Origin of the sequence: Shewanella sp. H8 (genome assembly GCF_040285065.1) — a bacterium.
Classification (GTDB): Bacteria; Pseudomonadota; Gammaproteobacteria; order Enterobacterales; family Shewanellaceae; genus Shewanella; species Shewanella polaris.
The window spans coordinates 2,249,185-2,306,855 of sequence record NZ_CP157213.1 but is presented as its reverse complement, the minus strand read 5'-3'; the positions used below and the strand labels follow the sequence as shown (position 1 = coordinate 2,306,855).

Annotated in this window: 45 protein-coding genes and 3 tRNA genes (2 of these 48 only partly in view); 22 read left to right on the top strand and 26 right to left on the bottom strand. The window is 39.3% G+C overall.

Annotated features, from left to right (window positions below):
• Nucleotides 1–1,898 carry the 5' portion of a bifunctional acetaldehyde-CoA/alcohol dehydrogenase gene (adhE, locus tag ABIS04_RS10005; RefSeq protein WP_350430971.1) on the bottom strand. The gene continues 700 nt to the left of window position 1, outside the view, so 1,898 of the gene's 2,598 nt are visible here — the first part of the coding sequence; it begins with the start codon at nucleotides 1,896–1,898; the stop codon falls past the left edge of the window.
• Between the two features lie 690 nt (nucleotides 1,899–2,588).
• On the opposite strand from adhE, the gene ABIS04_RS10000 reads away from it, so the two are divergent.
• The 5 genes from ABIS04_RS10000 (at nucleotide 2,589) to ABIS04_RS09980 (ending at nucleotide 8,724) form a co-directional block, all read left to right on the top strand.
• Entirely contained in the window at nucleotides 2,589–3,272 is a 684-nt protein-coding gene (locus ABIS04_RS10000) for an HAD family hydrolase (RefSeq protein ID WP_371833636.1), read from the top strand.
• 20 nt (nucleotides 3,273–3,292) lie between these two features.
• On the top strand, nucleotides 3,293–4,255 hold the full coding sequence (locus ABIS04_RS09995; RefSeq protein WP_137227038.1) for a sugar-binding transcriptional regulator: 963 nt from the start codon (nucleotides 3,293–3,295) through the stop codon (nucleotides 4,253–4,255).
• A gap of 182 nt (nucleotides 4,256–4,437) precedes the next feature.
• Complete coding sequence (locus ABIS04_RS09990; protein WP_350430969.1) at nucleotides 4,438–6,153, top strand: hypothetical protein; 1,716 nt, start codon at nucleotides 4,438–4,440, stop codon at nucleotides 6,151–6,153.
• A gap of 124 nt (nucleotides 6,154–6,277) precedes the next feature.
• Nucleotides 6,278–7,798, top strand: coding sequence for a mannitol dehydrogenase family protein (locus tag ABIS04_RS09985; RefSeq protein ID WP_350430968.1), 1,521 nt, complete (start codon nucleotides 6,278–6,280; stop codon nucleotides 7,796–7,798).
• Nucleotides 7,799–7,803: 5 nt separating this feature from the next.
• Complete coding sequence (locus ABIS04_RS09980) at nucleotides 7,804–8,724, top strand: carbohydrate kinase (RefSeq protein ID WP_350430967.1); 921 nt, start codon at nucleotides 7,804–7,806, stop codon at nucleotides 8,722–8,724.
• A gap of 112 nt (nucleotides 8,725–8,836) precedes the next feature.
• Here ABIS04_RS09980 and ABIS04_RS09975 read toward each other — a convergent pair whose 3' ends face one another.
• The 9 genes from ABIS04_RS09975 to ABIS04_RS09935 all read right to left on the bottom strand — a co-directional run bounded on the left by ABIS04_RS09975 (nucleotide 8,837) and on the right by ABIS04_RS09935 (nucleotide 16,256).
• Complete coding sequence (locus ABIS04_RS09975; protein ID WP_350430966.1) at nucleotides 8,837–10,213, bottom strand: anti-phage deoxyguanosine triphosphatase; 1,377 nt, start codon at nucleotides 10,211–10,213, stop codon at nucleotides 8,837–8,839.
• 9 nt (nucleotides 10,214–10,222) lie between these two features.
• On the bottom strand, nucleotides 10,223–10,810 hold the full coding sequence (gene yfbR / locus ABIS04_RS09970; RefSeq protein WP_137227042.1) for a 5'-deoxynucleotidase: 588 nt from the start codon (nucleotides 10,808–10,810) through the stop codon (nucleotides 10,223–10,225).
• A gap of 113 nt (nucleotides 10,811–10,923) precedes the next feature.
• Nucleotides 10,924–12,138: a pyridoxal phosphate-dependent aminotransferase gene (locus tag ABIS04_RS09965; RefSeq protein WP_350430965.1), complete on the bottom strand. Its 1,215-nt coding sequence runs from the start codon at nucleotides 12,136–12,138 to the stop codon at nucleotides 10,924–10,926.
• A 279-nt stretch (nucleotides 12,139–12,417) separates the two neighbouring features.
• Nucleotides 12,418–12,978 carry an elongation factor P gene (gene efp / locus ABIS04_RS09960; RefSeq protein WP_137227044.1) on the bottom strand — a complete coding sequence of 187 codons (561 nt, stop codon included), beginning with the start codon at nucleotides 12,976–12,978 and terminating at the stop codon, nucleotides 12,418–12,420.
• 49 nt (nucleotides 12,979–13,027) lie between these two features.
• A complete protein-coding gene (gene earP, locus ABIS04_RS09955) occupies nucleotides 13,028–14,215 on the bottom strand; it encodes an elongation factor P maturation arginine rhamnosyltransferase EarP (RefSeq protein ID WP_350430964.1) in 1,188 nt (395 codons plus the stop codon).
• An 88-nt stretch (nucleotides 14,216–14,303) separates the two neighbouring features.
• On the bottom strand, nucleotides 14,304–14,831 hold the full coding sequence (fldA, locus tag ABIS04_RS09950; protein ID WP_137227046.1) for a flavodoxin FldA: 528 nt from the start codon (nucleotides 14,829–14,831) through the stop codon (nucleotides 14,304–14,306).
• A gap of 51 nt (nucleotides 14,832–14,882) precedes the next feature.
• Nucleotides 14,883–15,155, bottom strand: coding sequence for a LexA regulated protein (gene ybfE, locus ABIS04_RS09945; protein ID WP_137227047.1), 273 nt, complete (start codon nucleotides 15,153–15,155; stop codon nucleotides 14,883–14,885).
• Nucleotides 15,156–15,163: 8 nt separating this feature from the next.
• Nucleotides 15,164–15,385 carry a DUF2788 domain-containing protein gene (locus ABIS04_RS09940; RefSeq protein WP_137227048.1) on the bottom strand — a complete coding sequence of 74 codons (222 nt, stop codon included), beginning with the start codon at nucleotides 15,383–15,385 and terminating at the stop codon, nucleotides 15,164–15,166.
• 97 nt (nucleotides 15,386–15,482) lie between these two features.
• On the bottom strand, nucleotides 15,483–16,256 hold the full coding sequence (locus ABIS04_RS09935) for an alpha/beta fold hydrolase (protein ID WP_350430963.1): 774 nt from the start codon (nucleotides 16,254–16,256) through the stop codon (nucleotides 15,483–15,485).
• A 302-nt stretch (nucleotides 16,257–16,558) separates the two neighbouring features.
• Between ABIS04_RS09935 and seqA the strand changes: the two genes are divergently transcribed.
• Together seqA and pgm are read left to right on the top strand one after the other, a co-directional pair.
• Nucleotides 16,559–17,185 (top strand): replication initiation negative regulator SeqA, encoded by a 627-nt coding sequence (gene seqA, locus ABIS04_RS09930; protein ID WP_350430962.1) that lies wholly within the window; start codon nucleotides 16,559–16,561, stop codon nucleotides 17,183–17,185.
• Nucleotides 17,186–17,259: 74 nt separating this feature from the next.
• Nucleotides 17,260–18,903: a phosphoglucomutase (alpha-D-glucose-1,6-bisphosphate-dependent) gene (gene pgm / locus ABIS04_RS09925; RefSeq protein ID WP_350430961.1), complete on the top strand. Its 1,644-nt coding sequence runs from the start codon at nucleotides 17,260–17,262 to the stop codon at nucleotides 18,901–18,903.
• A gap of 102 nt (nucleotides 18,904–19,005) precedes the next feature.
• Here pgm and katG read toward each other — a convergent pair whose 3' ends face one another.
• The 4 genes from katG to dacB form a co-directional block, all read right to left on the bottom strand.
• The gene (gene katG / locus ABIS04_RS09920; RefSeq protein ID WP_350430960.1) at nucleotides 19,006–21,186 is read right to left on the bottom strand and encodes a catalase/peroxidase HPI; all 2,181 of its coding nucleotides are present in this window, start codon (nucleotides 21,184–21,186) and stop codon (nucleotides 19,006–19,008) included.
• 238 nt (nucleotides 21,187–21,424) lie between these two features.
• Nucleotides 21,425–22,999, bottom strand: a complete 1,575-nt coding sequence (locus tag ABIS04_RS09915) for an EAL domain-containing protein (protein ID WP_350430959.1) — start codon at nucleotides 22,997–22,999, stop codon at nucleotides 21,425–21,427.
• 285 nt (nucleotides 23,000–23,284) lie between these two features.
• A complete protein-coding gene (locus tag ABIS04_RS09910) occupies nucleotides 23,285–24,697 on the bottom strand; it encodes a TonB-dependent receptor (RefSeq protein ID WP_137227053.1) in 1,413 nt (470 codons plus the stop codon).
• A gap of 242 nt (nucleotides 24,698–24,939) precedes the next feature.
• Nucleotides 24,940–26,490, bottom strand: coding sequence for a D-alanyl-D-alanine carboxypeptidase/D-alanyl-D-alanine-endopeptidase (dacB, locus tag ABIS04_RS09905; RefSeq protein ID WP_350430958.1), 1,551 nt, complete (start codon nucleotides 26,488–26,490; stop codon nucleotides 24,940–24,942).
• A 744-nt stretch (nucleotides 26,491–27,234) separates the two neighbouring features.
• Here dacB and pssA point away from each other — a divergent pair.
• The 5 genes from pssA (at nucleotide 27,235) to ABIS04_RS09880 (ending at nucleotide 32,362) form a co-directional block, all read left to right on the top strand.
• A complete protein-coding gene (gene pssA, locus ABIS04_RS09900; RefSeq protein ID WP_350433418.1) occupies nucleotides 27,235–28,575 on the top strand; it encodes a CDP-diacylglycerol--serine O-phosphatidyltransferase in 1,341 nt (446 codons plus the stop codon).
• Between the two features lie 71 nt (nucleotides 28,576–28,646).
• On the top strand, nucleotides 28,647–29,447 hold the full coding sequence (locus ABIS04_RS09895; RefSeq protein ID WP_371833599.1) for a tRNA-uridine aminocarboxypropyltransferase: 801 nt from the start codon (nucleotides 28,647–28,649) through the stop codon (nucleotides 29,445–29,447).
• A gap of 162 nt (nucleotides 29,448–29,609) precedes the next feature.
• Entirely contained in the window at nucleotides 29,610–29,963 is a 354-nt protein-coding gene (locus tag ABIS04_RS09890; RefSeq protein WP_137227055.1) for a hypothetical protein, read from the top strand.
• A 117-nt stretch (nucleotides 29,964–30,080) separates the two neighbouring features.
• Nucleotides 30,081–32,090 (top strand): RecQ family ATP-dependent DNA helicase, encoded by a 2,010-nt coding sequence (locus ABIS04_RS09885; RefSeq protein ID WP_350430957.1) that lies wholly within the window; start codon nucleotides 30,081–30,083, stop codon nucleotides 32,088–32,090.
• The gene (locus ABIS04_RS09880) at nucleotides 32,087–32,362 is read left to right on the top strand and encodes a hypothetical protein (RefSeq protein ID WP_137227056.1); all 276 of its coding nucleotides are present in this window, start codon (nucleotides 32,087–32,089) and stop codon (nucleotides 32,360–32,362) included. The genes ABIS04_RS09885 and ABIS04_RS09880 overlap by 4 nt, the downstream gene beginning before the upstream one ends.
• A 218-nt stretch (nucleotides 32,363–32,580) precedes the next feature.
• Here ABIS04_RS09880 and eco read toward each other — a convergent pair whose 3' ends face one another.
• The 4 genes from eco to ABIS04_RS09860 form a co-directional block, all read right to left on the bottom strand.
• Nucleotides 32,581–33,129, bottom strand: coding sequence for a serine protease inhibitor ecotin (gene eco, locus ABIS04_RS09875; protein ID WP_140234244.1), 549 nt, complete (start codon nucleotides 33,127–33,129; stop codon nucleotides 32,581–32,583).
• A 317-nt stretch (nucleotides 33,130–33,446) separates the two neighbouring features.
• Nucleotides 33,447–36,149 carry an acetate--CoA ligase family protein gene (locus tag ABIS04_RS09870; protein ID WP_350430956.1) on the bottom strand — a complete coding sequence of 901 codons (2,703 nt, stop codon included), beginning with the start codon at nucleotides 36,147–36,149 and terminating at the stop codon, nucleotides 33,447–33,449.
• A gap of 319 nt (nucleotides 36,150–36,468) precedes the next feature.
• On the bottom strand, nucleotides 36,469–39,648 hold the full coding sequence (locus ABIS04_RS09865) for an efflux RND transporter permease subunit (RefSeq protein ID WP_350430955.1): 3,180 nt from the start codon (nucleotides 39,646–39,648) through the stop codon (nucleotides 36,469–36,471).
• A gap of 5 nt (nucleotides 39,649–39,653) precedes the next feature.
• A complete protein-coding gene (locus tag ABIS04_RS09860; protein WP_350430954.1) occupies nucleotides 39,654–40,841 on the bottom strand; it encodes an efflux RND transporter periplasmic adaptor subunit in 1,188 nt (395 codons plus the stop codon).
• 186 nt (nucleotides 40,842–41,027) lie between these two features.
• Between ABIS04_RS09860 and ABIS04_RS09855 the strand changes: the two genes are divergently transcribed.
• Complete coding sequence (locus tag ABIS04_RS09855; protein ID WP_140234241.1) at nucleotides 41,028–41,588, top strand: GNAT family N-acetyltransferase; 561 nt, start codon at nucleotides 41,028–41,030, stop codon at nucleotides 41,586–41,588.
• Nucleotides 41,589–41,676: 88 nt separating this feature from the next.
• Here the strand turns inward: ABIS04_RS09855 and trxB are convergent, their stop codons facing one another.
• Both trxB and msrA read right to left on the bottom strand, forming a co-directional pair.
• Complete coding sequence (gene trxB, locus ABIS04_RS09850) at nucleotides 41,677–42,630, bottom strand: thioredoxin-disulfide reductase (protein WP_137227062.1); 954 nt, start codon at nucleotides 42,628–42,630, stop codon at nucleotides 41,677–41,679.
• A 201-nt stretch (nucleotides 42,631–42,831) separates the two neighbouring features.
• Nucleotides 42,832–43,311, bottom strand: coding sequence for a peptide-methionine (S)-S-oxide reductase MsrA (msrA, locus tag ABIS04_RS09845; RefSeq protein WP_140234240.1), 480 nt, complete (start codon nucleotides 43,309–43,311; stop codon nucleotides 42,832–42,834).
• A 236-nt stretch (nucleotides 43,312–43,547) separates the two neighbouring features.
• Between msrA and astE the strand changes: the two genes are divergently transcribed.
• The 5 genes from astE to nadA all read left to right on the top strand — a co-directional run bounded on the left by astE (nucleotide 43,548) and on the right by nadA (nucleotide 49,660).
• Complete coding sequence (gene astE / locus ABIS04_RS09840) at nucleotides 43,548–44,579, top strand: succinylglutamate desuccinylase (protein WP_350430953.1); 1,032 nt, start codon at nucleotides 43,548–43,550, stop codon at nucleotides 44,577–44,579.
• Between the two features lie 156 nt (nucleotides 44,580–44,735).
• The gene (locus tag ABIS04_RS09835; RefSeq protein ID WP_137227065.1) at nucleotides 44,736–45,914 is read left to right on the top strand and encodes a thiamine pyrophosphate-dependent dehydrogenase E1 component subunit alpha; all 1,179 of its coding nucleotides are present in this window, start codon (nucleotides 44,736–44,738) and stop codon (nucleotides 45,912–45,914) included.
• 2 nt (nucleotides 45,915–45,916) lie between these two features.
• A complete protein-coding gene (locus ABIS04_RS09830; RefSeq protein ID WP_350430952.1) occupies nucleotides 45,917–46,894 on the top strand; it encodes a transketolase C-terminal domain-containing protein in 978 nt (325 codons plus the stop codon).
• Nucleotides 46,895–46,903: 9 nt separating this feature from the next.
• Complete coding sequence (locus ABIS04_RS09825; protein WP_350430951.1) at nucleotides 46,904–48,490, top strand: dihydrolipoyllysine-residue acetyltransferase; 1,587 nt, start codon at nucleotides 46,904–46,906, stop codon at nucleotides 48,488–48,490.
• A 102-nt stretch (nucleotides 48,491–48,592) separates the two neighbouring features.
• A complete protein-coding gene (nadA, locus tag ABIS04_RS09820; RefSeq protein ID WP_350430950.1) occupies nucleotides 48,593–49,660 on the top strand; it encodes a quinolinate synthase NadA in 1,068 nt (355 codons plus the stop codon).
• A gap of 200 nt (nucleotides 49,661–49,860) precedes the next feature.
• On the opposite strand, the gene gap is transcribed toward nadA, so the two are convergent.
• Both gap and ABIS04_RS09810 read right to left on the bottom strand, forming a co-directional pair.
• Nucleotides 49,861–50,871 carry a type I glyceraldehyde-3-phosphate dehydrogenase gene (gap, locus tag ABIS04_RS09815; RefSeq protein WP_140234235.1) on the bottom strand — a complete coding sequence of 337 codons (1,011 nt, stop codon included), beginning with the start codon at nucleotides 50,869–50,871 and terminating at the stop codon, nucleotides 49,861–49,863.
• Between the two features lie 230 nt (nucleotides 50,872–51,101).
• Nucleotides 51,102–51,932, bottom strand: coding sequence for a DUF2989 domain-containing protein (locus ABIS04_RS09810; RefSeq protein WP_140234234.1), 831 nt, complete (start codon nucleotides 51,930–51,932; stop codon nucleotides 51,102–51,104).
• A gap of 202 nt (nucleotides 51,933–52,134) precedes the next feature.
• On the opposite strand from ABIS04_RS09810, the gene ABIS04_RS09805 reads away from it, so the two are divergent.
• From ABIS04_RS09805 to ABIS04_RS09790, 4 genes are all read left to right on the top strand, one after another.
• The gene (locus ABIS04_RS09805; RefSeq protein ID WP_350430949.1) at nucleotides 52,135–53,571 is read left to right on the top strand and encodes a glyceraldehyde-3-phosphate dehydrogenase; all 1,437 of its coding nucleotides are present in this window, start codon (nucleotides 52,135–52,137) and stop codon (nucleotides 53,569–53,571) included.
• Nucleotides 53,572–53,907: 336 nt separating this feature from the next.
• Nucleotides 53,908–53,983, top strand: a tRNA-Gly gene (locus ABIS04_RS09800).
• 42 nt (nucleotides 53,984–54,025) lie between these two features.
• Nucleotides 54,026–54,099: transfer RNA gene (locus ABIS04_RS09795), tRNA-Cys, on the top strand.
• A 49-nt stretch (nucleotides 54,100–54,148) separates the two neighbouring features.
• Nucleotides 54,149–54,234, top strand: a tRNA-Leu gene (locus ABIS04_RS09790).
• 359 nt (nucleotides 54,235–54,593) lie between these two features.
• Here ABIS04_RS09790 and ABIS04_RS09785 read toward each other — a convergent pair.
• From ABIS04_RS09785 to betA, 4 genes are all read right to left on the bottom strand, one after another.
• Nucleotides 54,594–55,079 (bottom strand): MarR family winged helix-turn-helix transcriptional regulator, encoded by a 486-nt coding sequence (locus ABIS04_RS09785; RefSeq protein ID WP_137227071.1) that lies wholly within the window; start codon nucleotides 55,077–55,079, stop codon nucleotides 54,594–54,596.
• A 123-nt stretch (nucleotides 55,080–55,202) separates the two neighbouring features.
• Complete coding sequence (locus tag ABIS04_RS09780) at nucleotides 55,203–55,910, bottom strand: TorF family putative porin (protein WP_140235562.1); 708 nt, start codon at nucleotides 55,908–55,910, stop codon at nucleotides 55,203–55,205.
• 27 nt (nucleotides 55,911–55,937) lie between these two features.
• On the bottom strand, nucleotides 55,938–57,155 hold the full coding sequence (locus ABIS04_RS09775; protein ID WP_137227072.1) for a BCCT family transporter: 1,218 nt from the start codon (nucleotides 57,153–57,155) through the stop codon (nucleotides 55,938–55,940).
• Nucleotides 57,156–57,386: 231 nt separating this feature from the next.
• Nucleotides 57,387–57,671, bottom strand: partial view of a choline dehydrogenase gene (gene betA, locus ABIS04_RS09770; RefSeq protein ID WP_350430948.1) — the 3' portion only. Its footprint extends 1,410 nt past the window's final position; 285 of the gene's 1,695 nt are visible here — the last part of the coding sequence; the start codon falls outside the window, past its right edge; it ends in the stop codon at nucleotides 57,387–57,389.

The following is a 57,671-nucleotide window of genomic DNA, read 5'->3' as shown; positions in this document are numbered from 1 at the left end:
TCGACAATCGCCATGTTCGGGGTTAATTGATAGTCTGCAATAGGGTACTTCATGCCGGTTTTTTCATCGGTTACCACGGCAAAAGGAGTTACTTCTGAACCAGTACCTGAGGTTGTCGGAATGGCAACCATTTGAGCTTTAACGCCCATTTTAGGGAATTTATAAATACGCTTACGGATGTCCATAAAACGCATTGCTAAATCGGCAAAATCAACATCAGGGTGTTCGTACATAACCCAAATGATCTTTGCTGCATCCATTGGCGATCCACCGCCTAATGCAATAATGACATCTGGCTGAAAGCTTTGTGCGATTTTAGCGCCTTGGCGAACAATCGCTAAGGTTGGATCGGCTTCCACTTCGTAAAACACTTCGGTTTCAAGTCCCTGTGCTTTAAGGATTTTTAAGGTCTCGTTACAATAACCGTTATTGAATAAGAATTTGTCAGTAATGATCAGTGCACGTTTTTTATCACTTAACTCTTCAAGTGCTATCGGTAGACTACCGCGGCGAAAGTAAATAGATGATGGAAGCTTATGCCACAACATGTTTTCAGCCCTCTTAGCTACCATTTTTTTATTGATTAAGTGACTTGGGCCGACGTTCTCTGAAATTGAATTACCACCCCATGAACCACAACCGAGAGTTAACGATGGTGCTAACTTAAAGTTGTATAAGTCACCAATACCACCTTGTGATGCAGGGGTATTAATCAAAATGCGTGCTGTTTTCATTCTAAAACCAAAGGCTTTAACGCGATCATCTTGGGTGTCTTGATCGGTATATAAACCAGACGTATGGCCAATACCCCCCAAGGTGACTAAGGCTTCAGCTTTGTCCATTGCTTCATTAAAGTCTTTTGCTTTATACATACCTAATAACGGAGATAATTTCTCGTGGGCGAAGGCTTCAGCGTCATTAATATCTGTGACTTCACCAATGAGCACTTTGGTGGTACTTGGTACTTCAAAGCCAGCCATTGCAGCTATCGAAACAGCACTCTGGCCAACAATATCGGCGTTAAGACCACCGTTTTTAAGGATCACAGTTTGCATTGCCGCAGTTTCAGCTTTAGACAGAATATAACCGCCGTGACTGACAAAACGCTCTTTTACTTGTTTATAAATACTGTCTACCACAATCACCGCTTGTTCAGATGCGCATACCACACCATTGTCGAAGGTCTTTGACATTAATATGGAGCTTACAGCACGTTTGATGTCCGCTGTTTCATCGATAACGATAGGTGTATTACCTGCACCAACACCAATAGCTGGTTTACCTGAAGAATAGGCCGCTTTAACCATGCCTGGTCCACCAGTGGCTAAGATGAGGTTAATTTTTGCATGAGTCATTAATTGGTTAGACAAGGCAACGCTTGGTTGATCAATCCAGCCAATAATGTCTTTGGGTGCACCTGCGGCAACTGCTGCATCTAATACTATTTTAGCTGCAGTCGTGGTTGAGTTTTTAGCTCTTGGGTGCGGTGAGAAAATAATACCATTGCGAGTTTTTAAGCTAATAAGGGCTTTAAAAATAGCGGTAGATGTTGGGTTTGTCGTAGGGACAATACCACAAATAATACCAACAGGTTCTGCAATAGTGATAGTACCAAAGGTTATATCTTCAGACAAAATACCGCAGGTTTTTTCATCTTTGTATTTGTTGTAAATGTATTCCGATGCAAAGTGATTTTTAATCACTTTATCTTCTAATACGCCCATACCAGTTTCAATTACGGCCATTTTGGCTAATGAGATTCTTGCATCAGCAGCAGCTAATGCTGCAGCTCTGAAGATGTTATCTACTTGCTCTTGGCTAAAATTAGCGAACTCTGCTTGTGCCTTGGCAACGCGCTCTACCAATAAATCAAGCTCTTGAATGTTGGTGACTGTCATAGTGGTTCCTTCTAAAAATATTCAACAAATCGATTTTGTAAAATATTCTTTGTGAATAAAATTACAGCTTTCAGGGCTGATATATTGTGATATTGACCACAAAAGACTGATAACTGTAATTTTATTACAATATCTGCTGCTTATTGTAGCTGTTCTCTGTATTTAACGAGATAAATTTTAAAACAGACTTAGATGTAATTGGCGATAGCGATATGACAAAACAGTGACATAAATTAACAACAAAGAATTAATTATCTACGTTATCTATTGATGCATAATCGACTAAAAATAGGTTTGTTAATTGTCCTGCTTAGAGAAAAGTATAGTTTTTATTAAGAGGATGTTGTTCGGCTTCGTCGGCAAATAACATATTTATAAATACATTGTTGAATATAAACAACATTTTAATATTTATAAGCATTAATTAGCGATAGCTAAAGCTTGTAATGCTTATTTAATTGAATAAATGTGATTGACATCAATATTAAGAAAAGGGAATATGCTCATCAGTAGGGCATATGCTCATTTTGGTTAGGGCTGATAATGTAGTGTGCTACAAGAGGCCTTAATTTACCGCGCAAATGATGATTGTGGCTAGTAAGGGACAACTAGAATGAATTAAGTGGCACCCCAATTTTACCGTTATATTATTATCCTACTTAACATTAGCGCTATGCGATAGGTGAATTTATTGACATTGATACACAATTAGTCATTTTTGATTGCGATGGTGTGGTCATAGACAGTGAAGTCATAAGCGCCAATGTATTAATTGAACAATTAGCTGTGCTGGGTGCAAAAATTGATATGGCCTTTGTCCAAAAACACTTTTTGGGTTGCCAATTTGCTACGGTAGCCGCCAAAGTTCATAATTTATTGTCCATTATTTTGCCAGTAGATTTTGAAGCGCAATATCGTAAACAGTTATTACTTGAGTTTGAACAAAATTTAACGGTGACAAGCGGTATAAAGGAAATATTGACGCAATTGAATGTAGCTTGTTGTATTGCGACCAGTAGTAGCTTACCTAGAACAACAAAAGCATTAGCTGTAGTTGGGTTAACCGATGTATTTCCTGAGCACGTGTTTACAGCCAGTGAAGTTAAAAATGGTAAGCCTGCCCCGGACTTATTTTTACATGCTGCTAAAAGCATGGGCGTGGCGCCAGAACATTGTTTAGTTATTGAAGACAGTTTTTTTGGTGTAAGTGCTGCAATTGCAGCAAATATGCCGGTGATACATTACGTCGGTGGTGGTCATATAGTTGATAGTATGGGCAGCGATTTACACCCAGTATCACAAGCATATCCAATGGTTCCAGTACTTAACCATTGGCATCATTTTAAGCATTTAATGCCAACCTTAGTAAGTTGATATTGAATATAAGGGTTAATATGGACAGCAAATCGAATTCAGAACTCGCGCGTTTAGAGCAAGCAGCTAGAGCGGCTTGGTTATATTACGTTGCTAAAAATACTCAGGATGAAATTGCTCAAAAATTAGAGGTATCAAGACAGACTGCCCAGCGTTTGGTTGCATTAGCCGTCAGTGAAGGGTTAATCAAAGTTCGTTTAGATCACCCCATTGCTAAATGTATGGATCTTGGACAACAACTCAAGCAAGCTTTTAACTTATTGGAATGCGAAATTGTTCCAAGCGATCCTGCTGATGCGAATAATGTTTATGGTTTGGCACAACGTGGTGCCGCTGTGCTAGAACGATATTTGAAATCAGATCTGCCTAAAACATTAGCATTCGGCACAGGAAGAGTACTCAAAGCGTGTGTTGATGAATTACCTTCGATGCAATGCCCGCAACATAGAATTGTATCGCTATTAGGCAATATGATGTTAGATGGTTCAGCTTCGGCATTTGACATTGTTGTCAGTATGGCGAGTAGGGTACAAGCTAAGCATTATCCAATGCCGTTGCCCGTTATTGCGAGCTCAGTGACAGAAAAGAACTTGTTACATGAATTAGCACCTGTAAAAAGTATTTTTGAATTAATTCAACATGCTGATGCCACCTTTGTCGGAATAGGGCATATGGACGTAAATCCGCCGTTATTGTTAGATGGTTTTATTAATCAGATCCAACTTAATGAATTAAAGGATGCCCATGCAGCGGGCGAAATTATTAGTTGGGTTTATAACCAACAAGGTCAGCTGCTAGAACATCCTATCAATCAGTTAGTGATGAGTGCACCGTTAAAGGTTAATTCAACTAAACCTGTATATGGTATAGCCGCAGGTCAACATAAAGTGGATGCCATCTATTCGGCATTACAAGGACGATTGATTAACTCGTTAATCACCAATGAATTCACCGCGGAAAAAATATTAGCTAGACTAAAATAGTTAACAATAAACCAGCTCAATATAAATAGAACAATATCAATCAATAAGACAGTGATATAAATGGGGTTATTATTTCTAATGGATAGAAATAGTAAATAGTCAGTAAAGGTAAATTGTTTAATTTTATCATCGATTTTTGGTGAGGGGGTTAATTTACCTGAAAGAACAGGAATATAAAAATAATGACAACAAGACAATACCAGCCTTCATTTGAACAAATGAATGAAGAGCAACTGCCCGTAGCCAAAAATAAGCTCCATGGTTGGAAGCACTTTGCTGGTTTATATGCTGGGGAGCATGTAGCCGCAACTGAATTTGTTATCGGTGCTACCTTTGTTGCCTTGGGTGCATCGACCATTGATATTTTATTGGGGTTATTAATCGGTAACCTTTTAGCCATGTGTTCATGGTGGTTATTAACCGCACCTATAGCGGTAGAAACACGATTAAGTTTATATAACTATTTGAATAAAATAGCTGGCGACTCGATGACCAAGCTCTATAACTGGGCGAACGTCATTATCTTCTCGGTGATATCTGCGGCGATGATTACAGTATCGTCGACAGCCGTACGTTTCTTATTCGACATTCCCGCACAATTAAATTGGTATCCCAGCAGTTTATGGTTTGTGATGATTGTATTAGCCGTGGGCTCAATCGTTGTGGTGGTTGCTATGTATGGGTTTTCTACCGTTGCAGATTTTTCTAAAATTTGTGCCCCATGGTTATTTGTTATCTTTATTGCGGGTTCATTCACCTTATTTCCTGCGTTATCCAATCATGTCATTGGTAGTACCACGTTAACCAGTTGGCAAGACTTTATGACAATTGGTGACAGCTCAATTTGGACTGGAATAAACGATAAAGGCGAACCCGGCATTGGTTTACTTGAAGTAATAGGTTTTGCGTGGGCTGCTAACTCAATTACTCACTTTGGTTTGATCGACATGGCAATTTTCCGCTTTGCTAAGCGTAAAAGTTATGGTTTGTTTTCGGGTGTTGGAATGTTCTTCGGCCATTACTTAGCATGGATTTCTGCAGGTATTATGGGCGCAGGCACCGCGGTACTTTTAAAAACCACTATTACTCAGCTCGATCCAGGTGATGTTGCCTACCATGCTTTAGGTTTTTCTGGCTTTGTGATTATCATTATCGCTGGTTGGACGACCGCAAACGCCAATTTATACCGTGCTGGTCTTGCCGCGCAATCAATCTTTGTTAACCAATCTCGTGAACGTACCACAGCTATTGTTGGTTTAGTCACTATAGTGATTGCGTGTTTTCCATTCGTGTTTTCGCAGATGTTACCGTTACTAACCTATGCAGGCCTATTAGTTGTACCTGTTGGTGGTATTGTGTTTGCTGAGCACGTGTTGTTTCCTAAGATTGGGTTAACCCGTTATTGGGTTAAATATCAAAATCTGTCTAAAAGTACACCCGCAATTGCATCTTGGGCATTAGCGTTAGTGTTTGGCTTTGGTTTAAATAGTCTTGATATTATTTCGTTCTATTATTTATTTATTCCAACGTGGATATTCACCATTATTATTTATACCGTCTTGGCTAAAAAATATGGTGCCGATTTAGATTACACCGATGCCATATTATTAGATGAAAAAGAACAGCAACAAATTGCTGAATATCAAGATGAAATGGCTAAAGACGATACGCCACAAGTTGAAGACAGCAGTAAGTTAACCCTATTACTAAATAGCTTTGCGTTTTTTTCGCTAGTTGTTATTAGCATATTGGCTGTTAACGTTATGTTTTACAGTCCAACGATGGAAATCTATACAGATAATAAATCATTATTTGAAACAGTTTGCTTCGCATGTACTGTGATTTATTTTAGCTGTTCATATGTCGCCTTGAAACGACATAAAAAATTAAATTTATAATCGAGACATTAATGACTCAAGCTTAATAATGTTAATAAAACATTAACCTTGAGTCAGCTGTGTTATTTCTTTGAGATAACATATACATCCATATTGTTTAATTATTTTATGAGGCACAATCCACATGGATCACTCTCAACAGTCAAGCGTTCAACTTAACATGTTAAACCAACAAAGTTTGTCAACATTACCTACTCATGTTGATGTGCCAAAATATGATCGTAGCAAGTTAACTGCGGGCATAGTTCACATAGGTGTTGGTGGTTTTCATCGAGCTCATCAAGCGATGTACATCAATGAATTGTTAAAGAAGCCTGGTTCTGAATCTTGGGCGATTTGTGGTGTGGGTTTGTTAGAAGCTAACCGCGGTTTACGTGATGTGTTGGTAAAACAAGACTATTTGTACAGTTTAACAGTGCGTCACCCAAATGGTCATATTGATCATCAAGTGATGGGGTCAATGATTGATTTTTTATTTGCACCAGAAAACAAGCAACATGTTATTGATAAACTAGTTAACTCTGACACTAAAATTGTGTCATTAACCATTACTGAAGGCGGTTATAACTTTAACCCTGCAACGGGTGAGTTTGATTTCAACAATCCAGACATTATCCATGATATGGCGAATCCTAATGACCCTATCACTGCGTTTGGTTATTTAACGGCAGCACTTAAACAGCGTAAAGCTAAGGGCATGAAGCCTTTTACTATTCAGTCTTGTGACAACATTCAGCATAACGGCGACATGACCCGTAAAATGCTATTGGCGTTTGTGAATAAAAATGACGCTGATTTAGGCCAATGGATTGAAGCAAATGTAGCGTTTCCAAACGCAATGGTTGACCGTATTACCCCTGTAACAACTAAAGCGGATATCGAGTATGTGACCAACACATTACACATTAACGATGAATGGCCAATTACTTGCGAAGCCTTCACTCAATGGGTAATAGAAGACAACTTTAGTGATGGCCGTCCGGCGTTAGATACTGTTGGGGCTCAATTTGTCAGTGACGTAACACCATTTGAAAAAATGAAGATCCGTTTATTAAACGCAGGCCATTCAGTATTAGGTTTACTAGGCTCTATACATGGTTTTGCGACAATTGATGAATCGGTATCGGATCCGCTATTTTCTTCCTATTTACGTCGATTTATGGACGATGAAGTTACACCGTTAATCGAGCAACTTGAAGGGATTGATTTAACTCAATATAAAGACACCTTAATTGAGCGTTTTGCCAATCCGAACATTAAAGATAGCTTGGCACGTATTTGTTTAGAAAGTTCAGCTAAGTTACCAAAATTTATCATTGCTTCTATTAATGAAAACATCGCCTTAGGCCGTGATACTTCTTTGGCAACATTAGTCATAGCGACTTGGTGTTTATACAGTGACAAACGTGTAGACCAGCAAGGGAAAGCGTTAGATATTAGTGACCAAATGTCTGCACAGTTACATGAATTTGCCAGTAGAACAGTACAAGATCCGTTAGCTTTTTTACAGTTAACCGACTTATTTGGTGATCTCAATAATCAAGCCATTTTCTGCAAAGATTATCGTCAAGCTATTACTGCCTTATACGCACCAGGCTCCGATATTAAAGCGATCATGCAAGCAAGATTACAAGCAAAGAGTTAATCATTATGAATAGTGTATTAATTAATCATAAAGTAACAGCAGACATCAATGTTAGCTGTTTTGGCGAAGTATTATGGGATTGTTTCTCAGATGATAAGCGTGTTGGTGGGGCACCTTTAAATGTGTGCGTCAGACTTAATTCCTTGGGTATTAAAGCTTCAATGATCAGTGCCGTTGGTGATGATTTATTAGGCCGCGAACTGCTGAGTTTTATTGATGATCGTGGTGTTAATCGTGACTGTATCGCCATGGACCCAGTCAAAAGCACCAGCACTGTCCAAGTTACCTTAGACAAAAACGGTTCAGCATCCTACGAAATCGTCGCCGATACAGCTTGGGACAATATCGCATTGACTGAAGATCTTATTGAGCAAGTGAATCGTGCTGATATGTTGGTTTTTGGCAGTTTAATTGGACGCAATGATGTGTCTCTCAGTACCTTAACTGCCTTAGTTGAATTGGCTGCATTTTCTGTATTTGACGTTAACTTACGAGCGCCGCATTACCAGATTGGCAATGTGGTTAATTTGATGAAAAAAGCAGACTTCATAAAATTAAATGATGATGAATTGTATGAGATTGCTAAAGAAATGGGCTCGCCATTTTATTCATTAGAGCAAAACTTGGATTTTATCGCTGAACAAACCCAAACCAAATACCTGTGTGTGACCAAAGGCAGTCATGGTGCACTACTGAGTGTTGCTGGGCAGAAGTTTTATAATTCAGGTTATTTAGTCAATGTAGTTGATACCGTTGGTGCCGGAGATTCGTTTTTAGGATCGTTACTGTATCAATTATGCAGTGACAATCATCCTCAATATGCAATTGATTTTGCCTGTGCAGTGGGGGCCATGGTGGCGCAATCTCATGGTGCAACGCCATTGTTGTCTCTGAGTGAGATACAAGCATTTATGCAACCTGTTTAAGTAAACGTTAATGTCAAAAAGTGAAGTGAGACATTTGGGTTATTTCCCCTTTATTTAACCCGTAAGCGCTTGGTTGCGATAACCAAGCGCTTTTTTTTACATAACAATATGATTATTGCTCGCGACTTAAATCCATAATACCCGCCGTTTTTGAGCCGAATAATTGCTGGTGTAAGCGTCCTGCAAATTCATCAGTCATGCCAGAAATATAATCAGCAATCACCCTCATTGGATTATTATTCTGATTGCGTTCTACTAACCACCGTTCGCGAGTATTGAGTGGTAACAATCGTTCCGGATCCGAGGCAAACGCCTCAAATAATTCCATTACAATCTGTTGACCTTTGTATTCTAACATTTGAATTTCTGGCTTGCGGATAACATATTTAAACACAAATTGTTTTAGGACGTGCAAAGTTGCAGCAAAATCTGATTGTAATTCAGCATTATATTTTAATAAATCTTCATCAAACTTAGAATTAGTACCAATTCCAATGGCGGTAACAAAACCGTTTACTAGGGTGCCGATGGCATCTTTACGTAAATGATGCTCGTGGGAGAAAAGTTTGTCACCTATTTGTGCCATTTCAGAGATGAGCCAATCCTCCTTAATTTCTGATAACTGTTCAACAACATCACGTTGCCACTGATGTTGATTAACAATACCCATTACAATGGCATCTTCAAGATCGTGCACAGCATAAGCAATGTCATCTGCCAATTCCATAATCGAACAATCGAATGACTTATAGCGAGTTTTTAAATGGGGGTAATCGACGTTTGTATGACTTTGCTCACTGCTAATGAATAATTGTCGGTCCGCATCTGACAACTCAGATAATACCCAATCAATAATAGATTTATCATCATCAAATAAGCCTTTTACGGGTGGCCATTCAGAAGGTTTTAGCTGACGATGATTAACGATGTCAGGTCGATGTAGATCGATATACAATTGCGAATAAGTTGCTGGGTATTTCATTACCCCCAATAAAGTCCGTCGAGTGAGATTCATTCCCCATGACTGTGTATAGGGTTCTAACCGAGTTAAAATCCGAAATGTTTGGCCATTGCCTTCAAAGCCACCGTGATGGCGCATCATATAATTTAATGCAACTTCACCGCCATGACCAAAAGGAGGATGGCCGATATCGTGGGCTAAACAAATTGATTCAATTAGGCTCATTGAATTGAGCAAATACCTTAGTTCTGGATACTTACGACGTAACTGAGCAGTAATACCCGTACCAATTTGTGAGACTTCTAAGGAATGTGTCAAACGAGTGCGATAAAAGTCATTCATGCCTACACCCAATACTTGTGTTTTGGCTTGAAGGCGACGAAATGCGGCAGAATGTAGAATACGAGCTCGATCGCGCTGATAAGGACTGCGATGGTCGTTACGGCGTTGTTTATCCTCACCAAGTAAACGTTGTTGCCAACGATTATCATGTTCCGTATTACTTGGCTCGTCAGTGTTATCAGACATAAAATTCCTTTACAGCATTTGATTAATTTCGTCTAAATTCAATGTGAAACTTGGAATAAAACAATCTCGGAAATAACCTACCGCTGGGTTCGGATTATCATGTAGACTTTGTTCCAAACGTTTACGGGCACTATTGAATTCGCTATTACCGGCTTTTTGCTCTTCTAAGCACTTTAAATACGCACATAATGTATCGGCTGCTTTTACGATGGCTTTGTATTGTGGATCAGCATCTTCACTAATAAATAGGCTACGATAATCTTCTCTAAATTCTTCCGGTACCATTTCTAACATTCGCTGTTCAGCAATGGCTTCTATCTTTTTATATTCAGCTTCAATTTCTTTATTAAAGTATTTTACTGGCGTTGGCAAATCACCGGTCAAAATTTCGCTGGCATCATGATAAATAGCAATGGTTGCGGCTTTATTAGCGTCTAAGTTGGTGTTGAATTTTTTATTACTGATAATGACAAGAGCATGGGCAACCATAGCCACTTGTAGTGAATGCTCTTGAACGTTTTCACGGCGCACGTTATACATTAACGGCCAACGTTGGATCAGTTTCATCCGAGATAAATGGGCAAATAAATGACTCATGAGACTCCTTACTGCGCTCAATAGTTTTTAATAGCTTACAGGAGCTTATCAATAAAAAAAAGCGACTGTTCAGTCGCTTAGTTATTTATTTTGAACCATGCTTATGTGAATGGTTATTGGCGGTAATCTTCTAAAAATTCACCAAATTCTGTAATAGCTTTAGTTAAATCTTCTTTATAAGGTAAGAATACCACCCGAAGATGATCGGGCTCAGGCCAGTTGAAGGCCGTTCCCTGAACCAAAAGAATTTTTTTCGTCTTTAATAAATCAAGCACCAAGCGTTCGTCATCGCGTAAATTAAATTTTTTCATGTCTAATTTTGGAAACGCGTACAGTGCCCCTTTAGGTTTTTTACAACTTACCCCTGGAATTTGGTTAAGTAATTCGTACACGGCATCGCGCTGAATCGTTAAGCGACCACTCGGTAAAATCAACTCGTTAATTGATTGATAACCACCTAACGCGGTTTGAATAGCATGTTGATTGGGCACATTGGCACACAAACGCATTGAAGCCAGCATTTCTAAGCCTTCAATATAGCTTCTGGCGGCTTTTAAGTTACCTGACAACATCATCCAACCGACACGGAATCCTGCCGCGCGGTAAGCTTTAGATAAACCATTAAAAGTAATCGTTAAGATATCATCAGATAAACCCGCTGCAGGTATATGTTTGGCTTCGTCATAGAGGATTTTGTCGTAGATTTCGTCGGCGAATAATATTAAATCGTGTTGCCGACATAACTCAATAACCTGCAACAACAATTCTTTACTATAAACTGCGCCAGTAGGGTTGTTTGGATTGATTAATACAATTGCACGGGTGCGACTGCTGATTTTACTGATAATGTCATCTAAGTCTGGGAACCAATCGGCTTCTTCATCGCACCGATAATGCACGGCTTTACCGCCTGCTAAGTTAGCTGCAGCAGTCCATAGAGGGTAATCGGGCGAGGGGATAAGCACTTCATCATCGGCGTTAAGCAAGCCTTGCATGGCCATCACGATCAATTCTGACACCCCATTACCTATGTAGATATCTTCAATATCGACACCAAATATTCCTTGAGCTTGATAATGTTGCACAATGGCTTTACGTGCAGAGAACAAGCCTTTAGATTCGCAGTAACCTTGGGCACTGGGTAAATTTAAAATGACGTCGCGAACGATCTCTTCTGGCGCTTCAAATCCAAACGGGGCCGGGTTGCCGATATTAAGCTTTAAGATACGGTGACCTTCGTCTTCAAGACGTCGGGCTTCTTTATGGACAGGACCACGGATATCGTAGCAAACTGAATCAAGCTTATTGGATTTGATAATGGGGCGCATACTACTATTCTCGATAACTAAATACGGCTTAAGTTATCGAACCATAACGAATTTATAGGGATTGTGAAAGAGGCAAATGCGCAAAGTGAAGAATAATATTAGTGTTAAATGCTGACTTGTTAGGTAAATTAGACTTTGCTTTAGTGTTTTATTCTGTATTTTATTATTTAGCAGTGTGGTTATAGTGTTTGACTACAAAAAAGCCAGCACGTAGTGCTGGCTTTTGCTGAGTTGACTTGTGTTATTACTATTTTACTAATAACCCATGTTAACTGGCGATTATACGCGCTTCTTGAACTCACCTGTGCGAGTATCAATTTCAATTTTGTCACCCACTTTAACAAAGTCAGCAACAGTAACAGTACCACCACCAGTAATGGTAGCTGGTTTCATTACTTTACCTGAAGTGTCGCCACGAGCTGAAGGCTCTGTGTAAATCACTTCACGTACGATGTGAACTGGCAATTCTACAGAAATTGCTTTGCCTTCATAGAAGGTCACTTGGCACATGTCTTCCATGCCATCAATGATATAGGTAGCAGCATCACCTAAGTTGTCAGCTTCTACATCGTATTGGTTATATTCACTATCCATGAATACATACATAGGATCGGCAAAATATGAGTAAGTACAATCTAGACGTTCTAAAATGATATCGTCTAATTTGTCTTCACCTTTAAAGGTTTGTTCAGTGCCAGAATCTAGCAATACGTTTTTTAATTTTAACTTAACGATTGCAGCGTTACGGCCAGAACGAGTTGTTTCAGTCTTCTGAACAACCCATGGGCTGCCATCTAACATGATCACGTTACCAGGACGGATTTCATGAGCAGTTTTCATTTCACTATTTCCTATATTTTGGGACTTTTTTTATTTATAGAGCAGTATCTTAGCTATTGTTAACGAATTGAACGAGTCGACTCGCAAGATCTGCATCATTTAACGCGTTAATTGGCCATTTAATAGCATGTTGCATTAAAGGCAAATTAACAGAAAGTAAGTGTTGCCAGTGCATTACTACCGCGTTTGTATTCCCTTGGTTGAAGGCCAAATTCACCTCAGACCAAGTAGTAGCAATTTCTGGAGCCAGATTATCGCAGTAAATTTGTATAAAAGCTTGTAATTTTACCAGGTGATAATCATCTTCTTGTGGATAAATGTGCCATATAAAAGGTTTTGCAGCCCATTGAGCACGTAAAAATGAATCTTCACCCCGCACAATATTAAAATCGCAGCTCCATAGCAAGCGATCAAAGCCATTTTGATCCGTCATCGGCAATATATGTAGGGTCAAGCTACCTATTATAAATTGTTGACCGGGTATCAAATCTTCAATGGCACAAGGTAATAAGCTTTGGATACTATTCAAACTACGCCCTTTAGGAATAAGCGCATGAACTGGAGTCGGTGATGCTTGCCATAAATGACATAAAGCGGTTAATGCTTCTGTTTCATAACTAAAGACACTGATAACCGTATCCTGAGCATTAATACCTTGTAAACCCAGTTGCTTGAATAATGCTAATTTATGTTTAGGGTCAGCTTGCCATTCATCACGTTGGTTAAATAAATCACGTTCACAAATAAGACCACCCGTTTTAGCGCTAAAACCAGGGAAATAGAACCATTTTGTAACGCCATTAGGTTGTGATGATGGTAGCCCATGGCAACCATCAACCCAATCTTCAGCACTGAGGTATTCTAGGTTAAGCCAAGTTGGGGCATGGGTATCTGAGTGGTGATGCAGTTGTTCAATCTGATCCTTAACTTGTGAAGGTAATTCACAGGCGAAAGCTTCAATAACGACTCCCCCAGATTTAAATTCTATATCTAGAGGGTTATTCCATTGAAATATATTCACGCCACAAAATGATTGCTGTGCTTTATTAATATCAAGTTTAGGTAAAATATGTGAGAAACTCAGTAAGTCATCAACCCACAAATTAATCGGAATGTTATATTCTGCTACCAATTGTTTAGCCAAACGCCAAGTGACGCCTATATCACCATAGTTGTCGACAACGGTACAAAATATATCCCAATGATGTTGAGTTAAACAAGAACTATTGGTTGGCATATTGATGGTTACTTAACATTTAAAGGTAAACGTTAGACATTAAAAAGCGGCAATAAAGCCGCTTTTTATCATAAAAATATGTGCTTGGTTAGTCTTCTAACTCAGCTAAACACATTTCTTCATAAATTTGCTTAACCCAGCCGTCAACACGTTCTTCGGTTAGCTCTGGTTGACGGTCTTCGTCAATCCCTAACCCGACAAAGTGTTTGTCATCTGCCATGCCTTTAGATGCTTCGAAGTTGTAACTTTCTGATGGCCAATGACCAATAATGATACCACCACGAGCCTCTACGATGTCACGGATCATGCCCATAGCATCAAGGAAATATTCAGCATAATCTTCTTGGTCACCACAACCAAAAATAGCGACTAATTTGTCGGTAAAGTCAATTTGCTCAAGTTCCGGGAAAAAATCATCCCAATCACACTGTGCTTCGCCGTAATACCAAGTTGGAATACCAAACATTAACAAATCATATTCAGCAATTTGCTCTTTGGTACTCTTTGCGATGTCTTTGACATCGAGCATGCTTTTACCCAGTTTTTTCTGGATCATTTTGGCTACAGCTTCGGTGTTACCAGTGTCGCTACCGAAAAAAAGACCTACAGTTGCCATTGTCTATCCTTTAAATATCTAATTCGCGTTGTGCGATGTTCTAAAAACGTCTCAGTTGTCGAGTTGCTGTTGCAGAATAAATTCGATTAACTGGCTACGGCTGATGTTACTGTTCAAAGCTTGTTGGTTCAAGGCATCATACAAATCTTGTGACACTTTTAACTCTATTCGCTTTAAACCGTTAGCGCGATCACGCTGAATTTGGTTGCGCTTATTGATCTTTAATTGCTGATCTCGAGAAAGAGGGTTACTTCTCGGACGCCCTCGGCGCGTTTCTGCGGAAAAAAGATCAATAGTCGTTCTATCTGTTGTTTCTTTTGCCATTGTACTCTTTAACCGATCCCAGAGCCTTCCCAGGTCATCTGAATAATACCTTTTGCAATAAACCCGGCACAGCCAAGGAATAAAACTAACCAAACAATAAATCGACCAAATTTAGGCACATCACCTTGTTTAAGCACATCATGGATAGCCATGCCGATAAAAAAGAATATCGATGCAAAAAACAAGTTTAAGCCTACTGCTTCAATTTGTTCCATGTATTGGTTTAACATACTTCTACCTTCGCAATTAACTGTCTGGCGAAAAGAGGGCGAGAATATACCACATCACGTTGGCATCGGCTATATTCTAAAGGGTAAATATTAAAATTTACCCTTGGTTTTGTTCAATAAACTCGGACACAATACGATTAAATATTTCTGGCTTTTGTGCGTGTAACCAATGGCCTGTGCCATTCAATGTTTTAGCAATGGCATGGGGGAATTGACGCATAATGTCATCACGATATGCAGCCGTTATATAGTTTGAATCACCGCCACGTAAAAATAGTGTAGGCTTATTAAAATGACTGTCATTATTTAATGGCAAATCCCAACCAATAATATTGTCATAAGAATGAATTAACCCAGGTAAATTCATTTTCCATTCAAAACCGCTGTCAGTGCGTTGTAAATTCTTTAGTAAGAACTGAGACGTGGGCTCATCAATGCCTGCAGCCATTAAATGGGTTAATGCTGATTTTCGAGTGGTGGCACTGTCTAATACTAAACTGGTTAATCCAGCAAACACCGTTTGATGTTTTGGACTATATGCCACCGGAGCGATATCTGCTATGACTAAACTGATTACTCGGTCAGGATGCAAAAGTGCCATTGCCATTGCAATTTTTCCGCCCATTGAATGGCCAACAACATGGACTTGTTTAATCTGTAAATCGTCAAGTAGATCAATCATGGCATCGGCTAATTGTGGATAATCCATATTATCCCAATGTTCACTTAAACCATGATTGGGCACATCAACCCGTATGACTTGATGTTGTTTTTCCAGGACACGACTAAGATTTTTTAGATTATCAAGATTACCAAAGAGTCCATGAATTAACAGAACGGCTTCACCTTGACCGGAAATTACATAATGCATACAGCAATAAGCTCGTTAAAACGATTAATGCTGAGGATTTTGCTGCAACTGGCCAGTCAAATCAAGTTTTGTGGCAGTCACAACAAATATTGCTTATATTTTACACTGATTTTAATAAATTTTTAGTCATTTAATGCATATAATGATTTTGCTACTTTATTAGTAGGTTAAGCATGGCTTACACTGGAACGATATGTTTTGATCTCATTAATAATAATTTGATCTGCGATCCCTAATTAATCTACAGCAGCATGATATTGGCTCCAGTAGTGACAAAGACTGATAGAAAAAGGATGACTCTGATGAAATACATAGAAATTGACGAAGAACTTTATCGCTTTATTGCCAGCAAGACCGAACGCATAGGCGAAAGTGCTTCAGATATTTTACGTCGGTTATTGAACTTGTCAGTAGAAGATGTTGATATAAGTTTACCCATTGATATTAGTCAACCCAGTTTAGAATCTGCACCTGTACAAAATCGAGAACACGTATTTAATCAAGCTAAAATAGCGGTTGAAAAGGTTATTTCGGAACAAAAAATTCCTAGTCAACACAAAACATTAGATGAAAATGCCTTATCTACAGAAGTGATTAACTTTGACTCTATTGTAAATCAACATTTATTGAGCCAGCAAAAAGGTGCTGTCGGTCGCTTTATGTACTTATTAAGCAGCCTTGAAACAGTTGTTGGCAGTGATTTTGATAAAGTCTTAAATATCCAAGGCAAAGGTCGTTTGTACTTTGCTTGTTCTAAACAGGCTTTATTAGCGTCAAGTAAATCTTCAAATCCTAAAGAAATCGCAACCAGCGGTTTTTGGGTAACGACCAATAATAATACTGCTAAAAAACAAAATATTTTGATCGAAGTGTTAGAACACTTAGGTTGTGATAGTGAAAAGGCCAAAATGATAGCTGAACATATTTAATCGGTGATTGATGTTATCCACACTGACAATTTTTTAGTTAGATAAAATAATGATTTGATAATAGGAGACTACAAGTGGCCATTCATCCACGTGCAGGACAGCAAGCTTTACAAACGGATTTAGTGAACATTCCTAAATTGATGAGTTATTATTATCGCATTATACCTAATGTGGAAGATGTTCAGCAAAAAGTGTCATTTGGGACATCGGGACATCGTGGTAGCTCGTTTAAGGCCAGTTTTAATCAAAACCACATATGGGCCATCACTCAAGCTGTGGTCGATTATCGACAATCTGTTGGTATTACAGGTCCTATGATTGTCGGTTTTGACACTCACGCATTATCTTATTCGGCATTTTTGTCTGTTATTGAAGTGTTAACTGCCAATCAAGTCAAAATGTTGATTCAAACAGATGATGGTTTTACGCCAACTCCTGTAGTGTCACATGCCATTGTCAGTGCTAACGCCAGTAAACCTTCAGCACTAACAGACGGACTTATCATAACACCATCACATAATCCGCCTAAGGATGGTGGAATTAAATATAATCCACCTCATGGTGGTCCTGCTGAGGGTGACATCACCAAAATCATTGAAACCAAGGCCAATGAATACCTTGCTAATCAACTTTCTGGGGTTAAAAAGGTTAATTACGGCATAGCGGTTCAATCTGGTTGGGTTGATGAGGTTGATTTTATTGAACCCTATGTTGCTTCTCTTATTGACGTTGTTGATATGGACGCAATTAAAAAAGCTAATATTCGCATCGGTGTTGATCCTCTAGGTGGTTCTGGTATTTATTATTGGGACAAGATTGCAGCAAAATATGGCCTTGATATTACCTTAGTGAATAACAAAGTTGACCCTACATTTGGTTTTATGAGCCTAGACAAGGACGGCCAAATTCGAATGGACTGTTCGTCACCTTATGCCATGGCTGGATTATTAGCGCGCAGTGAAGATTTTGATTTATGTGTTGGTAACGACCCCGATTATGACCGTCATGGTATTGTTTGCCCAGGTTATGGCTTAATGAATCCTAATCATTATTTAGCGGTTGCGATTGATTATTTAATGACACATCGCCCACAATGGTCTGCTTCATTGGCCGTTGGAAAAACCTTGGTGTCTAGTGCAATGATTGACCGCGTATGTAACGCGTTGGGTCGTCACTGTTTGGAAGTACCCGTGGGCTTTAAGTGGTTTGTAGATGGCTTGGCACATAGCACCATTGCTTTTGGTGGCGAAGAAAGTGCTGGTGCCGCATTTTTAAAACGAGATGGCAGCACATGGTGTACCGACAAAGACGGGTTTATTTTGGCCTTGCTTGCCGCTGAAATTTTAGCGGTAACCGGTAAAACGCCTGCACAACGTTATAAAGAATTAACGGATCAGTTTGGTGAAAGTTTTTATAGTCGTATCGATAGCCCTATTAGCCTTAAGAAAAAAGCCAAATTTGAACAATTAAACGCTGATAGCTTTAGTGATACCCAATTAGCTGGTGAGGCTATTACCGCAATATTAAGTCATGCGCCAGGTAATAATGCTGCCATTGGTGGCATTAAAGTCACTACTGAAAATGGTTGGTTTGCCGCACGTCCTTCTGGGACAGAAGCTTTGTTTAAAATTTATGCCGAAAGCTTTATTAGTCAGCAACATCTAGATGACATTATCACTCAAGCACAACAAATGATTGATCAAGCACTAAAAGGTTAATTAATCTTCTATTGAGTTGATTAATTGCAATAAAAAAGCACTGTTGAGTATTCACAGTGCTTTTTTTATGACTCGTGGTCATTGGATAGACGTTATATTATATTAAATTAGATCAAATCGATCTGCATTCATCACTTTGGTCCAGGCTTTAACAAAGTCTTTAACAAACTTTTCCTTAGCATCATCTTGAGCATACACTTCGGCATAAGATCTCAATATTGAGTTTGAACCGAAGACTAAGTCAACTCGAGTGGCAGTCCATTTCATCTTGCCTGTTTTGCGGTCAATTATGTGATATAAGTTATTGCCTGCAGGTTTCCAAGTGTATGACATGTCCGTTAAGTTTACAAAAAAGTCATTTGTTAACACACCAACATTGTCAGTAAATACACCGTGTTGAGTGTTATCGTAGTTGGTACCTAATACTCGCATACCGCCCACTAATACCGTCATTTCATGTGCGGTTAAGCCCATAAGTTGGGTACGATCAAGCATCATTTCTTCTGGTTGAACGATATAGTCCTTCTTTTGCCAATTACGATACGCATCGTGCAATGGCTCTAACACTTCAAAAGATTCTATATCTGTTTGTTCTTGTGTGGCATCACCACGACCCGCTGAAAATGGCACTTTTACATTAACACCTGCAGCATGGGCTGCTTTTTCAACCGCAGCAGTACCACCTAACACTATTAAGTCTGCAATACTGACTGGTTTCGCTAATCCAGCTTGAATTGTCGTTAAAGTATTTAACACTTTTTGTAATCTTGCCGGTTCGTTACCTTGCCAGTCTTTTTGTGGCGCTAAACGGATACGCGAACCATTGGCACCACCACGATAATCTGAGCCACGGAAGGTGCGGGCACTGTCCCATGCAGTAGCGATCAGTTCTGTATCACTTAATCCACTAGATAAGATCTTAGCCTTTAGCTCGCTAATTTCTTGCTCTGTTAAGCTATAGTCAACTTCTGGGACTGGGTCTTGCCAAATTAACTCTTCATTAGGGACTTCGGTACCAAGATAACGACTTTTTGGCCCCAGATCTCTGTGGGTTAACTTAAACCACGCCCGTGCGAATACGTCTGAAAAATATGCAGGGTCTTTATAAAAACGATCGGAAATTTTACGATATTCAGGATCCATTTTCATCGCCATATCGGCATCTGTCATAATGGGATTCAAGCGAATTGATGGGTCTTCAACGTCTACAGGTTTATGTTCTTCCTTGATATTAATTGGTTCCCATTGCCATGCACCTGCAGGGCTTTTTTTAAGCTCCCAATCGTAATTAAGCAATAGTTCAAAGTAGCCATTGTCCCATTGAGTTGGATGTGTGGTCCACGCACCCTCAATACCACTGGAAACTGTATCTCGGCCAATGCCACGACTGGTCTTGTTTAACCAACCTAAACCTTGGTCTTCAAGTTCAGCACCTTCAGGATCTGCTTCTAAATTTTCTACATTGCCGTTACCATGACATTTACCTACTGTGTGGCCACCAGCGGTTAGGGCGACGGTTTCTTCGTCATTCATTGCCATACGTTCGAACGTGATACGAATATCATTTGCTGTTTTTTGTGGGTCAGGATTACCATCTACACCTTCCGGGTTGACGTAAATTAATCCCATCATCACAGAGGCTAATGGATTTTCAAGGTCTCGTTCACCTGAATAACGACTGTTTTCTGAGTCACTCGTCGCTAACCATTCTTTTTCTGAACCCCAGTATATATCTGTTTCTGGGTGCCAAATATCCTCACGACCACCAGCAAAACCGAATGTTTTGAGCCCCATAGATTCATAGGCAACAGTACCAGCTAAAATGATCAAATCTGCCCAAGAGAGTTTATTGCCATATTTCTTTTTGATTGGCCAAAGTATTCGGCGCGCTTTATCGAGGTTAACGTTATCTGGCCAGCTATTGAGTGGTGCAAAGCGTTGATTGCCTGTTCCTGCTCCACCACGACCATCAGCAATTCGATAAGTCCCGGCTGAATGCCAAGCCATGCGGATCATCAATCCACCATAATGGCCCCAATCTGCAGGCCACCAGTCTTGGCTGTCAGTCATTAACGTGCTCAAGTCTTGTTTAACTGCAGTGAGGTCGAGACTTTTGAAAGCTTCGCGGTAATCAAATGTTGGATCCATTGGATCGGTCTTTGTATCATGTTGGTGAAGAATATCGAGGTTGAGTGCTTTGGGCCACCAGTCCATATTGTTGGTTTCGTTCGACGTATTGCCGCCATGCATAACAGGGCACTTGCCTTGATTGGATTTGTCCATGATATATTCCTTTATAATTAAACTCGCAAAAAATAAACTGACTAAATTTGTTAAATACTAATATTGAATAAATAGCCTAACTTATCGTCATTACATATAAAAATGAAATTTTTAGGTTCAGTTAATCGGTTTTATTGATATATAAATACTTACTAGTAAATTCTAATGTGATTTAACCAAACCATAGTTCATGACTGATGAGATTAAGTTATAATTACCGGTTAAACTATGATCTAGATCACCTAATCAGCTCATTGATTTGTAAAGCTTTGTCATGAGGAATATGCCCTTTATTTTTGATAAAGTTTCTGAAATCTTTTGTTGGCATAGGTTTAGCGTAGTAGTAACCTTGAGCTAAGTCACAACCCAATGATTTGAGGATATTGACTGTCTCTAATTGTTCTACACCTTCAGCTACCACCACACATTCTAGGTGTTGCGATAAAAATATCACTGATTTAACGATGGCTAGATCAGCATCTTTATGATGAATATTACTGATAAAAGAACGATCAATTTTAATTTGTTTAACGGGCAGGTCACGTAATAGTTCTAGGGATGAAAATCCGGTACCGAAATCATCAATACTGAACGTTCCGCCTGCTGCAGTAATCACTGCCATGGCTGTTTTAACTTGTTCAATGTTAGTCATCATCGCACTTTCGGTAATTTCAAACATGACTTGTTGTGATGAAAGGTTATTCTTTAGTAATGCGCTCGTTTTCTCGATAAGCTTTGGATCTTGCAAATCTTTCGCGGATAAGTTGATATGAATACACAAAGATACACTCAGGGAGTCAAAATATTCCATGTCTTTTGATACTTGCAGCATAACCCAATCGGTTATCTGGTTTATCAGTGTCGTTTGTTCGGCAATATGTATAAATAGGTTAGGTGCGGTATAACTTCCATCTGTTCGAGGCCAGCGAATAAGCGCTTCAACACCATACAGATTATTGTCACTAAGGTTAATAATAGGTTGATACCAGAGTTCAAACTCTTGATTTTCAATAGCGCGTTTTAACGAGGCACTAATATTGACTTTTTCAACAGCATTGCTTTCAAGGGTATTGTCATAGAGGGTATATTCAGTGGCCATTTTTTTACTGGCATACATTGCAATATCAGCTTGTTGTAGTAGTTGACCTATTTCACTCGCCTGGCTTGGATAATGACTAACACCAACACTCGCACCCACTAATAAATCATAACTCTCAATGCAAAATGCACTCTCAAGCGCATGATGAATAGCATTGATTGTTTCTTCTACTTTTGGTAATTCGCTTTGAGTGACAATCACGGCAAATTCGTCCCCGCCTAATCTAAATAGCTGGGCGTCATGGGGTAACTGTTCAGCCACATTGTTACCGACTTCGATTAACAGTAAATCACCATAATAGTGTCCTAATGCATCATTGACTTGTTTAAAGCGATTTAAATCAATCATTAATAGACTAAATGGTAAACCAATTTTGACATGATGACTTAATGAATTCATTAAGTATTGGCGGTTTGGTAAGCCTGTTAAGCTATCGTGTAGAGCAATAGTGCGTTCATTGATGATCAGTTTTTCAACTTTCAGTAAACTCAATAAGCTTAGCCGAGTCACTAAGACCACAAATGCACCACCAAACAACATGATGATACAAAATATGACATCGGATATTATAAAATCAGATTGTTTACACAGGTAATAAAATATCCCCATATAACCCAGTACGAAAAAGATGATCAGTGCTCTAAGGATACGCCAACCACTAGTATTATCCTTAATACATATTTCATTTACTGATCTTAAGCTGAAGACCAGCATACTGATCCCTAATATAACCATGGATAAAGATAATATCTGTAACAATCGCAAGTTCCTATCGTTAAAAGGGACGGGTGAGTTAACATTTCTTAAGTCGTAGTGAATGGATAATGGAGAAAAATTATCTGTAAAAAAAAATGGCTAACCAAATTAGGTTAGCCATTCTATAAGATAGTGTACTAAATCGTTTTTTGCGTAATAAAACTAAAAATGAAATCAATTAATGATAAGAGATTTAACTTAGTGATAGCAACGCAGTGATAGCGTCACATTTATATGCTGTTATTATCCACGATAGCCGAATAATTTTTGTTCCATAATGACCTTACTGACAGCTTCTGGAACCGCGTCCACCCATTCTCCTTGACCTCGACAAATTTGCTGTAAAATTTCACGAGAAAAAATATTGAACAAATCAGGATTGCTAGATTCAATACTGGTGATAAAACCATTATCGATTACATGGCGGAATAAATAGCGTAGATTATTGGGAACACTGACAGTATTTAAGTCATTGAGCTCGTCTTTTTCATCTCGTTCGGGGTAGACAAACAAGCGGGTATTATCAGGGAATAACTTACCAAAGGCTTCGAGAATACCGCCTTCCATACCACGATAATATTCTTCATCAAAAATCTGTTTAATATTAACAATGCCCACCACGATACCGATTTGTAATTGGGTATATTGACGGAAATAAGCACGTAATGAGAAATAACGGGTGTAGTCCGATATCATTACGTTGTAACCTAAAACATTCAGTAACTTGACTCGCTCCATGATGTCTTTTTCTGTCATGTTGGCGTCTTTACCGTGTAGATCGTTTAACGAAATTTCAGCGATCAAAACAGTATTTTTATTATTAACACCTTCGAGCAAGGAAAAGGCTTTATAGCCTTGCTCTATCATATCGACATTGAGATTAGTCACTGGTTTAAATGACCCGCGAATGGTTAATACATTCTTTTTGTAAAGCATATCGGCTGGTATAGCGACATTACCATCTGCTTTGAACATGATAGCGCGGGTTTTCCAGCTGCGAATAAGATGAATGTTTTTTGCCTGATTGTCGACATCTTCAAAGTAGGGACCTTGAAAGTCGATACAGTCAATTTCTATTCGATTGGCTTTCAAGCTGTCGGTTAACGAATCAATAATTTTCTTTGGGTCTTCAAAATAGTAGTAACTGGCGTAAATTAGGTTAACCCCTAAAATACCTAACGCTTGTTGTTGTGCTTCTGCACTGTCATCAAACATACGAACGTGAACGATTATATTAGACGGTTCGGCACCTGGGTACATTTGAATACGCACGCCACACCATGCATGGCATTCGTTTTTACGATTAAAACTTTTGGCCGATACAGTAGTGGCATAACTAAAATAACGCGATGATTTTGAGCGTACACTGCCAACACGATCGACAACGAGATCGAATTCTTGTTCCATCATGGCTAATACACGGGCCTTACTCACATATCGGCCATCTTCTTGAACACCATAAATGGCATCTGAGAATTTCATATCGTAGGCCGACATGGTTTTCGCTATCGTTCCCGCTGCAGCACCCGCAACAAAAAAGTTACGTGCAACTTCTTGTCCTGCGCCAATTTCGACAATGGTTCCGTATTTTTTTTCGTCTAAATTTAAACGGAGTGCTTTTTCTTTTGTGCCACGCGAACTGACTTGCTTATCCATAATATCTCCACCCGATAAAACATTGATATTTTTAGCTTACTACTAGCAATGTTATAGCAAGTTAAAATATGTGCCAGTGTTGAAAGGAAATTAGTGTCGATATAAGATGATTAAGCAAAATTATCGTCACATAGGAGATTAATCGTTACGACTTTTTCGATGTTGTCTTGGTTGGTGGCATTAGATTAATTGATTACGGGGAAATGATCGCCACAAGCTTAATGCATTGCGGCTTCATCTTCTTATCTAGGCAAGTCCATCATGGTTTGTAAAAAAACCGCAGAAAAAGGTGCCTTTTGTTGTTTTTTAATTTGTGGGCTCAAACCATTTTCGAATAATACAAATAAATAGTCATGACCATTACTGACATTAACTCTGCCAGCCAAGTTAGCAATACCTAGCATACTGCCAGTCTTGGCAAACACATGATGTTTCAACGGAGACTTATTGAAATATCGTTTATAGCGTAAGGTACCACTGACACCTGATTCTGGTAATAAATCAAGCAAGAAACGGTATTCAGGTTGTTGATACAAAGTGGTAAGTACGGTTAATACGTGCTCAGGCGTGAGTAAGTTATAACGTGATAAACCTGAGCCATCAGCAATATTTGCATTGGATAAGTCAATGCCAATTGAGTACAGAATCGTTTTCAATGCTTGACTACTGCGAGCAAAATCACTTGGTGCCTGATAATAATCTTCACCCAATTTTTTTAATAAACTGTCGGCAATCAAATTATCTGATTTTAGTAACATGGTTTCTAATAATTGCGGTAACGCCGCAGATTGGTGGCTGGCGATAATTTGTCGTTGAGCAATAAACTCTGGTTCCGTACTCAATTTTCCTACAGTAATAGGTTGCTTGTGTACAATACCTAAAGCAGCGAGTTGCTTAGCTACTATTTGTTGAGCATAAAGTTGTGGTTCGGTAATGGCTATTGCTAATGGTAATGATTTAGCCCCAACATGGCAGCCACTAAGGTGATAACGGTTATTATCGAAGCGACGCAAGGTTAGATGACATTGTGGCACGGACTCAGTTAAGTGCGAAGGGAGAGCATCAGTATCATCGGTTAATGGCTTAACTGCGGGGATCGCCACTGCACGATTAATGGTTGGTGTGACAAAATAAGCATCATTAGTGATTTCAATTGGTCTATTTCCCATCATGGTGATCTTAGCTATTTTATTGTAGCCCGTTGTGGCTAATCGACCATAAACACAATTCTTATCAATAATATAAGGTGAAATCGGGGCAGCATAACAGATACCTAAATCATCCCAAACCCATCCTGGTGCCTGCAATTGGCTATCTTGATCGCTGGCCAATATAATATTACCTGTCACTTCAGTAATCCCCAAATTACTTAAGGAAGCGAGTAACAACTGCAAATCTTGGTATGTTAAGGTCGGGTCACCGCTAAATTCGATATAAATATCACCTGAGTAAATACCATTTTCAATTTGGCTTTTATCAAGCGGTTGTTGTGCTAAGGTCGTTAATCGAGTTTGGTAGCTGAAATCCTTACCTAATTGCTTGGTTGCCGCTAATGCGGTTAACAGTTTTTGAACGCTGGCCGGTTGCATTAATGATTGATTGTTGTACTCAAACACCATTTTTTGATTAGACATATCCCAAACGGTTATACCTAACTGTGAATGCATTGGTTTTAGTAACTGCAGCATATTATTTAAATACAAGGCAACAGGTTGCTGGTTAATATGATTGATTTGGGTCGATGGAGTTTGTTGTTGATTGAGTGCTGACTGGCTAAGGGGTTCTTCTGCCATAACAACACAAGGCATACTTGAAACAATAAAAACACTTAATAGCCATAAAGTTCGAGTAAAATTCAACGTGTGATTTTCATAAGATGACTGAGGCCGAAGGAGAAAGCAAAGCATTGCGGTCATAAAAGCCTACATCATGAATTTATTAACGATAAGTTATGGTAGCTGATGATATCCTCTGCTGATACGCATTTGATGATTTTTGCTTAAATTTACCTATTTTAAGTTTTTTTAAAATGTATTTATCCATGTTTGGCGGTCTCCTAAGCTGCCTAGTTAACCAGCAATCTAGTTATCATGCTCTAATTATCGACAAAAAAGTGCACTAAAACCGCTGCTAAGTGAGAAAAATCTTGCTCATCACCTTGTTAGTCGGTAATTTCTATCAGCTTGATAGAATGCCAAACTCAAGCAACAGTTATAAAAGTGATACCTTAGCGTGATAGTAGCAGCAAATTTGCAAATTATAACTGGTGATTTATATAGTTGAGCAGAGAGAATTGCTACGATTTATTATCATACTGCTAGATTTATTTTTATGATGCTATCTCGCGAACACTATCGATATGGCGTTAACAGAAACATCATGAATGAGGTAGAAGTTGAATAACTCCCTCAACTCGACGCTAAACATTTGCGTATAAACATGGCAAATAGTATTGGCTACATATTTCATCAGCGTGCTCACAATTAAAATATATCGCTGTGATGTTTTTTAATGTAATCCCATTACCAATTATTGTAATGGCCACCCATTTTAAGGAGGATGCCTTGCTGGATAAGCTAGGTGGTATTGCCCTAAATGCAGATGCTGTGTCTTGGTTGCTTAATCCAAAAGATTTTAAGCAAGCCTTATTAACTAAAATTGCATCGGCAACTTCTTCAATATACATCGCAGCATTATATGTTGAAGATGATGAAGCTGGCCGTGAAGTATTGCAGGCGTTATTAGACGCAAAAGCTCAAAACCCACAGTTAGATATAAAAATATTAGTTGATTATCATCGTGCCCGCCGAGGATTAATTGGCCAAAAAGGCGACAGCGGCAACTATATTTTATACCGTAAATTAATGGACGAAGCTACACACCCGTTTGACATTATTGGTGTGCCAGTAAAGTCTCGAGAATTTATGGGAGTGTTACACCTTAAAGGTTTCCTTATTGACGACACTGTTATTTACAGTGGCGCGAGCATTAACAATATTTATTTACAGCAACGAGAAAAATATCGTTTTGATCGATACCATGTCATAAATTGCCCTGAGTTGGCCCGCAGTATGCGTGACATGATAAAACAACACATTATTAGCGATCCTGCTGTGAGTATATTAAGTCAAACGATTAGCAATGAAGATAACCCAGAGAAGAACGATGTAAAAAGCTTTAAGCACCGGTTGTCTCATGTTCGTTATCAGTATGCCTCAACCACAGAAGGCAATCGCGTTACACCATTAATAGGTTTAGGTCGAAAAAATAATCAGTTGAATGACACTATTGTTCAGTTAGTCGATTCATCCTCTAAAGAACTGTTTATTTGTACGCCGTATTTCAACCCGCCAACCGTATTAACTCGTGCATTAGCCAGGCATCTGCGTGAAGGCAAAAAAATTGATATTGTTGTAGGTGACAAAACCGCTAACGATTTTTATATTCCACCCGATCAAGATTTTACCACCATTGGTGCTTTGCCCTACATGTACGAACAATCGCTGCGTAAGTTTGCTAAAAATCAACAGTGGGCAATTGAAAATGGTCAGCTCAATATTCATTTATGGAAAAATGGTATTAATAGTTTTCATTTAAAAGGGATCAGCGCTGATAACCGTAAACATCTCATCACGGGTTCAAACTTAAACCCTCGAGCGTGGGCTTTAGATTTAGAGAATGGTTTATTGTTGCATGATGAGAGTGGTTGTTGGAAAGAATCTTTTATTAAAGAGCAACAGCATATTTTGCTCCACACTGAGCGTTTATATCATTACAGCCAAATTGATACCTTGCAAAAATACCCTAAACCAGTGAAGAAAATCATGAACCGAATTCGTCGGTTAAAAGCAGATTTTTTATTGCGTCGTATTTTATAGCCAGTTGTAAATGTTTATTATTGTTCACCACCAACATTGGTGGTGAATTTTTTTCATCTCAGAGCCTTTAAATGTCAGAAACGTCAGCCAAAGTGTGCAAGCCTCCTATTCATGCTGTTCATCGTTTGTATGAATACCGTAAATCACTGTCGACAAAACCTTATGGTGCCCGCGGAAAAAAGCTAATTAGGTGTAATTTGTGCCGTTTGGGTGAATTATTTTGTACCTGTCAATATCGTCAATATTTAAATACAAACGTCAGCTTTATGTTGATAATGTATAACGATGAAGTCTTAAAACCCACCAATAGTGGCCGTTTAATTGCTGACTTAATTCCGGACACTCATGCGTTCTTATGGACTAGAACAGATACAGATAGTGCAATGTTAGCGTTATTAGATCATCCGAAATACCAACCATTTTTAGTATTTCCCCAACAATATGTTGAGAGCGATCAAGTCATTGTGGAACAAATAACGGCCGCAGACTTATCAATTGAACAAGGTCAAACTAAAACCGCACTGTTGGTAATGCTTGATGGTAGTTGGCGTGAAGCAATCAAAATGTATCGTAAAAGCCCGTATTTGCAGAAAATGCCAGTGTTATCGTTCGCACCAGATACCTTAGCAACTTATGCGCTACGTAAAGGAAGTCATGATTTTCAGCTCGGTACCGCTGAAGTCGCGGCATTGGCATTAACGGCAGCTCAAGAACCGCAAAACGGATTAGCATTAGCCACTTGGTTTGATCTGTTTGTTGAATCTTCGTTGTTGGGACGTAACCGTCGATTAAAAGAGACCCTAACACCAATTTCAGAGTTTATTGATGCATTCAATCAAGCTTTAAAAGCCAGTCACAATGGCGTTAAATAGTCGATTTTGCGCTATTAAACCGATTAATTGCAGTTAAACATTTGCATATTGAGTTCGATTGCGGGATGCTAACTGAACGCCTATGATCTATGTTTACTTTGGTAAATGAGGCTTCAAACTTAATGTATAAATCTTTTTATTAAGGACTTTGTCGTAAACACTATGGAAGAGTTGATAAACAGTGCAAGAGAAATCAGCACTAAAAAACTAGTGATTTTGTTTCGTCTTGAACCGGGTTGCTTAGGACCTGATGGTGTCAATCATATTGACACTTTTTGTCATGTTGCCGAACAAGCCTTAGTTAACTTGAATTCTGATGTTTGCCATTGGTTTTTGGCTCCTCGATTTGACAAAAACTTGATTGAAATACAATACAGTCTTGCAGGCAAGGTGCTATCACGCGACAAAGCCGTTAAATTTATTGAATCATTCAGTCAAAACCTTGATGAAATTGAAGAACGTTTTGAAGATAAACTGACACAATTGATCAACCAATATATTGCCCGTAAACGTTAATGTAATCTTGTTGTTCATTGTCAAATTCCTACATCGTTAATTGCTTTGTCTCGAACAAAAATTAACCGGCAAAGATCAACAGGCCCTTATCATTTGGGGTTATTATCAGGATTTTATATGACCCCTTTAGCACACCAACAAGTCTTAAAAGCAGACGACAATGCACTGGCTCTTGATCATCAGGGGTTGCATCAATTATTACAGCAACAATTTGGTTTTGATGGGTTTAGAGAAGGCCAACAAGCGGTTATTGAAACCATATTATCTGGTCATTCAGCGTTAGCCATTTTTCCGACAGGTTCAGGTAAGTCATTGTGTTATCAGTTTTGTGCCCAGCAATTACCTCATTTGACCTTGGTTATTTCACCTTTATTAGCATTGATGAAAGATCAGTTGGCTTTTTTAGCAAGTAAGGGTATTGCGGCTGCCAGTATCGATTCAAGTTTAACCTATGATCAAACTCAACAAGTCATGCGTGATGTTCGTGAGCAACGCACACGGATTTTAATGGTGTCCGTTGAACGTTTTAAGAATGAACGATTTAGGCAATTCCTTAAGTCTGTTCCGATTTCTCTGCTGGTGGTTGATGAAGCGCATTGTATTTCTGAATGGGGGCATAATTTTAGGCCCGACTATTTAAAAATTCCGCAATACTGTCAAGAATTTTCAATTCCTCAAAGTTTACTATTGACCGCAACGGCGACAGAACAAGTTAAATTGGATATGGCTAAGCGTTTTGGTTTATCAACACAACAGGTGATACAAACCGGTTTTTATCGAGCTAACTTAGATTTGTCAGTTATTGCCATCAGCCAGCAGCATAAGCTCGCTCAGCTTGCCGAGACCGTAAAAGAGTATACTGGTGCCGGTATTGTCTATGTAACCTTACAGAAGACTGCTGAGGACGTAGCAGCACACTTAATACGTCAAGGTATCAATGCTGCTGCTTATCACGCGGGTATGGATCAAACTGTCCGTCAACGTATTCAACAACAATTTATGGACAATCAAATTCAAGTAATAGTGGCTACAATTGCATTTGGTATGGGTATTGATAAATCAAATATTCGATTTGTTATTCATTTTGATTTACCTAAGTCTATCGAAAATTATAGCCAAGAGATTGGCCGAGCAGGGCGAGATGGACATTTGTCTCATTGTGTTACGTTAGCTAACTTAGATGGATTGAATACTGTTGAGAATTTTGTTTACGGTGATACGCCTGAACCACACAATATTGATCAGTTGTTAACTATAATCGCGAATGAGACCGAGAATGGCCGTTGGGAAGTACAAGAATCACCATTGTCTACAGCGTGTAATATTCGATCATTGCCGTTGAAAACTCTCTTTGTGCAATTAGAATTATTAGGTGTGATCCGTCCAAGTTATGCTTATTTTGCAGAATTTAAATATCGGTTTGTAGAAGATCAACAGCTTATTCTTAGTCGATTCAATGACGATCGCCAGCAGTTTCTGAATCAGATTTTTAGCCATACACAATTTAAAAAGGTATGGGGCGCTCTCGATTTCGATAGTTTATATCAACAACATGGCTGTGATCGACAGCGGGTTGTCGCAGCATTAGATTATTTAGCTGATCAGAATTCGATAATTCTTGAAACAAAAAAAATCACTCAAGTGTATGATGTACAACAGCAGGCACTAGCAACCCCGCAGCAATTACAACAATTGACATCGCAACTCAGTCAATATTTTAGTGACAATGAACATAAAGAAATTGTACGGATTGGTAAGCTAGTCGATTTTTTTCAGCTTGATCGTTGTTTAAGTGCCAATTTAGCTCAATATTTCGATGATCACTCGGTGCCACAAGCCTGTGGACACTGCAGCGTTTGTCGTGGGCAAATTGCAATATTATCAAAACAAGCTTTGGCTCCGTTACCAGACTCAGCCACTGTTACAACATTGCTTGAACCATTAACGTTAGTGGCTCAGGCAAAATCGTTACCCACTCCATCCATTGCTACGCAGGCTAAATTCCTTGCTGGAATGGTCATGCCAATGTTTAGTCGCTTGAAAGTTAAGCAATTAGAAGGTTTTGGACGTTTTAGTGCTTATCGATATCAAGATATTCTGGATACTGTTAAGAAGGTAAATTCATGAAACCTGTTCCTGAAATATTGTTAGAGCGACATGGTGAGTTAATACAAAGTGAAGGCGTTACTGTGGTATCTCATATTCAGCGTCAAGTTGGAGAATGGTTTTTGCAAACCTTGATGATTAAAGATTGCGATGTGCCATTTAAATACAAACGACCTCAACGATTCAAGAGTTTGTTAGACCATAAAGTCAATTTGATTTATTACCCATCAAAAGAAGTTGTGGGCGGGTTTGAAATTGAAATTATGCAAGTCGTTAGGGTTCGCCGCTATTAACATCAATGCTTAATGTTCTGTACACATCAAGTGTACTGAGCATTAATGAATGATTTATTTTAGTGTAGTAAAGTTATTTAATTATAAATGAACCATTTTAGTGTTTGATTTTTCTTACATGATAATATTGGCACTGAACTAATGAATAAGTTTAGATATTATCTGTCTACATTCAACTGTTTGACTGACAAAATGGCTATTAGCTCTAATTGATTGGGTTATTGTCCACTAAACACATAATCGCTTGCAGTTTCCCATACTCGATAACGTAAATCAGTACCTTCAGGTAAATAAAAAACTATCGGTTGTCGACTGTCATAAGGCTGAGTCATACTTTTATTGAGAACAATAAATTTTTCTTTTTTGGGTTCTGTACACATCATTAGCGTATTAGGGCCTTGAATAATATTGTCGACTTGATAATAAATGTATCCCCAACCAGGCAATGATAAGCTGCTTATTTCTCCGATAAGTCTGACCTTATTACAATCCACCATTTTCTGTTGGCCTATTTGTACCTCCAGTAGGTATTGTTGCTCGTTATTGAGAGCCGGTAAGGTGAGAATATGTTGCACCATTCCGGCCTCAGGAACAGGATACATTTTGGTCGCGCTTAAGGCTTGATAATCATCGGAATTCATTACTGTGCTAACAATGTTTATCTTACCTTCTGGATTGGCCGCATGGGCAAATGGCGAGTATAAACAAGTCATTATCGTTGTGGCACAGATGAGTAATATAGTTAGAGAAAGTGGTAATTTAAGCATATATTTTCCTTTTAATGATTCACTTCAATGTTACCGTTCATCATACTAAAACAGATAATTATTGTGGTTGGTATAATTAGTCAATTTGTCCTTGTTATATTCAGTAAACGTTCTGTAGCACTAAAAGGGTTATATTTATTCAAATTTATGGCGAGTTGTGTAGTTGCAGAACAAAAAAATGCATTTTTACATGGACTTGAACGAATCTATAAATAAAATTGATGACTTATAGCAATGACATAAAGTCCATTTTAGTCATTGCTGGCATCTTGTAATCGATTAAATATCAATCCTATTTTAGATTAGGAACATAACGATTATTTTTCTTTGGGTTGAAGCTGCATTTGCATTTTAATGAGATGTTCTTCCATATCAAATGATACGGTAAAGCCAAGCGATTTAGCTAAATTCGCCATGTTACGATTTTCAAACATAGTAAATCCAGTCAATGCAATTGTATTGTTGGTTTTGTAGTAGGCGATGAGTTTTTCAAGCAATAGCTTACCTAAGCCAATACCTTGATAATTACTACGTACCGCCATGGCAAACTCGGCTTCAGTATTGTCGGGGTCGATAGAGGCTCTTACAGCCCCTAAAGTAAGCTCTTCACCATCTTCTGTCATAGTCGTTGCAATAAATGCCATTTCACGTGAATAATCAATTTGAGTTAACACCGCCATTTCTTCATGGGTCATTTGCGATCTGACTCCAAAATAACGTTTGTATCTGTCTTCATCACTTAATGAATTATCAAAGTCCAAGTGCTTGGGTTCATCTTCTGGCAGAATGGGTCTTAACATGACATGAAGGCCATTTTTTAAGGTGGTGGATTGTTCTAATTCTTTAGGGTAAGGCAAAATAGCCAATCGGTTAATGTTGTCTTGTGGGGTATCATGCAAGCGCATATTAACGTCTAATAATGTTATTTTCTCACCAGCAGCCAAAACAGGATTAATGTCTATTTCAGCTATTTCAGGACAATCAATTATCAAGTGCGAAATTTGAGTTAGCATTACGCACAAGGCATTCATGTCGAGACCAAGTGGTAAATGACGGTCATGCAATTTTTGCGTTTTAAGCGCTTGGATCACCATGTAACGTGCCAACGCCATATTCAACGGAGGCAGGGCAACGGCAGCATCACGTGTAGGGTCCCATTCAGATCCACCTTCACCTAAACAGATAGCTGGGCCAAATACTGGATCATTAATCACCGACACTCTAATTTCTTGCGCGCCAGCAGTTAAGGCCATTTTTTGAATAATTAATCCGTCAATTTTGGCCGAAGGATTAATTTGATGCACACGATCTATAATCGAATGCGCCGCGTGACTAACATCTTCGTCTGAGTCTAAATTTAACACCACACCATGAACATCAGATTTATACAGCAAGTCGGGCGATTGTACTTTTAATGCCACCGGATATCCCACTTGGTTGGCAACATTTACCGCTTCATCTACGTCTTTAACAAAACGAGTATCAATGGTATTCAGGCCGTAAGCTTTTAATATATCTCCGGCTTGATGGGTTTCAACCACTGTTTGACCATTATCTAATGCGCGTTGCAATAATGCTCGTGCGGTTTTGCTGTCGGTGGGAATGTTATCAGGTATTGACTGCGGCACTTCTTGTAATAATTTTTGGTTGCGACTGTATTCAACCATGTGCATAAAGGCTCTCACTGCACCTTCTGGGGTCCGATAGGTCGGTATACCTCCTTTAGTGAAACGCTTGCGGGCAAGATAAGCCGAATCTTCGCCGCTCCAGTTAGTGAGAATATTTAATCGATGTCGATGAGGATGTTGATTAATGGTGTCAATAATACTGTTGGCAATTTCAACACTTTCTCCTAACACAGACGGTGAATGTAGCACCAGAATAGTATCTGTATCATTACTGCTCATCAGAACTTTTAATGTGTCTGCATAGCGCTGACTATCGGCATCGCCAATCATGTCGATAGGATTTTGTTTAGACCAGGTGCTGGGTAAAATAGCATTAAGTTCATCGACGGTTTTATCTGACAACTTAGCTAATTTACCACCTTTTATGATTAATTCATCTGCGGCAAGCACTGCTGGGCCACCGCCATTACTCATAATGACCAATCGCTCACCTTTAAGCTGAGCCGAATGAGCAAGACTTTCAACTGCTGCAAACAATTCGATTAAATCATTAACTCTTAACATACCAGCACGTCTAAAGGCTGCTTCATAAACAGCATCATTACCGCCAACGCCACCAGTATGAAGCATTGCAGCTTGCACTCCTTCACGACTGCGACCAGATTTAATCACAAAAATAGGTTTATTACGTGAGGCGGCACGGGCAGCTGATAAAAAATGACGTTTTTCATTAATCGAATCGATATACAACATAATGGCGCTGGTTTTACTGTCACGGCCTAAATAGTCAAGTAACTCATCAAAGTCAATATCGGTGGCATCACCCAATGAAATAAATGATGAAAAGCCAATACCTTTATTGTTGGCCCAATCCAGAACTGTGGTGCAGATTGCCGCTGACTGTGAGACAAAGGCTATCTTCCCCTGAATTGCACCAGCATGCGCTAAACTGGCGTTAAGCCCTATCGTAGGTAAAATCATCCCCAGACTATTTGGGCCTAACAAACGCATGCCGTATCGCTTGGCATATTGTTTGGTTAATTCTAGTAGGTTATTACCATTTTCGTCTGTTTGAGATGCCATACCCGAGGCAATAATAATAGCCACTTTGCAACCAAACTGCGCTAAGCGCTCAACGATACGAGGGATTTTTAATGCATTAGTACAAATGATGGCCAAATCGGGTTTAATGGGTAATGCTTCAATATTGGGATAAGCCAATACGCCCATAACTGCTGTGTACTTAGGGGTGACGGGCATTATTGGTCCAGAAAAACCGCTAGAAAGCAGGTTTTTCATGATTGCTTTACCCGCGCGCTTATTACCATTTGAGGCGCCAATAACCGCTACTGAAGTGGGTTTAAACAAGGCATTAATGCTGCGTTGACTCATAAATTGTTACCTTAGTTGGCTAGCAATAAACACGGTGAGGTTGACCAGATTCGTTTAACCTAGACTAGCATAATATTTTACCGAATAACCTTAAAGATACATTTTTAGTCAGTTGATATTTTATTAATAAAACCAATTGCTCAGCCAAACTTTAACCACTAATAGTAGCAGCATAAATGCAATGAGCTAGGGTTGATTTTAGCGCATACACTCTTTTCAATAGAACATGGTCATAAAAAACAGCGACAAAAAAGGGCCTTTAAGGCCCTTTGTCATTGTTGTTATTTAATCTTGCTGGTATTGATGATTTCCACCGGAGTTAATACTGCTCGGTTGCAGTATTAGCTGGGGCAGGGGCATATATATTGATAACTTTGCGGATCAATGCTTTTCCGTCTTCAATGGCAATATACAAACATGGAATGAGGCATAAGGTCACCACAGTCGCAAACAGTACCCCAAAGGCTAATGATACCGCCATAGGGATCACCATTTGGGCTTGCATGCTGGTCTCTGCCATAATTGGCACTAACCCAATAAATGTTGTCAATGAGGTAAGCATGATAGCCCTAAAACGGCGGCAACCAGCATTAAGAACAGCCTGTTTCATCGGCACGCCAGCTTTTCTGGAGTTATTGACATAGTCCACCATCACTAACGAGTCATTCACTACTACACCCGCAGCGGCAATAATACCGAACATCGATAACACACTTAAATCTATGCCTAAGATAAGATGTCCCATAACAGATCCGATAACACCAAACGGGATAACGGACATGATCATAACGGGCTGAATATATGAGCGTAGTGGAATAGCTAACAAGCTGTATATGAGCAATAGCGATAAAATAAAGTCACGCATTTGGGTATCTGCACTGTCTAATTGCTCTTGAATACTGCCAGAAACTTCACTATGCACACGAGGGTATTTTGTCAGTAACTCTGGCATAAAGTTATCACGGATATCCTTCGCCAATTTAAACGGTTCTGTCTGATCAGCATCAACATTGGCCCAGACATTAATGGTGCGGTTACCATTTTCGCGGCGGATACTGTTAACGCCTTGAACCACTTTAATTTCCGCCACTTCAGATAAGGGTAACTCAGCACCTTGTGGGGTGTTAATCATGACATCTTGAACCAGTGCAATTGAATTACGCTGTTCTTCCGGATAACGAAGCATCACTTTGATCTCTTCACCATTGCGAATTATACGCTGTGCTTCAAGACCGTAAAAACTGTTCCCCACTTGCGAAGCAATATTGGCTAAGGTTAAGCCCAATGCGTTGGCTAACGGTTTCAATTGGAACTGTACTTCTTTGGCACTAGATTGACGACTGTCGTTAACATCGCTGACGCCTTTAAGTGAATTAAGCTTGTCTTTAAGGGCTAATGACGCTGCTACTAACTGAGCTTCATCTTTACCTTCAAGTCTGAAGCTAATATCACCGTCTTCACGACCGCCGCCTATTAAGCTGTCTTGAATGCTGAACGATTTAACCCCTGGAATTTGTGGCATCGCCTTACGCCATAAATCAGCTAAAGCAAAAGTATCCATTGGTCTGAGTGATGGGTCGACTAATTTGGTCATCACTTCAGCAGTAGTTTGCCCTTTTAGATCAACCTGCATGTCAGAAATCATTTTCTGACCGTATTGTTGTTCTATTTTTTTATCAACATCATATAACGTCTGCTCAATAGCTAATGCCGCAGCTAGCGTCGACTTTTCTGATGCATCAACATTCATCTCAACTGTGACTCTTGGAAAGTCATGTGGAATTTTAGGTTGACCGATAAAGCGGATGACACCGCCCATATACAGCCCAACACAGAGCAAGATCAAACTAATAAATAGCATAATAACCGCATAGCGATACTCAACGGCTAATTCTAGGGAAGGGCGATAGACAGATTTAATAAAGATATTTAAACCACGATCAATTTTGCCTTGAACAAAATTGACGCCGTTACGCAGCCAATCTATTGGGTTCTTTGAGCCGGGTTTAACGATTGTTGGTTTTTTCATATGTGCTAAATGCGCAGGTAAAATCAACTTTGATTCTATTAATGAAAATAATAAGCATAAAATAACAATAAAACCAATGGCTTGGCCAAATGCCGATGAAGGGCCGTCATCCATTGTGATGGGTAAGAACGCTGCAATAGTCGTCAGGACCCCAAAGGTTGCAGGCATAGCGACTTTTTTAACACCGCGAATAACGCTTTCAATGCTTTGACCGTGTTCTTCTGATTCACTGTGGGCACTTTCGCCCATCACAATGGCATCGTCGACCACTATCCCCAGAACTAAAATAAAGGCGAATAAGCTAATAACGTTAATGGTGACGTCGATAAAACCCATTGGCATAAAGAGTAGAGTGCCTAAGAAACACACTGGCAGTCCCATCATTACCCAAAAAGCTAATCGAACCCGTAAAAATAAAGCCAACATAATAAAGACTAATATCGCACCACTCTTCATGCTGTCGAGCATTAACTGTAAACGACCATCTAAGTAGTAAGTCATGTCTACCCAAGGTTCGAGCTTTACACCTTGTGGTAGTATTTTTTGTTGTTTTTCAACAAAAGTATTAATAGTATCAGCAACATCGGTAATACTTTGATTCTTAGCTGCACCAATGAAAAAGGTCACTGAATTTTTGCCATTAAATTTTGAGTATTGAATGCCTTCTTCAAAACCATCATTTACGCGGGCAATATCACCCAATAAAATCTTAGTTCCATCATCTAAAGTCAATAACGGCAGCTGCTCAAACTCGTAACCAACATAGGCTTGGTTTTGAACACGTAAATTGATGTAGCCATTTTCTGCTTTAATTTGTCCAGCAGACATATTGCGTGAATAACCACGGACGGCCTCAGCCACATCGTTAAATGTTAAGCCAAATTCGCGCAAACGGTCTTTACTGACCTCTATGCCAATTTCATAACTCAAACCGCTATAGTATTCGCTAATGTTAACGCCAGGCAGTTGCATGATTTCATCATTAATGCGTTCACCTAAATCTTTGAGTTGCTTTTGGTTTAAGTCACCATAAAGGCTTAAATACATCACTTCTTGGCGAAATTTAATCCGTTCAACTTTTGGAGGCTCCATGCCGCCGGGGAAGGTTGAGATGGAGTCAATTTCTGACTTTACTTCTTCTAATACGACCTGTGGGTCATAGGCATCTTCAACCTGAAAATATCCCTGCGCCATATTGCGGTTAGAATACGTAATGACCCGTTTTAATCCTTGAACACTTTCTAAGGCTTGTTCAATTTTAATGGTAATGCCTTCTTCCACTTCTTGTGGTGCAGTACCTGGATAAACTGCGCTGAATTGTATCCAATTAACTTCAACTGCTGGGAAGAACTGCTTGCGGATGGTATTGGCGGTTAATAAGCCGCCAAGTATGATGATGATCATCAATAAATTTGCTGCCACACTATTGCGGGCAAACCAAGCAATGATGCCTTTATTAGTATCTGCCATGATATTTACTCACCTTCCATTGCAAGTTCAGTCTGTTCGGTTTCTAGTGACTCTTCTTGTTGGATTTTATCTTCTGGCAGAGCCAGCTTCATCCCTTCCATTGGATAATCAAGTGCAGATGTAATCACTTGTGTTCCTGATGCTAATCCATCAGAAATAACTACGTCAGCACCTTGTTGGCGAATAATGGTCACCGGTTTATAACGTAATGTTTTATCGTTATCCATAACAGCGACTAAGCCATTGACGATTAAATGACGTGGAATAATGGCCACTTTACCAGCATCATTGCCTTCAACATGAGCTGTTACATAAGTGCCAAAACGTAATTCGTTTTTATCGCTGTTAAGTCCGTATGGATCATCAACTTCAGCAACCAGATAAGTCATTCGACTTTTACTGTCAACCACCCCTTCACTGCGGACTATTTTACCGATCCATTGTTGTTTACTTCCAGCAAAGTTACCGACTAAACGCACTTCTGCATTAGTGCCTTTTCGATCTAGGTATTGCATTTCTTTGTCGGCCAAAGGCAAACGAATTTCTGCTGTATCTGTATTGTAAACGTGGCCAAGTTTGCTGCCTGTGGTGACGTATGCACCTAAGCCAATTTCACGGCTGGAAATAAGTGCATCATACGGGGCGCGGATAATGGTGCGTTCCAGATCACGTTGCGCACGAAGTAAACCCGCTTCGGCACTTTTTAACTTTGCTAATTCTTGTGCCAATTGCGGTTTACGTAAACTAAGATCTGTTGGTTTACTGCTGGTTATTTCTGCCCATTCACGAATAGCAACTTCTGCATTAGCACGTTCTTGAACCATAGTGGCTTTTGATGAGGCAAGATTAGCCTGTGCATCTAATAATCCTGCGTCATAATCACTTGGATCAATCTTAGCCAATATCTCGCCTTTTTTGACAAAACCGCCTTTAACGAATTTATCGGCTAAATAAATGATTTCACCGCTAACTTGCGAAACAAGTTCAGTATCATATTTGGCTGCAACTACACCGTATGAGCTTACCGAAAAGGTCATGGGTTTATATTCTATTGTTTCAACAGACACTAATGGTGTGGTATCAAGTGGGGGCTTTTCTTCAGGGGGCTTTTTTAATGCAGCTATCCCAACTAAACCGGCTATACCAATGCCTAATACTATGATGGGTAATATGATTTGCTTTTTAGTAGCCACAATCCTTCCTCTTAATAATGCTTTATCTTTGCAATAAATTTATTTGACGATAGCCATACCAAAGCTAATAGTCTTATTTCTACTTTATATGTTAATCGAAATGTTTATTTTTTGTTGTTTCATTGTGTAAACTTGTGTGTCAAAGATATGTGAGTAAATTGCATTTAAAATTACAGGGATATTATTGTGCACATAAACAACACCACTAGATTACAGTTATCATTAATGACTCTTGATGACAGCGCATTATTATTTGAACTAGACCAAGACGAACGGGTAATGCACTTTTTAAATGGTGGCAACAAAACGACTCAACAACAGATAGATACGGTGATGATCCCTCGATTGGCTCAATATTTAAATCCAGATAAAGGCTGGGGATTATGGAAAGTTCATGCACTCAATTGTATTGAAAATGATAAACACGGATTAAGTGGCCAGTATTTAGGTTGGGTGTTAGTTAGACCTATGCATTTTTTTACCGATATACAACAGCATGATCTTGAATTAGGTTGGCGTTTCAAATATGTGAGTTGGGGAAAAGGCTATGCAACAGAAGCCGCTCAAGCGGTGATGGAGGTAGTGAGTGCGATAGATGAAGTCACTCATATTAGTGCACTGGCGGTAGAAGATAACTTAGCATCGATCGCTATTATGAGAAAACTTGGCATGACTTTTCAACATAAAAGTATTCACAAAGATCCACTTGGCGATACCGAAGCGGTGTTTTATCAAAAAGCAGTTTAATGGTTAGTGCATACTCCCTTAAAATATCTGTCAGACAATAAAAAAGAGCAGATAAACTGCTCTTTTTTGTCTCGCGTTAGCGGGGTGATTATTTTTGAGCGTCTAAATAACGTTCGGCATCTAATGCCGCCATACAACCAGTACCTGCAGAAGTAATCGCTTGACGATAATGTTGGTCCATTACGTCTCCACAGGCATAAACACCTTCAATGCTGGTTTGAGTTGCATTACCTTCTAAGCCACTGTTTACTTTTAGATAACCGTGATTCATTTCTAATTGGCCTGCAAAAATACCCGTATTTGGGCTGTGACCAATGGCCACAAATACACCCGCTACTTCAAGATCGCTTACTGAACCATCTTTAGTACTTTTCATCTTAAGACCAGTTACACCCATGTCGTTACCAGTCACTTCTTCAAGTGTTTGGTCAAGATGCAAAATGATATTACCGTTAGCCACTTTGTCCATTAGGCGATTGATCAGAATTTTTTCTGAACGGAAAGTATCGCGACGGTGGATTAAGTGAACTTCAGAAGCTATGTTGCTTAAATAAAGCGCTTCTTCAACAGCGGTATTACCACCGCCAATCACTGCAACTTTTTGGTTACGATAAAAGAAACCATCGCAGGTTGCACAGGCTGACACACCACGGCCCATAAAAGCTTCTTCAGATGGAAGGCCTAAATATTTAGCCGATGCACCAGTAGCAATAATGAGTGCATCACAAGTAAACTCGCCATTATCACCTTTTAAACGGAAAGGGCGTTCAGTTAAGTTCACTTCATTGATGTGATCGAAAATAATTTCTGTATCAAACTTTTCAGCGTGCTTTTGCATCCGTTCCATTAATGCCGGACCGGTTAAGTCTTCAGCATCACCTGGCCAGTTTTCGACTTCAGTTGTTGTGGTTAATTGACCACCTTGCTGCATGCCTGTGATCATTACAGGCTTTAAATTTGCACGTGCAGCATAAACAGCAGCGGTATAGCCGGCAGGGCCAGAACCTAAAATTAGTAGGTTAACGTGACGAGCTTCACTCATGATTTGGTTCTCCAATAACTTGCCTTAAGCAATATAGATGAGATTGTATGGAATTTACATCGGCGGGTAAAGCGAAGTTAAGTGTAGGAAATCGATTGTGGTTATCTATTGTGTAAATAATCCGCTTCAAGCTGAGATATGTGTTGCATCAACAAGCTTGAAACGGAAATTTGTCATAATAATGATACGGATTAATCCAACTTAGTAAACTAGGTGACAGGTTGGTAAATTATTCTTCTCAAGATAATTTTGATGATATTCCTCAGCAATGTGGAATGTTTGAATCGGTACAATTTCAGTGACAATATGACGTTGCCCCCATTTACCACTGCGTGCTAACGCTAGCTTAGATGTTTCGGCTTGGGCTTTTTGCTGTTTATCATGAAAAAAGATAGTGCTGCGATATTGAGTGCCAATGTCGCCACCCTGCATATTCAACATGGTTGGGTTATGATTTTTCCAAAAAACATCTAATAACTCGTTGTAATCGATAACTTCAGGATCAAATTCAACTTGCACAACTTCGGCATGACCAGTGGTTCCTGTTTTCACTTCTTTATAAGTCAAAGCTGAATCTTTACCGCCCATGTAGCCACATGTAGCGTTTATTACACCGTTAACTTCACGGAAAAAATACTCAACACCCCAAAAACAGCCTGCACCAAATGTTGCTAACGCCATGACAAACCCTTAAAACAAATTATAGAAGTCTAGATGGCCGTAATTGTGTTCAATATTTGTTTTTTTTGCAAGTAATGTTTTATTAATAAATAAATCTAACTTATGCCTCCATTAAAAATATTGTCGCTTATGCTAGAATCCGCTGATAAAAATAGGCATGCAAAATTTGTAAGATTAAGTGAAGCGCAACAGTAAGATTAATCATGCCGTAAAATAAAGCATTCAAGGAGTTGATAGTGTTATCTAATCCAATTAAAGATAATGATTTTCTAGCTTATACTTTAGCTAATCCAGACAAAATAGACGGCAGTTTCAATTTTATCTTAAGCAATCACACTCGTGTGGATGTGCTTGATACTGGTGTGATTGTGTTCACCCCTAATACCCCAACAACTAAAGACATAGTGCTATCAAGTGCTGTGCACGGCAACGAAACCGCGCCAATAGAAATATGTAATCAATTAATTCGTGATCTTTTGAGTGAAAAAATTATCGCTAAACAACGTTGTTTGTTTTTAATTGGTAATCCAGCAGCTATTATCAACAAAACTCGTTTTATTGACGAAAACATGAATCGTTTATTTAGCGGCGCGCATTCTAAAGGCGAGGGTTTACGCCATCCAGAGCGTCATCGTGCCAAAGCGTTAGAGCAATACGTGGCAGACTTTTACAATGCCAATAGCGACAATCAACGTATTCATTATGACTTACATACCGCAATACGTGCCTCCAAGCATGAAAAGTTCGCGATTTATCCATACCGCCCTGGTCGCGCTTTCAGCGGCGAGCAAATTATGTTTTTGGCGGCATGTGGCGTTGATACTATGTTGTTTCATCATGAGCCAACAACCACATTCAGTTACTATTCGTCTGAGCAATTTCAAGCAGATGCTTTCACCGTTGAATTAGGTAAAGTGATGCCATTTGGCCAAAACGATATGAGTCGTTTTATTCAAACTCATACTATGCTTGAAAAGTTAATCACTGAAATCGTGCTAGAAGTACCAGCGTTTGATGCCGCTAGGGTGAACTTATATAAAGTATCGCGCTCTATTAATAAGCACTTTGATGATTTTGAGTTTAGTTTTGCTGGTGATGTAGAAAACTTCAGTGCCTTTAGTCAAGGTGAAGTGTTAGCGACAGAAGGCGGTAATACCATTACAGTTGAACACCCACAAGAAGCAATCGTATTTCCGAATGCAAATGTGCCTATTGGTCAGCGAACTGTTTTATGTTTAGTACCAGCGTTAAGTGAGAAAATTGAATAGTCGTAAAGCAATATATACATGTTAATCGTGAGTAAAATACGTTTACAGTGAGAGTAAGTATTGATAGGTAGTTTACGTTAACGTAATGTCTACTCGCATAGTATAAATAGAGCCATGTTTATGTTGAACAGGGCTCAACAATAACAAGAGCATAATATGAGCAACGCACCACTGACCAATGAAACAGTGCACCGTGTCAGCTTCTTAGACAAAGCGTCATTGCACATCCCCATTTTGCGTATTTTGCAAGCTGATGGCACCACTTATGAAAATGCGGTTCTACCAGTAATCGATAAGGCTCTGGCCGACAAAATCTTTGATACTTGTGTTTTTACACGAGTATTAGACGAGCGTATGTTGGGTGCGCAGCGTCAAGGACGAATTAGTTTTTACATGACCTGTACTGGTGAAGAAGCCTCAATTATTGGCAGCACAGCAGCGCTTGATAAAGACGACGTCATTTTGGCCCAATATCGTGAGCACGCCTCATTGCGTTATCGTGGTTTTACGACTGAACAATTTATGAATCAAATGTTCAGTAACGAGAAAGATTTAGGTAAAGGTCGTCAAATGCCGATTCATTACGGCAGTCGCGAACTGAATTACCAAACCATTTCATCGCCACTGGCCACTCAAATTCCACAAGCCACAGGTGTTGCCTATGGTATGAAGTTACAAGGCAAACGTAATGTAGCCATTTGTTATTTTGGTGAAGGCGCTGCGTCAGAAGGTGATTTTCATGCCGGTTTAAATATGGCTGCAGTGCTTAAGTCTCCAACCATCTTTTTTTGTCGTAACAATGGTTATGCTATCTCTACTCCTACTGAAGAGCAATATGCCGGAAACGGTATTGCTAGTCGTGGTGTGGGTTATGGGATGCACACTATCCGTGTTGACGGTAATGACATGCTCGCGGTGTTAGCTGCCACACAACAAGCTCGAGCTCATGCACTAGAACATAATGCACCAGTATTAATCGAAGCGATGACTTATCGTTTGGGGGCGCATTCTTCATCAGACGACCCATCGGGATATCGCTCAAAAGAAGAAGAGGCTAAATGGCAACAACACGATCCAGTAAAACGCTTTAAATTGTGGATGGTGAACAAAGATTGGCTGACCGAAGCTGATGAAGCCAAATTATTTGAACGTTATCGCGAAGAGGTTTTAGCCGCGGTAAAAGTGGCTGAAAAGTTACCGATCCCGAAACTAGACGAAATTATCGAAGATGTGCTTGATAAGCCGACTCCAGCGTTAAGAAAACAGCTGAAAGAATTGAAAGAACACATCAGTAAGTATCCAAAAGCCTATCCAAAAAGCGCAGGGAGACTCTAACCGTGGCTCAAATGAATATGTTACACGCCATCAATGAGGCGTTATCAATAGCCATGACTGCTGACGAGCGCATGGTGATTTTTGGTGAAGATGTTGGCCACTTTGGTGGTGTATTTCGTGCTACATCAGGCTTGCAAGAGCAGTTCGGTCGTGATCGATGCTTTAATACGCCATTAACTGAACAAGGTATTGCCGGTTTTGCTAATGGTTTAGCATCATATGGCATGACCGCCGTGGCAGAAATTCAATTTGCCGATTATATTTTCCCGGCATTCGATCAAATCGTCAATGAAACAGCAAAATTTCGCTATCGCAGTGGTAATCAATTTGATGTTGGTGGATTAACCTTCCGAACGCCATACGGAGGTGGTATCGCAGGTGGTCATTATCACTCACAATCACCAGAAGCGTATTTTACGCAAACGCCTGGTTTAAAAGTGGTTATTCCGCGGAACCCAGAACAAGCTAAAGGTTTGTTGTTGGCGTCGATTCGCGACCCTAACCCCGTTATTTTCTTTGAACCTAAGCGTTTGTATAGAGCTTCTGTTGGCGAAGTTCCCGCTGGAGACTACGTTATCGAGTTAGGCAAAGCACAAGTCATCAAGCAGGGCAGTGATATCACGGTATTGGCTTGGGGCGCGCAAATGGAAGTGGTTGAGAAAGCCTGTGAACGTGCCGAAAAAGAAGGTATTTCATGTGAAATTATTGATTTACGCACCATATCTCCTTGGGATGTCGAGACTATTGCAAAATCCGTGACTAAAACGGGTCGCTTGTTAATAAACCATGAAGCACCATTAACGGGTGGCTTTGCCGGTGAAATTGCGGCTACCATCCAACAAGAATGTTTTCTGTCGTTGGAATCACCCATCAACCGCGTATGTGGATTAGATACTCCGTATCCATTAATTCACGAAAAAGAATACATGCCAGATGAGTTAAAGACCTTCGAAGCCATCAAGGCCACTGTGGCGTATTAGGAATAAGATATGATTAAAGATTTTATTTTACCCGACATCGGCGAAGGTGTTGTTGAGTGTGAATTGGTTGATTGGTTGGTCAGCGAAGGCGACTTTGTTACCGAAGATCAACCCATTGCTGATGTAATGACAGATAAAGCGTTAGTTCAAATACCGGCGCCCCATGCTGGAAAAATTACTAAGCTTTATTACGCAAAAGGCGAAATAGCCATTGTTCATCAACCATTGTACGCAGTAGAAATGGAAGTTGAAGGCACCGACAGCGTTACTGAAACACCCGTAGCGGCCATGACACCGGTTAACGACACATTGGTGCATGATACTGCTGATGTGCCAACAAGCAATAAATCAAACATAGAAGATTTTTTATTACCAGATATTGGTGAAGGCATTGTTGAATGTGAATTGGTTGATTGGTTAGTTGAAGAAGGCGATATAGTGGTTGAAGACCAGCCTATTGCTGATGTCATGACAGATAAAGCATTAGTCCAAATTCCGGCAATGAAAGCGGGTAAAATCGTTAAATTACATTACCGTAAAGGGCAACTTGCAAAAGTGCATTCGCCATTATTTGCCATTGAAGTAGAAGCTCATAGTGGTGATCAAGCTGTTACCGTTGAACTTACCACTGAAGCTCAAACTGTTCAGCACCAAGATAACCTTGAGCCAGTCCCTCAAGGTAAGGCATTAGCAAGTCCAGCAGTACGCCGCATGGCGCGAGTGTTAGATATTAATATTGCGATGGTTGTGGGCAGTGGTAAAAATGGCCGTGTTTACAAAGAAGACATTGAACGCCATCAACAAAATGGAGTTTCAGTCTCGCCAGCGCCAACGGTGACAACCACTAGCGCCATTACGACGGCAGAGCAGACTATCATGAGTCAATCAAGTGGTGATAGAGTCGAACCAATTAAAGGTGTGAAAGCCATTATGGCTAAAATGATGGTTGAGTCTGTAACGACTATCCCTCATTTTACTTATTGTGAAGAGTTTGATTTAACCGAACTGGTTGCCTTGCGTGAAAGCATGAAACAACGTTATTCAACTGACGAAGTAAAACTCACCATGATGCCATTTTTCATGAAGGCCATGTCGTTAGCCATTACCGAATACCCAATATTGAACAGCCAACCCAATGCCGATTGTACCGAGTTAACGTACAAGTCACGCCATAATATTGGTATGGCAGTCGACTCTAAAGTCGGTTTATTGGTGCCAAATGTTAAAGATGTGCAGAGTAAGTCGATTTTAGACATTGCTGCCGATATTACTCGTTTAACCATTGCTGCACGCAGTGGTCGGGTATCTCCAGCTGATTTAAAAGATGGCACTATCTCGATTTCTAATATTGGTGCCTTAGGTGGCACCGTGGCAACGCCGATTATTAACAAACCTGAAGTCGCAATTGTTGCCTTAGGTAAGTTACAAATATTGCCACGTTTTAACGCTAAAGGTGAAGTTGAAGCGCGTAAGATTATGCAAGTAAGTTGGTCAGGGGATCATCGTGTGATCGATGGTGGTACTATTGCCCGTTTCTGTAATCTATGGAAACACTATCTAGAGCAACCGCAAGAAATGCTTTTAGCCATGCGTTAATGATGATTAATCTATCTTATCTAAAAGGACGCTAACGCGTCCTTTTGTTTTTAGAATGTTTTTCGTATAATACTCGGACAATGTTATTCGATTGGAACTTGTATGAGTCTGTCGGCACCTAAAATTGAAACTATTGAGTATTCGTTTCCGCCAAAACCTGCCGTGTTGTCTGACGCTGAAAAAGCACAATATAAAGCACGTATTAAACAGTTATTGATTGATCAAAACGCGGTACTGGTTGCCCATTATTATACTGACCCTGAAATTCAAGCGTTAGCTGAAGAGACGGGCGGTTGTGTGTCTGATTCATTAGAAATGGCACGCTTTGGTCGCGATCACCCAGCAAAGACATTAATTGTCGCTGGGGTTAAATTTATGGGCGAAACTGCCAAAATTTTAAGCCCAGAAAAAACCATTTTAATGCCAACTCTTGAAGCAACCTGTTCACTTGACTTAGGTTGCCCGATTGAGCAATTTAATACCTTTTGTGATGCTCACCCAGATCATACTGTTGTGGTATATGCCAATACTTCAGCAGCAGTGAAAGCACGAGCTGATTGGGTCGTCACTTCAAGTATTGCTTTAGAAATTGTTGAGCATCTCGATAGCCAAGATAAAAAAATTATCTGGGCACCTGATCGTCATTTAGGCTCGTACATTAATAAACAAACTGGCGCTGACATGTTGTTGTGGCAGGGTGAGTGTATCGTGCATGATGAATTTCAAGCTAAAGGATTACGAGAGCTTAAAAAACAATATCCTACAGCAGCGATTTTAGTACACCCAGAATCACCCGCGAGTGTTGTTGAACTGGCCGATGTTGTAGGTTCAACCAGTCAGTTAATCAAAGCTGCACATAACATGCCTAACGACACTTTTATCGTCGCTACCGACCGCGGTATTTTTTATAAAATGCAGCAAGAAGCCCCTGGTAAAACCTTACTGTCAGCTCCAACTGGTGGGCACGGTGCCACCTGCAGTAGCTGTGCACATTGTCCGTGGATGGCCTTGAATGGTTTACAAGCGATTGAAGCTTCATTGGTGAACGCAGATAAAACTCAACATGAAATTTTTGTTGACGAACCACTGCGTATTAAAGCGCTTATCCCACTTACCCGCATGCTCGATTTCGCCAAAGAATTGAACATGAAAGTGAAGGGCAACGCATAAGCGAATAACGTTGAGCTTGTATTAAAGATAAAAAAACCGGCTTTATGTCGGTTTTTTGTTGGTTGTTTATATTTATGCCTATGAGTTTATTTATTGCTTAGTGTGCCACTATTTCTAACAAACAACAAAAAGCCCCGCATAAATGCGAGGCTCTTAAGCTAGTTTGAACAGAATCCAACTAAAGTAATCTACAGTGCGGATTACTTAGCATTCATTAGTGCAACAGCGTTGTCTAACATGCGGTTACTGAAACCCCATTCGTTGTCATACCAAGACATGACTTTCACTAAACGACCATTAACACGCGTTTGTGTTGCGTCGAAATTAGAAGAGAAGTGATTATGGTTAAAGTCGACAGAGACTAACGGCTCTAAATTAATCGCTAACACTTCAGACATTGGAGATTTTAAAGATGCACGAGTGATGATGGCATTAACTTCTTCAATAGTAGTATCGCGAGACGCTAAGAAAGTTAAGTCAACCAAAGACACATTAATCGTTGGGACTCGTACCGCTAAGCCGTCAAACTTCCCTTGAAGCTCAGGAACCACCAAGCCTACTGCAGCAGCTGCACCCGTCTTGGTTGGGATCATTGACATAGCTGCTGCGCGAGCACGACGTACATCTGTATGATATACATCAGATAAACGTTGATCATTTGTATAAGAATGAATTGTAGTCATTAAACCCGACTCAATACCAAGTTCATCATTTAACGGCTTAGCAATAGGAGCTAAGCAGTTAGTCGTACATGATGCTGCTGAAATTACGGTCATGTCTGAAGTTAATACATTCTCATTTACACCAAAAACGATCGTAGCATCAACATTTTTACCAGGAGCAGAAATAATAACTTTCTTAGCGCCAGCAGAAAGGTGTGGCTTTACCGCTTCCTTAGAAGTGAATAGACCAGTACATTCAAAAACAACATCAACTTTTAGCTCAGCCCATGGTAATTTTGATGGGTCACGTTCTTGGAACGTTAATATTTTGTCACCATTTACATAGATAGCTTCATCATCGTGATCAACTTTAGCGTTGAAACGACCGTGAACAGTATCATACTTGGTTAAATGGGCATTAATTGCCGCATCACCTAAGTCGTTTACTGCTACGATTTCGATTGGAAGATCTTTATCGCTTTCATAAAGTGCACGTAAAATATTTCTACCGATACGGCCATAGCCGTTAATTGCAACACGGATAGTCATCTCATATCCCTCAAGTTAAAAAATAATTTGGTGGCATGTAGTTCGCCTAGTTGTAAAATTACCAAATTGGCGATAATAATCAAGTTAAATCACCCTAACATGCCAAATTAGGCTGATAATTTTGGAATATTTTTACATTTAGCCTATTTTTTAGATAATTTAGCACGGTTTTGTAAGTTTAAATAAAGTTCTTCAAACTATAATCGCTCACTAAAATCTAAGGCGGTCATTTATTTCAATAATGCTTCACTTTTGCTATTGGCAAATTGTTTACTCATAACAGCGGATACTAATTCAACTGCTTGGCCGTCTAGAACTAATGCGAGTGTCCGATCTCCTCTAATGATAGCCAATAATTTCTTTTCATTAACTTGATTCTCACTTATTAGTAAATTAGCCCTTGTTAACAGGTATTCTTTTTGTCCATCTTGTTGTTGTCGATAAATAGACGCTAAAGCTAAAAACCAATTAGGATCGATTTTTTCCGGCTCTGTTGTTGCTAGCAAATGTAAATAAAGTATTTTGGCATCTTCAGGTGATACTCGCACATAATAAGCCGCTAACTGAGTGATGATTTCGTTATCGATGAGCATACCTTGCTTATAGGTATCTTCTACAATCGCTAATCCGGCTTGGTCATTGAAACGTATCCAACGATAAAAGGCTAAATGCACTTCATTGTTAGTTTTAGTCGACTCTTGTAGCTCTGCAAGTGTTTGTGTACTTACAGCAAATGCACGTTCTCGATCAAGAGTTCGATAAGTATTCACTTTATGTTGAACCCCAGCAGCAAGTCGAATGCAATCACTATAGGTTTCAAGATAAATAAGCTGTTTATAAAGTTGCTTACCTGTTGGCTTATCTACCTTCTTTAATTGATAACGATGTCGAATCAAATCGCCTTTTTCGAACCGACACCAACTATCTTTGTGCAAATCGGCACAAAGTTCAGGATTATTTTTACAAATGATGTCGCTATTACGGTCATTATCACAGCCAAAAAGGCCAAATATTGCCATAAAAATAGTAAATGATGTAATTAATACAAAATTCCGGCTCAAATTCGACTCCAATAGGTAAATTGTCTAATAAAATTACACATTTACCGAAAATTAGTTACTGGCGAAAAGGCTAATATTTTATTACAATGTCGCCGACCAAGAAGGGGACATCCCTATACAATATACTAAATTATTGGTCTTTTCTTTTTTGTTACTCAAACCTTTCTGAAAAAAATAGAAAAGTGAGATAAAGGATCCCTACATGAGCGCAGATAAACATTTACAAAGCTGGCAAGAACGTTTCGAAATGGCTGAAGCAATGCAACCATTGCTTGGCAAATTGTATCGTAATCAAGGTATAGAAGTTGTGGTGTATGGTAAACCACTGCTTAACGCATCAACCATCGAAATCATTAAGTCACACCGTTTAGTTCGTCGACATGTTGGTGAAAAATTACGTCTTCGTGAAAGTTTCCCATTTGTTGTGGCGCTAAGTAAACTGGCCATTAAACATTGTAAAGTGGATATTGGTAAATTAGCGATTAACTACTGGCGTGATAATAAAGACGCTAGCGGTATTGAAGCTTATATGGCCAAGGAATTGTCTGAAGCAATTAATCATGGCGATGATACTCCAGCCCGTGATGTTGTTCTTTATGGCTTTGGTCGTATCGGTCGCTTATTAGCGCGCTTGTTAATTGAACGTACTGGTAAAAGCAACAAATTACGTTTACGTGCCATTGTATTACGCGGCGGTAAAAAAGGCGATTTAGAAAAACGCGCCAGTTTATTACGCCGTGATTCAGTACATGGTCCCTTTAATGGTTCTGTTGAAGTTGATGAAGAAAACAATGCCATTATTGCCAATGGTACTTATATTCAAATCATTTATTCAAATTCACCAGATGAAGTAGATTACACTCAGTATGATATCAATGATGCGTTAATTGTTGACAATACTGGTATTTGGAAAGATGAAGCAGGTTTAGGTTTACATCTTAAAAGCCCAGGAGCTTCAAAAGTATTATTAACAGCACCTGCTAAAGGCGCCATTAAAAATATCGTATACGGTGTTAACGAAAACGATATTCTGGATGAAGATACTATCGTATCTGCGGCGAGTTGTACTACCAACGCAATTACTCCAGTATTGAAAGCGGTTAACGACAAATATGCTATTGAGAATGGTCACGTTGAAACCATTCATTCCTATACTAATGATCAAAACCTAATTGATAACTATCACAGTGCTGATCGTCGTGGTCGCAGTGCACCATTAAATATGGTCATTACCGAAACAGGTGCCGCTAAAGCTGTTGCTAAGGCATTACCAGTATTAGCCGGTAAGTTAACTGGCAACGCTATTCGCGTTCCTACACCTAACGTTTCTATGGCAATTATTAGTCTTAATTTACAAACTGAAACGAATCGTGATGAGCTAAATGAATACTTAAAAGACGTGGCATTACAGTCCGGATTACAAAATCAAATCGACTTTACGGAGTCAACAGAAATTGTATCTAGTGACCTAGTTGGTTCGCGTTATGCTGGAGTAGTTGATTCACAGGCAACTATTGCCGACGGTAAACGCGCCATTTTATATGTATGGTATGACAATGAATTTGGTTATAGCTGTCAGGTTGTAGGCGTTATGCAAAAAATGCTTGGGTTAACTACATTATCTTTGCCTAACAGTTAATCTGCTCATTCCAGACATGTGAACTTAATGATTCGGTTTATTGTGTAGATATATACGAAAAGCATCTCTTTTGAGATGCTTTTTTATTGGTTAATGACATAAGTTTAGCTATTCATTTAAGCATCATTTAATTTTTCCTCGTAGTTTGTCGTATACATTTAATCCAAAATTGTTAAAAATGCATCTTAGTGCTTATTTATGCACCAAACAGCTATTTTGTTGTTAAAATCCTGGCTTTATTGATTGACTATCGGGGCTAAATCGGTAGAATTCCATTCCGCAGTCAAGGGAATCCCTTTTCTGCAGATTTAATAAAGCATTAAAACGATTGAAAACGCGACATTAGCTCAGTTGGTAGAGCGATACCTTGCCAAGGTATAGGTCATCGGTTCGAACCCGATATGTCGCTCCAATTTCTTATCTTATCCGATAGACTAGAATTTGGTTAAAGCATGGCGCGATGGCAGAATGGCTATGCTACGGATTGCAAATCCGTCGATCTCGGTTCGACTCCGGGTCGCGCCTCCACAAAATTGCTTTTGATGGTTACATTTAGTAACGGTTAAAACAACACTTTGCCCGAGTGGTGGAATCGGTAGACACAAGGGATTTAAAATCCCTCGCTGAATAAGCGTGCCGGTTCAAGTCCGGCCTCGGGTACCATTATTTATAGTAAGAAATTACATACGTAACTCTTTGTAATGAAGAATGGTATAAAAAAGCCTCAACATCAGTTGGGGCTTTTTTACGCTTGTAATTTGTGAATTAGATTAAGATTTAACCTTTACCACTCATATAGTACACAAGGCATATCACTTTTTATTATTAAGAGTTATCCGGTATTAAGTAGAATATTATAAATCATTGAATTTTTTTTAGCTTTATAGGACTGAAATGGTGCAGATAGATCGTTGAACTGAACTTATAATAACAGTTGAGTGAAGACAGGCTTGATTGAGAATGAAACATAACGTGAGAGTAGGATAAATTTTACTCATCACGTTATGAATATAGAAGGGGAGTTATTGAGATTGATCTTCAACTTGGATTTGACCTACTAGTAAAACCGGTGCAGCATCAATTTCATCGGCATCCATCATAGTGGCAATCCGTTCAACGGCAGACAATAGTTGACTTTGCTCCCACTCTTCAAGATTTTGATAACGCATAATAAAATGCTCTTGCAGTGGTTTAGGTGCGCTATTTAATAATGTTTTACCAGCGTCACTTAATGATAGGTGAACTTTACGCTTGTCGGTTTCACTGCGAGTTCTAATCACCATATTGCGATTTTCGAGTCGATCAATAATAGTCGTTACAGTCGCCGCACTTAAATTAATCTCTTGTGCTATTTGTTTAGCCAGTGGCGCGTCAAGTTGATCAATTTTCTGTATAACCATTAATTGCGGTCCAGTAAGACCTGATAATTTATTTAATTGGCGCGAGTGTATATCAATGGCTCTAATGACCCGACGCAATGATATTAATAGTTGCTCGTATTTTTCCATAATCCCCTCATAATTCACCACGCACCATAACAGAAATCAGCTTCTGACTCATGTCGAATATAAAAAAAACAGAATAATGTTGATAACATTCTTCTGTTTAGTGATTTTATCGACAATTGTAGCTTACAAACTGAACGTTCGCGACACTGATAATACTGCTCGAGTATCACTAGTATCTAAGTCCATGCTGGTATCTTCAACGGCTAGGTTAAAGTCAAAACCTTCCCAGCTCGTCATATATTCAGCACGGTAATGGTTGTAAGACTTATCGCCGTCCCAGTTCCACTTGTTCTTATCTTCTGATGTTGAACGGTCAACGCTAACACGAATATCGTGACCTTCAGCAATAGCAAAAGTGTGAGCAACCATCATGATGTAATGGTCAGCATCAAGACCAAAGTAGTCCCATGAATACCAAAAATTTAATTCACTTTGACCAAGCGAAGAAGCATAACCAAACTTGGAGTATATCTCAGGGTAGTAATAGTCATCTGAGGCATCATCACCATGATAAGTATAATACGCGATACCCACATCGACAGAAACTCTGTCTGTTAGCTCAATATATTTACCTGCGTAAAAATCAAGTTCTAACCAAGTATCATCAGCACTACCAAAATCAACATTAGATGCCCAAGCACCTACATACCAACCATTATCAACAGCATAGTCAAGGCTGGCTTGTAATGCAGGATCATTATCCGTTTGGCTAACCCCATTAAAGGTATAGTCAGAAGTGGCATTAATCGTGGTGCTTAATTCACCTGCCATTACTGTCGTCGGTAAAGCAAATAAGCTGAGTAATGCTAATTTTTTTACTGTGGTATTCATCATTATTCCTTGAGTCATTATTGTTTTTTAGTCTGCTAATTCGATTTTAGTAAAATCGATTTTATTTTCTTTTGGTGAACGCTCTATGTCGCTCACAGTATGGAAATGCGATTTTAATATGTAAACGAAACAACTTATTATTAGGGCGATAGCTAATGCGCCAACCCACTGAATTTGTAAGAAATCTAGTTTAAAGAGCATCGTTAATGCACTCAATAAAACAATATTACCTATGATGTATTTAGTTTTGCCGAAACGTTTTACGGTTATATCTAAATTATCTGTGTATAAACGCACTAGTGAGTCCAGCGAGTTAATTACAAATGTAATACCAACAATCACCATGGCAAGGTTATAGAAGCCTGTGGTATCAATGCCGTTTAAGCTGTAGTAGTACAGAACCGTGAACCAAATAGCGATTGGAATTGAAGGGAACACCATCATAGCAATTAGTACTTGATAGGTTTTCATACCACCCACAAAACGTGCGGTAAATTGGCCTATCATAATGCTCCATGCAAACCACCAAAATAAGTAAAACTCATGGTAATCATTAATAGGTAACACAAAGTTATTAATATTTTCGAAGTAGTCGCCAATTAATGCAAAGGTTGTAAAAAACTCACCAACACTAGAGTTATCGGATAAAAATGCGCCTGACCACATAATGGCGATTAATCCTAGGAACAACCACGTACTACCTAAGCTAAGGTAGCGAACATATCGAATACTGGTACTTGAATACACGGCTGCGGCAATCACCAAAAATACAATTAAATAGAAACTGCTAACAACGGATTCGCCATCACCTAATTCTGGTAAATACCAAGGTAAATTAGTGAGTAATAAATAAGCGGTAAAGGCACAAGTACCAATAATAACCACGTTATTAATAAACTTAATTAATGGAATTTCAAAATACTTAACTCTTGGTTCAATGACACAAAAGTAGAAGCAGGTTAAAAAGTAAAAAGCCCAAATTAAGCAGGCCCAAAAACCAAATTCAATCGCCAATGGATTACTAAATCCATATTCTGGACTTGCTACCAAATCGGCATATCCAGCGAACTCTGTTAATGGAAACATGATTAAGCCAACATCAAGTCCAGAAGTGAACAAAATGGCAATAAAAGTAAATCTATGCACGGGTGTGACACCAATACATTGCATGTTACCCCAACGATAAATAACAAATGCGATAGCGACAAATGTAAATAAAATGCCGATTGATAACCAGGTAGCCATTATTGAACTCCTGAACTAATAGTACGTGAAAACATAATGTTAATTCCTTGTTTTATGTTATTTAATGCCATAGAACAATTTTTAAAGGCAGTACGCCCTCAGGCCTTAAGTATCGTGTTGACGATAGTTAAACCCTGATAGATTGAACTTAGCTATATTGGCCATTTACTGAATGAAGGTTGGTCATCAACCTATTGTCGATGTGTGTTGATACACATCGACTAATACCTATTAATCAACTTGTCTTTTGGGTGTTTGCAATCGTTGTGTTGTTTGCCATTGCTCGGCAATAGTCACTTTTGCCATATTGGGTTCTAGTGTTTTGTTACCCAGAATAATATCGGCAGCGCGTTCGGCGACCATAATGGTAGGTGAATTCAAATTACCATTAGGAATAGTCGGGAAAATAGACGAGTCAACCACTCGTAATCCATTAATACCGTGAACCTTGGTTTCAGAATCAACTACAGCCATTTCATCTTCGCCCATTTTGCAAGAACAAGAAGGATGGTAAGC

Bases quoted from the DNA above. Each gene is read 5' to 3' on its own strand.
- ABIS04_RS09780 (WP_140235562.1), bottom strand. From the start codon at position 55,910: ATGAATACCACAGTAAAAAAATTAGCATTACTCAGCTTATTTGCTTTA.
- pssA (WP_350433418.1), top strand. From the start codon at position 27,235: ATGGCCACCCATTTTAAGGAGGATGCCTTGCTGGATAAGCTAGGTGGT.
- ABIS04_RS09870 (WP_350430956.1), bottom strand. From the start codon at position 36,149: ATGAGTCAACGCAGCATTAATGCCTTGTTTAAACCCACTTCAGTAGCG.
- ABIS04_RS09895 (WP_371833599.1), top strand. From the start codon at position 28,647: ATGTCAGAAACGTCAGCCAAAGTGTGCAAGCCTCCTATTCATGCTGTT.
- ABIS04_RS09965 (WP_350430965.1), bottom strand. From the start codon at position 12,138: ATGCGCCCCATTATCAAATCCAATAAGCTTGATTCAGTTTGCTACGAT.
- ABIS04_RS09885 (WP_350430957.1), top strand. From the start codon at position 30,081: ATGACCCCTTTAGCACACCAACAAGTCTTAAAAGCAGACGACAATGCA.
- yfbR (WP_137227042.1), bottom strand. From the start codon at position 10,810: ATGAGTCATTTATTTGCCCATTTATCTCGGATGAAACTGATCCAACGT.
- trxB (WP_137227062.1), bottom strand. From the start codon at position 42,630: ATGAGTGAAGCTCGTCACGTTAACCTACTAATTTTAGGTTCTGGCCCT.
- efp (WP_137227044.1), bottom strand. From the start codon at position 12,978: ATGAAAACTGCTCATGAAATCCGTCCTGGTAACGTGATCATGTTAGAT.
- ybfE (WP_137227047.1), bottom strand. From the start codon at position 15,155: ATGGCAAAAGAAACAACAGATAGAACGACTATTGATCTTTTTTCCGCA.
- katG (WP_350430960.1), bottom strand. From the start codon at position 21,186: ATGGACAAATCCAATCAAGGCAAGTGCCCTGTTATGCATGGCGGCAAT.
- gap (WP_140234235.1), bottom strand. From the start codon at position 50,871: ATGACTATCCGTGTTGCAATTAACGGCTATGGCCGTATCGGTAGAAAT.
- ABIS04_RS09890 (WP_137227055.1), top strand. From the start codon at position 29,610: ATGGAAGAGTTGATAAACAGTGCAAGAGAAATCAGCACTAAAAAACTA.
- ABIS04_RS09935 (WP_350430963.1), bottom strand. From the start codon at position 16,256: ATGCATTATGTAATTTCCGGTCAAGGTGAAGCCGTTCTGTTAATTCAT.
- dacB (WP_350430958.1), bottom strand. From the start codon at position 26,490: ATGGCAGAAGAACCCCTTAGCCAGTCAGCACTCAATCAACAACAAACT.
- ABIS04_RS09910 (WP_137227053.1), bottom strand. From the start codon at position 24,697: ATGGATAAGCAAGTCAGTTCGCGTGGCACAAAAGAAAAAGCACTCCGT.
- msrA (WP_140234240.1), bottom strand. From the start codon at position 43,311: ATGGCGTTAGCAACATTTGGTGCAGGCTGTTTTTGGGGTGTTGAGTAT.
- ABIS04_RS09805 (WP_350430949.1), top strand. From the start codon at position 52,135: ATGAGCGCAGATAAACATTTACAAAGCTGGCAAGAACGTTTCGAAATG.
- nadA (WP_350430950.1), top strand. From the start codon at position 48,593: ATGAGTCTGTCGGCACCTAAAATTGAAACTATTGAGTATTCGTTTCCG.
- ABIS04_RS09990 (WP_350430969.1), top strand. From the start codon at position 4,438: ATGACAACAAGACAATACCAGCCTTCATTTGAACAAATGAATGAAGAG.
- ABIS04_RS09775 (WP_137227072.1), bottom strand. From the start codon at position 57,155: ATGGCTACCTGGTTATCAATCGGCATTTTATTTACATTTGTCGCTATC.
- ABIS04_RS09785 (WP_137227071.1), bottom strand. From the start codon at position 55,079: ATGGAAAAATACGAGCAACTATTAATATCATTGCGTCGGGTCATTAGA.
- ABIS04_RS09980 (WP_350430967.1), top strand. From the start codon at position 7,804: ATGAATAGTGTATTAATTAATCATAAAGTAACAGCAGACATCAATGTT.
- ABIS04_RS09835 (WP_137227065.1), top strand. From the start codon at position 44,736: ATGAGCAACGCACCACTGACCAATGAAACAGTGCACCGTGTCAGCTTC.
- ABIS04_RS09985 (WP_350430968.1), top strand. From the start codon at position 6,278: ATGGATCACTCTCAACAGTCAAGCGTTCAACTTAACATGTTAAACCAA.
- ABIS04_RS09880 (WP_137227056.1), top strand. From the start codon at position 32,087: ATGAAACCTGTTCCTGAAATATTGTTAGAGCGACATGGTGAGTTAATA.
- ABIS04_RS09975 (WP_350430966.1), bottom strand. From the start codon at position 10,213: ATGTCTGATAACACTGACGAGCCAAGTAATACGGAACATGATAATCGT.
- ABIS04_RS09940 (WP_137227048.1), bottom strand. From the start codon at position 15,385: ATGTTAAACCAATACATGGAACAAATTGAAGCAGTAGGCTTAAACTTG.
- fldA (WP_137227046.1), bottom strand. From the start codon at position 14,831: ATGGCAACTGTAGGTCTTTTTTTCGGTAGCGACACTGGTAACACCGAA.
- ABIS04_RS09995 (WP_137227038.1), top strand. From the start codon at position 3,293: ATGGACAGCAAATCGAATTCAGAACTCGCGCGTTTAGAGCAAGCAGCT.
- eco (WP_140234244.1), bottom strand. From the start codon at position 33,129: ATGCTTAAATTACCACTTTCTCTAACTATATTACTCATCTGTGCCACA.
- ABIS04_RS09915 (WP_350430959.1), bottom strand. From the start codon at position 22,999: ATGCTGGTCTTCAGCTTAAGATCAGTAAATGAAATATGTATTAAGGAT.
- earP (WP_350430964.1), bottom strand. From the start codon at position 14,215: ATGCCAACCAATAGTTCTTGTTTAACTCAACATCATTGGGATATATTT.
- ABIS04_RS09865 (WP_350430955.1), bottom strand. From the start codon at position 39,648: ATGGCAGATACTAATAAAGGCATCATTGCTTGGTTTGCCCGCAATAGT.
- seqA (WP_350430962.1), top strand. From the start codon at position 16,559: ATGAAATACATAGAAATTGACGAAGAACTTTATCGCTTTATTGCCAGC.
- ABIS04_RS09825 (WP_350430951.1), top strand. From the start codon at position 46,904: ATGATTAAAGATTTTATTTTACCCGACATCGGCGAAGGTGTTGTTGAG.